Below are 49,688 nucleotides of genomic sequence, written 5' to 3'. Positions count from 1 at the left end.
TCGTCACGCAGACGGGTGCGCCTGATGTCGCGCACGCCGGTGGTCCGCTTCCGGCCGCTGCTCCGGCCGCTGCGGCCGGCGGGCTGCTCCCCGATGTCGCGGAAGCCGGTGGTCCCCACCCGGGCGTCGGGCAGGCCGGCGGGGCGCTTCCGGCCACCGCTTCCGGGGTGTACCCGGTCGGGGCGCTCCCGGCGTACCCGTCGGAACCGGAGCCGGACCACCATGCCGACCTGGCGCCGATGCCGGAGAAGGCACCCGCCAGGAAGTGGGGCCGGAAGAAGAAGGACGAGCCGGCCAATCTGCCGGCCGTCCGTCCGAAGAAGGACGTCAAGCCGGCTCAGCTGCGTCCGCACAAGCTGAAGTTCAGCGACCGCGACCCGGCCATCGAGCTGGAGATCAGCGAGATCGCCGGGCATCTCACGTTCACCCAGAGCACCGTCACCGCCTGGTATTACCTGCCCGAGGTGCGCTGGGCTTTCCGGCCCGACGCCGAGCGTGAGGCGCTGCTCTCCGCCATCTCCGAGCAGTACGCCGGCCTCGCGGGTTTCCGCCTGCACCTGCGGCGCACCAACCGGCCGTTCCCGGCGGACGAATGGGCCCGCACGGTCGACTCCCTCACCGCGAGGCCGCTGCCCGACGTCTCGGGCGGTACGTCCTGGTCGGACCATCTCGTCGCGGCCCAGCGGCATCTGCTCTCGGTCAACCATGCCGAGGGGCAGACCTACCTGGGCGTGACGTTCGCGCGGCGGTCACTCGGTGACACGTTCTCCGAGCGCATTCTGCGGATCTTCGGCCGGGGCACCTCGGACAGCGAACGGCGCAAGCTGGGGCGGACGGTGGAGCAGTTCGACGAGGTGCTCAACGCGTTCGGGATGCGGGGGCGGCGGGTCACTCCGCAGGAGCTCGAGTGGCTGCTGTTCCGCTCGGTCGCGCTCTGCATGGCCCCGCCCGGCCCGCTGTCGCCGGTCTCCAACGGGCACTGGGAACGCGGCGACCTGCTGGCGTTGACCGAGCAGGTGGAGCGCTACCGGACGCCGTACGGTTCCACCGTCAAGCTGGTCAACCGCATGACCGGCGAGGAGCGGCACGTCGCCGTCCTCTCCGTCGGGCGCATGGAGCCGCTCGAGATTCCCGAGAAGCACGAGCCGTGGATGCACTTCCACGAGCGGCTGCCGTGGCCGATGGAGCTGTCCTCGCGGATCGACATCCTCGGGCCCAACAGCTCGTTCAAGAACCTCGAGCACCGGCTCCGGATGATCCGTTCGCAGCAGCTGGACTACGCCGAGCACGGCATCGACGCCCCGCCCGAACTGGAGCGCCTCGCGAAGCGCGCGCTGGTGATCGGCGACGAGATGACCACCGGCCTGCCCGTCGAGTCGGCCCGTGCGCACGGCTGGCACCGGATCGCCGTCGGTGGGCGTACCCGGGAGGAGTGCCTGGAGCGGGCCCGCCGGCTCATCCAGCTCTACTCCCGCGAGCTGCGCATCTCGCTGCAGCACCCCAAGAACCAGGACCAGCTCGCCCGCGAGTTCATCCCGGGCGAACCGATCGCCAACACCGGCTACGTGCGGCGCATGCCGGTGAAACTGCTGGCAGCTGCCCTGCCGCAGGCCGCGTCGACGGTCGGGGACCGCCGGGGAGACCTCATCGGGCGTACGGCGGGAACGTGCCGCCGGCCGGTCTTCCTCGACCTGCACTTCCCCATGGAGGTCCGCGAGCGCTCGGGTCTCGGCGTGTTCGTGGCGGAACCCGGCGGTGGCAAGTCGACCCTCATGGGTGCGCTGGGCTACCTGAACGCCCGCCGCGGTGTGCAGGTCACGCTGCTGGACCCCTCCGGCCCGCTCGCCCGGCTGTGCCAGATGCCGGAGCTGCGGCCGTACAGCAGGGTCTTGAACCTGACCGGCTCCGAGCAGGGGACGCTGGCGCCGTACGCGCTGATCCCGACCCCGGTCCGCACCGAGTTCGCGACCGGCCCGGCCGGCGACCGCGAGTACGAGATCGCCGTCTCGAACGCCCGCGCCGAACGCCGCATGCTCGTCCAGGACATCTGCTCCATGCTGGTCCCGCCGCAGGTGGCCAAGGAAGCCTCGACGGCGACGCTGCTGCGCCACGCGGTACGCCAGGTCCCGGCCGAGGAGACGTCCACCCTCGACGACGTGGTGGCGACCCTCCAGGGCCTGGACGACGACGAGGGCAAAGAGCTGGCCAACCTCCTGCTGGACACGGCGGAGATGCCCCTCGCCCTGCTCTTCTTCGGCCGCCCGCCGGCCCACCTCCTCGGCGCCGACTCGGCCCTCACGGTCATCACGATGGCGGGCCTGCGCCTGCCCGACCTGAAGATCGAACGCGAGTACTGGTCGGCGGAGGAATCCCTCGCCCTCCCGATGCTGCACACGGCCCACCGCCTGGCGGTCCGCCGCTGCTACGGCGGCTCGATGTCATCGAGGAAGATGGTCGGCCTGGACGAGGCCCACTTCATGGAAGGCTGGCGCTCCGGCCGCTCCTTCCTGGTCCGCCTCGCCCGAGACTCCCGCAAGTGGAACCTCGCGGCGCTCGTCGCCTCGCAGAACCCCCGCGACATCCTCGGCCTGGACGTCCAGAACCTCGTGTCGACGGTCTTCGTGGGCCGCATCGCCGAGGACCAGGAAATCGCCTCGGAGGCGCTGCGCCTGCTCCGGGTGCCGGTACACGACGGCTACGAGGCGACCCTGGCGTCGCTGTCGCAGGCGGACGCGTCGTCCTCGTCCCGGCTCGGCTTCCGCGAGTTCGTGATGCGGGACGTGGACGGACGGGTGCAGAAGGTCCGGGTGGACGTCTCGTACGTCGACGGCCTCCTCGACCACCTGGACACGACCCCGGCCGCGGCGAAGGCCGCACCGACGGCCATCCCGACCCTGTCCGACCTGGAGGTCTGACCATGCTCCGCCGGGTCTGCGCACTGGTCATGACGATGGCGGTGGCCGTCCTGGCGAGCATCGCGTGGGCAGTGGCGGCTCCTTCGCCGGCTGCGGCCGGACCCCTGCGGGCGCCGGGCGGAGCATGCAGCACCGACGAGTGGAAGCAGGACTTCAAAGCTTGCGTCTCCCGCCTGGCGGACGTGACTCAAGACCGCGTCGAATGTCTGAACCCGCCCACTCCCAGCACCCCGGACTCGGGCCTGGCCGGATGGTTCGCCGAACGCCCGGAGTCGTCGAAGCTGAACGGCCCGCAGGGCATCTACAGCCAGTACGGCTACGCCGGATACGCATACACGACGTACGACCTCGAAGGCGGCTGCGCCTCCACACTGACCGCGCCGGATTCCAAGTTCGAGACCACGATCGCCAACGGCGAATTCATGATCGCCACAGCGGTCATCGGCGCTTCCAACGCGCTGCGCGAGCGCGCATGGGACCCGCAGTCGCTGTGGGGTTGGGCGGATCCGCTGGTCGAGCAGGCCACCAAGGCGGTCTACGAGAAGGTCTTCAGCGTCTTCGGCGTCATCACTCTCGCGATCGTGGGTTTGTATCTGATCTGGCGGTCGCAACAGGCGGACATGGGCGCGGCGACCACCACCGCGGGCTGGGCCATCCTCATCATGGTCGCGGTGACGGCCATCGCGGCGTGGCCGGTGCGTTCCGCCAACATCGCCGACCAGAGCCTCATCACGACACTCGGCGTCGTCCACGACGCCGTGGGGCCCCGGGCGCAGAACACCCCTGAGGGGAAGTGCGACGACCCCACCCCCGGCGCTTGCGAGGACAATCGCCCGCCTGCCGTTCGGGCCAGCGACACCGCAACCGACACGATGCTCTATCGCAACTACCTGCGGGGCCTGCTCGGATCGGCCGACAGCGTCACCGCCCAGATGTACGGCCGGGCCCTTTACGACGCTCGGTCCTTCACCTGGGACGAAGCGCAGAAGATGCGGGACAACCCGGAAACGCGCCAGGCGACGATCGACGGCAAGAAGGAGCAGTGGAAGAAGGTCGCCGAGCAGATCCGGAAGGACGACCCCGAGGCGTACGAGTACCTCCAGGGCGTCAACGGCATGGATCGGGTCGGGGCCGGTTTCATCGCGATGCTCGCGGCGTTCATGTTCGCGATGTTCGATCTCACCGCTTCTCTGCTGGTCCTGCTCGGGTTCTTGATCTTCCGATGGGCGGTCATCGCGGCGCCGATTCTGGGAACGGTCGGTCTGTTGAGACCCGCCAGCTCCGGGATTCGGCGGCTGGGGAACGCCGTGGTCGCGGCGGTGTTCAACATCGCGATCTTCGGTACGGGCGCCGCGATCTACCTGTTCGCCGTCGACCTGATCATGAACACCGCGAGCCTGCCCGGATGGCTTCAGGTCGTCCTGGTGTGGCTCTGCGGGGTCGTCGGCTGGCTGCTGCTGCGGCCGTACCGGCGGATCACTCAGCTCGGCGGCAAGGACAGCACCGCGGCGATCACGTCCGCCGGCTCGTGGCATCGGCGGTTCTTCCGGGACATGCGCGAGGCGGCGAAGCTGGACGTCGCCGACGCGGGTGGCACCAACGAGCCGCGGATCGGCAAGGGGCGGACCGTGTACGTCGAGCAGGGCAACCTGCGCCCCGAGGCCCGGCTCGAGGACCCGGCGCACGCCGCGACGGCTCGCGCCGAGTTGAGCTCGGCGCCCGCACAGGCCGGCGGCGGAGCGGCGCCGGCGGTGCGGCCCGACGGCACCGAGTCGATCCGGGACGAGCGTCCGACCACTGACCGGCGGCCCGTACCACTTCCGGCCGGTTCGGCCGTGTCGGCCGCGCGCCAGCGACGGACCTCAACGTGGACCGAGCCGGACGTCGCGGAGTCGCCCTCGTCGTACGCGATCTACCGGCCCGAGACCGGGAGCACCACCCGCGAGCCGGCCTCGCCGCGGACCCGTACCGAGGCCCGGTGATCGACCATGCCGAGGATCCTCGAGCGCGGCCTCACCGGGCTCTTCCGGTCGCGGTGGGGCGTCGCCGTGGTGATCGCGGTGCTGGTGCTGGCGGTGGTCGGCATCGGCCGGCTGTTCTCCGACGGCTCGGGCGGCGATCAGCAACTGCTTGATCCGGTGTCGCCCGCTCCCACCGTGAGCGTGGACCCGAGCCATGACGACGACGGCGTGATCGTGGACGACGAGCCGCCGCCGTCACCCACGGCCAAGCCCGGAACCGCTACGCCTGAGGCTGTCGCGTACGCGTTCGCCTCGGCCTGGGTCGACCACAAGAACGTGTCCGCCAAGGTCTGGCATGACGGGATCCTGCCCAACTCGACGAAGAACCTGTCCGAGGAACTGAACGGCGTCGACCCCGCCGACGTGCCCGCCGACCGGGTCGTCGGGCGGCCCACGATCGTGCCGGTCGGCGACGGGCTGGTCAACGCGGTGGTCACGGTGAACTCCGGCAAGCTCACGTTGCAGATGGTGTCCCCGGACGGCAAGTGGTTGGTCGACGGCGTCGACTGGGAGGCGGCGTGACGGCGCTGCGGCGGCCCCGGCGGGTCGCCCTCCTGGTGGCCCTCGTGGCGACCCTGGCCCTGCTCTGCTGCGGCGGCAGCGTGACCGCCATCCTCTTCAGCAGCTTCAACGACGACAGCGACGACCTCAGCCTGTCCACCTCCGGCTGCGGAACGGGCGGCCCGATCGACCCCAACGGCAAGCTGCCGCGGGTACGGCCGTACGGCCCGGCCCAGATCAGGAACGCGGCGATCATCATCAACGTCGGCGCCGAGCTGAAGATGCCGCCGAGGGCCTGGGTCATCGCGGTCGCGACGGCGATGCAGGAGTCCCGGCTCACCAACCTCGGCAATCTGGGCGCCCGCAACGACCACGATTCGCTCGGCCTGTTCCAGCAGCGGCCGAGCAGCGGCTGGGGCACACCGGCCCAGGTCACCGACCCCAAGTACGCGGCGACGAAGTTCTACGAGAAGCTCAAGACGATCGACGGCTGGGAATCGATGTCGCTGACCCGAGCCGCGCAGCGGGTCCAGATCAGTGCGTACCCCGACGCCTACGCCAAGCACGAACCGATCGCGACGCAGATCGTCAACCTCCTCGCGGACGGGGCCGGCAACGCGATCGGCAACTCGCTGTCGATGGTCTGCGCGTCGGCGGCCGACATCACCGCCTCGGGGTGGACCAACCCCCTGGCCGTCAACGCGCCGCGGGGACAGCAGTGGAACGTCGGCTCGGGCTTCCGCACCGCGAGCCGCCCGACCCACCAGGGCGTCGACCTCATCGTCAACCTGCGCACGCCCGTACGCTCCGTCGCGAGTGGCGTCGTCTCCCGGATCAAGTGCGACGAGACGTTCACCGGCAAGAAGGACTGCGATCGGCCGGGGTACCCCGGCAAGGGCGGCTGCGGCTGGATGCTGGAGATCCGGCACGCCGGCAACATCATGACCCGCTACTGTCACCTCGTGCAGCGGCCCAGTCTCAAGGTCGGTCAGCGGGTCGCCGCCGGCCAGGTCGTCGCTCTCAGCGGTACGAGCGGAAACTCGTCCGGCCCCCACCTGCACTTCGAGGTGCACCTGAACAACGACCGCTCGAGCGCCAGCGCGGTCGACCCGGTGCAGTTCATGGCACAGCGCGGCTCCCCGCTGGGCGGTTCGCAGTGATGGGCGGAGGCATGCCCGACCCGTTCGCGGGTCGCTCCGACTGGGTCCCCGAGCCACCCCGCCCGATCGTCCCCACGCCGGCCGTCATGGGCGGCCACCTCCGCGGAAGACGAGTCCTGATCGGCCTACCCGGCCACGGCTGGCGCGCTGACCTGCGAGCGGACGAGAAGGTGGTCCAGGGCAGCCGCACCTACGTACCGGTCATCCCGGAGGCGGAGTGGTATCGCGCCGAGGCCGAGCAGACAGAGGTCTTCGCGCCGCTGGTGCCGGTCGAGCGCGTATGGGTCGAAGAACTAGGAATGGCAGGCACGGCGACCGGACCGGCAGACGTCATGTCCCGCCTGGTCTCCATGGACGAGCCGCCGCGCCGCAACCCGGTCGCGGCACTCGACGCCGACGCGCTCACCGGCCGCCGCGTCGTCCAGCTCCTCGAGGACGGCGGCGAGCAAAGAGACCTCCGTGCGGTGACCGAACTCCACACCAGCGACGAAGGCGACATCTGCGCTCGCGTGGCCACGGAGCTCGACTGGTACCGCTGGGCCTGGAGCGGCAAAGCACCCAAGACCCTCACGGTTCCGGTGCATTTGCTCTGGGTCGAATAAGGGCGCTAGGAGAGCTTGCTCGCCGAACAAACTCGCCAACCGTCCTCGTTCGTCAGAGCGAAGCGCCAAGTTTCCGACCGGCGGCTGATCGAATTGCCATTCGACGAACCGGAGATCACCAGGTCGGTGGTGACCGACCGGTTTTCCTCCCCTGCACCGGACACCGTGAGCGTGCTCCAGCTCACGTTCACAGTGACATCGAAGCTCTTCTCGCGGCTCACCGTTTCCCCGCGTAGCGCGGACACGGCCGCCAGATCAGCACCGGATTTGCAGGTGAACAGCGACGCTTGCTGATCGTTGCGGTTGACCAAGTACGCGCGAAGAAAGCCGTCCACCACCGCATCCGGGGCCGTGCGCTTGACCTCCGTCGCCTCGTCGTAGAGGGAGATGAAGACGCCGACCCCGCCCACGCACAGCAGCGCCGTGATCCCTGCCACCATTGCCAATATCAGCCGTACCCGGCGATTTCGGAACTTCCCCGGCGCGGCGGGCACGGCCGGGGGTGGGACCGCGGCGGGTGGGTTCGTCGGCTGCACCCCTCTCAGGTTAGTGGGTTCTGCTGTGGACCCGTCGTTACAGTGCGGTAAGGCCGGGCCGTCCCGAGGGGCGGGCCCGCGCATCACCCCGTTCCGGCCCGGCTGGGAAGATTGACCATCGGCTGCGCAAAGCGGATGGCCGGCCGTTCGCAGGGTACGGTTTGAGCGCACACACGGAGGTGAGGCGGTGGATTCGACGGGGCGGACCGCTCAGGCCGCTGCCCTGCACCGCCAGGCGGAGGCCACCGTGGCGGCGGCCGCTGCCGCGTTGGAGGGGCACGCTCCGGCCGCTGCGGATTCGTTGGAGCAGCATCGGCTGGCCGAGCAGTTGCGGGCTGCGGCCGGGGAGTTGGCTCCTGGGTGGCTCGGGTCGCCGTTGGATGCGCTGTCCGTCACCGCACCGCTCGGGGGTGCGTACCCTCCGCAGTTTGTTCGGTTGGGTGTCGCGCAGCCGCTGGATGATGCGCGATTTCCCGCGATTGTTCCGCTGCTGGGAAGCGGGCATCTGACCGTCGATGCCGACGCCCGCGATCCGCGGGTGGCCGGTTTGTTGCGCTGCCTGCTGCTGCGTCTGCTGGCTGCCGCGCCGGCGGGTTCGTTGTTGGTCCGGGCGGTTGACGGTACGGGGGGTGGCACCGTTTTCGCCCCCTTCGCCGCGCTGGCGGATGCCGGCCTCCTGTCGCCGCCCGCCACTGATCGGGCCGGGCTGCGGGATGTGCTTTCCGAGGCGGAGAAGTGGCTGCGGCCGGTGCGGGCGCAAGCGAGCCGCCGGAGTCGCCGGGATCGGATGATGCTGGTGGTCATCGCGAGCCTGCCCGAGCTGACCGAGGGCGGGGATCTGGTGCGGATCGCCGCGCTCGCGCAGCAGGGGCCCGAGTCGGGGCTGCATCTGATCGTGGCGGGGTGGCCGCCGCCGCCGTTGACCGCGGAGACCACCCAGCCGCCGTTGCCGCGGACGACCCAGGTGTCGGTGCGGAATCCGTACGCGGTCGTCGGGAATCCGCCGGGTGCGACGTTCGGGTCCATTCCCGAGGCGGTGTGGTTGAACGCGCCGGTGTTTCTCGACGACGATCCGCCGCCGCACCTCGTCGATGCGGTGTGCCGGGAGCTGGCGGCGCATTCGGCGGCCGCCTCGCAGCTGACCCTGGCCGATCTGCTGCCGGAGCCGTCGGCCCAGCAGGCGGGGGATGCGGCCGACGGGCTCGGCACCACGGTGGGGCATGACGGCGACACCCCGGTGGTGTTGCAGTTCAACGACCTGACTCCACACTGGATGGTGGGCGGGCGGTCCGGCGCCGGCAAGACGGCGTTCCTCATCAATGTTCTGTACGGTCTGGGCGCCCGTTACAGTCCCGACGAGCTGAGCCTCTACCTCCTGGATTTCAAGGAAGGTGTCTCGTTCGCCGAGTTCGTGCCGACCGCCCGGGACCGCACGTGGCTGCCGCACGCGCGGGCTGTCGGCGTCGAGTCGGACCGGGAGTACGGGCTGGCTGTGCTGCGGGAGCTCGACGCGGAGATGACCCGCCGGTCGGTGGCGTACAAGCGGGCCGGCGTGACCCGGTTCGCGGATCTGCGGGCGGTGGCGGCCGAGGAGGGCCGCGGCAAGCCGATGCCGCGCGTGCTGTGTGTCATCGACGAGTTCCAGGTGCTGCTGGCCGGCAACGATCCGACGGCCGGCGAGGCCGTGCAGCTGCTGGAGTCCCTGGCACGCAAGGGTCGCTCGTACGGAATCCATCTGGTCCTGGCCAGCCAGACCGTCCTGGGCGTCGAGGCGCTGTACGCGAAGCGTGATTCGATCTTCGGCCAGTTCCCGGTCCGGATCGCGTTGCCGGGCGGTGGGGACGTGCTGGAGCCGACGAACGACTCAGCCGCCGGGCTGCCCCTCGGCACCGCCGTCGTCAACACGGCCGGCGGCCTGGGCGGCCCGCGGGGCGCGACGCGGGGGCACGAGCGCATCGTGCGGTTCCCCGACCCGCACGCCGACCGCGGCGTGCTCAGCGACCTGCGGCACAAGCTGTGGGGTGCCCGGGACCCGGAGGCGCTGCCGCCACGGATCTTCGCCGGGTACGCCCGCCAGCACCTCGCCGACGACCCCACCTATCGGGCGGCGCTGGCCGGGCGCGCGGGACGCCCGTCCGCGCTGGTCGGGCGGGTGATCGACGTGAACCTGTCGACCGCCGCGTTCCCGCTGGACTCCTCTCCCGGGCGGCATCTGGCGATCTTCGGCTCGCAGGCGAACGGCGCCGAGGTGCTGGAGGCGGCGGCCCGCAGCGTCGCCGCGTTCCACGCCCCGCGGACGGCCCGCTTCGTCATCTGCTCGCTGGTCGCCGAGGGGGACGAGGCGGCGAAGGATCTCGCCGCGGAGATCGCCCACCGGCAGGAGGTGGTCGTGGTCGACGCCGCCGGCCTGGCCGCGGAGCTCGACCTGCAGCGGCCCGGCTACCGGGTCGTGTTCGGCATGGACGCGGCGAGCCCCGGCACGCTGCCGACGCTGCGCCAGGTGCTGCGGGAGGGGCCCGGCCACGGCGTGCACCTGTTGTCGTGGTGGCGGGGCCTGCGCCGGTTCGGTGAGGAGACCGGCGGCAGCACGGGCCGGGAGGACGTGGCCGGACTGGTCTTCCTCAACATCCCGCAGCAGGAGGTCTGTCTGATGCTGGGGAAGAACCTGGACTGGCAGCCTCGCGAGAACCGCGCGCTGCTGCACGACCGGCACGCCGACCGTACGGTGACGATCGTGCCCTTCGCGCGGCCCGAGGCCGACCAGTGAGCGACGAACGCGGGCCCTGGGACGACTACCTGGCCGCCGCCCAGCAACTCGACGCCGTCCGTCGCGCCGCGAGCGCGGCGGCGGGCGAGCAGGCGGTGACGCTGCAGGCGGCCCAGCAGGAGCTTGCATCGGTACGGGCAAGACTGGCGCCGCAGCGCTCCCGGCTCGTGTCCGACCTCGGCGTGCCGGAGGCGCAGCTGATTCCGCAGCCAGCCGAGCAGGCGCTCGCCACGCAGGCGGTGGCCGGTGGCCCGGCGGCGGTGCTCGCGGCACTGCGGCAGGCGAGGGCGACAGCGGACGCCGCCGACGCGGGCATGCTGGGTCCCGGCACGGCACCGCTGCGCCCGTGGGCCCGCAACCTGCTGGTGTACGGCCCGTTCGCCGCGGCCGTGCTCATCGTCCAGATAGTGCTCTATCTGGTGGCGCCCTCCGGCTCGCTGCCGACGTACGCGCTGCTCTGCGGCCTGAGCCTGCCCCTGCTGGCGTACGGGCTGGGCTGGCTGACCATCGGCTTCGTCTACGGCGGCGGCCCCGAGAAGGTCGACCGTACGCCGATCGTCGGCGCCGTCGCGTGCCTGACGCCGGTGCTGCTCACCTGCATGGGCGTCGGCCTCCTGGCGTTCATCCGGTAACGGGGGCACAGTTTCATCCGGCAAGGGGGTACAGGCATGGCCAGCGTCGAGGAAGTCAAGGCGAACGTGGCGGCGTCGGTGGACGGCACCCAGCGCGCGGTGACGGGCATCCAGCAGGTGAACGACCAGCTCGACGACGCGCTGGCCCGGCTGCGGATCACCGCGATCGGCTCGCTGCACCCGTCGATCGCGGCGGCGATCGCCCAGCTCGAGCAGGCGCGGACCCGCCTGGACGAGGCGGCCACCCTGGCGCGCGCCGCCATGGACAGCGCGGACACCTACCGCATGATCGTCTGATGGCGCGGTTTCGCCTGCGGACCCGCCTGCGCCGCCTGCTGCCGTGGTTCCTGGTGAACCGTGGCGTGCTGGGCAAAGGCACGGCGGACTGCGGCGACCACGAGTGGTACGACGCGGACGGTGTCGTCGAGCACTGCTACCACTGCACGGTGGGGCAGCGGCCCCGTCGGGCGGCCGGCTGAGCGGGCCGGCTCAGTCGGGCTCAGTCGGGCAGGGCGGCGGTCAGGTCGACCTCGACGAGCTGGCCGCGGTAGCCGAGTGACGCCACGCCCAGCAACGTGCTCGCGGTGGTGAACGCCGGTGCCAGCTCTGAGGCGTTCAGCCGCTGCCAGACCTCTGCCAGGACCTCGCTGTCGGGGCTGACGACGTACACGACCGAGCGGACCACGTCCGACGGCCGGGCGCCCGCGGCCTCGAGGACCGCGAGGCAGTTGATGACGACCTGGTCGGTCTGGGCGGCGTAGTCGCCGGGCGGGCCGACCACGGTGCCGTCGAGGTCGAGGGGGCACTGGCCGGCGAGGTGGGCGAGGCGTCCCGCGGCGGAGATGGTGACGTGGCTGTAGCCGGCCGGCGCGTGAACGGTCGGCGGGTTGAACCGCTCAGCGGGCATTGATCAAGGCCATGGCCTCGGCGCGGACCTTGCCGTCGCGCTGGAAGGCGCCGCGGACCGCCGAGGTGACCGTGCGGGCGCCCACCTTGCGGATGCCGCGCATCTCCATGCACAGGTGCTCGCACTCCAGCACGACGATGACGCCGCGGGGCTCGAGCCGGTCCATCAGCAGGTCGGCGATCTGGGAGGTGAGGCGTTCCTGCACCTGGGGGCGGCGGGCGTACACCTCGACCAGCCGCGCGAGCTTCGACAGGCCGGTGATGCGGCCGTCGTGGCCCGGGATGTAGCCGATGTGGGCGACGCCCTTGAACGGCAGTAGGTGGTGCTCGCAGAGGCTCATCACCTCGATGTCGCGCACGAGGACGAGCTCCTCGTGGTTGGCCTCGAACGTCGTGGTGAGCACCTTGGCGGGGTCGACGCGCAGGCCGGCGAAGAGCTCCGCATACGCCCGGGCCACCCGGGCCGGGGTGCGCTCGAGACCGTCACGGTCCGGGTCCTCACCGAGGGCGAGGAGAATCTCCCGGACCGCTTTCTCGATGCGGGCGAGGTCGACGGCCTGCTCGACCGGCGCACCGGTGAGCTTGCCGTCGACCAGGCGCGCGGCGAGGTAGTCGAGCTCGTCGGAGTCGTCCGGCTCCGTCGAGCTGGTGTCGATGGCGCTCAGTGCGGGCCCTCCGAGGTGCTCCCGTTCGGGTTGAGGTCCGAGGAGGTGGCGTTGCCACCGCCGACGGCCACCTGGCCGTCGGCCTCGGCCTGGGCCTTCAACTTGTCGCGCTCGGCGGGGGTCAGGACCGGCGGGGCCTCCGAGGGCAGCCGCTTGCCGAAGCCGTTGAACGGCGACATCGGTGCCCGCTTCTGCACCCGGGCGCAGATGCGGTCCATGTCCTGCTGGGTGATGGTCTCCTTCTCCATCAGCTCCAGCACCATGGCGTCGAGGACGTCGCGGTACTCGACCAGGATCTCCCAGGCCTCGTCGTGCGCCAGCTCGATGAGCGCGCGCACCTCCGCGTCGATCTCGGCGGCGACCGCGTCGGAGTAGTCCCGCTCGTGGCCCATGTTCCGGCCGAGGAACGGCTCGTCGTTGTTCGAGCCGTACTTGACCGCACCCAGCTTCGAGCTCATGCCGTACTGGGTGACCATGGCGCGGGCCAGGCCGGACGCCTTCTCGATGTCGTTGCCGGCGCCGGTGGTGGGCTCGTGGAAGACGAGCTCCTCCGCGGCCCGGCCACCCAGCGCGTACGCCAGGGTGTCGATCATCTCGGCGCGGGTCTGGGTGTACTTGTCCTCGGTCGGCAGCACCAGCGTGTGGCCCAGCGACCGGCCACGCGGCAGGATCGTCACCTTGTGCACCGGCGCCGAGTGCGGCAGCGCGTACGCGACCAGCGCGTGCCCACCCTCGTGGTACGCGGTGATCTTCTTCTCGCTGTCGCTCATCGCCCGGGTACGCCGCTCGGGACCGGCGATGACCCGGTCGATCGACTCCTCGAGGAAGAAGTTGGAGATCGCCCGCTTGTCGTTACGGGCGGTCAGCAGCGCCGCCTCGTTGATGACGTTCGCCAGGTCGGCACCCGAGAAGCCGGGGGTACGCCGGGCGACCGAGTCGAGATCGACGTCGGGCGTGAACGGCTTGCCCTTGGCGTGCACCCGCAGGATCGCCTTGCGGCCCTCCATGTCGGGGTTGTCGACGGGGATCTGCCGGTCGAAGCGGCCCGGGCGCAGCAGGGCCGGGTCGAGGATGTCCGGCCGGTTGGTGGCGGCGATCAGGATCACGCCGCCCTTGGTGTCGAAGCCGTCCATCTCGACGAGGAGCTGGTTGAGCGTCTGCTCGCGCTCGTCGTGACCGCCGCCCATGCCGGCGCCGCGGTGGCGGCCGACGGCGTCGATCTCGTCGACGAAGACGATGGCCGGCGCGTTGGCCTTGGCCTGCTCGAACAGGTCGCGGACGCGGCTCGCGCCGACACCCACGAACATCTCGACGAAGTCGGAACCGGAGATCGAGTAGAACGGCACCCCGGCCTCGCCGGCGACGGCGCGCGCCAGCAGGGTCTTACCCGTGCCGGGCTGGCCGAACAGCAGCACGCCCTTGGGGATCTTGGCACCGAGCGCCTGGTACTTCGCCGGGTTCTGCAGGAAGTCCTTGATCTCCTGAAGCTCCTCGACCGCCTCGTCGGCGCCCGCCACGTCGGCGAACGTCGTCTTGGGCATGTCCTTGGTCAGCATCTTGGCCTTGGACTTGCCGAAGTTGAGGACCCGGGAGCCGCCGCCCTGCATCTGCGACATGAACAGCAGCAGGAGGATCACGAGGATCGCGATGGGCAGCAGGTTGACCAGCAGGCTCAGCAGGATGCTGTCGCCGGAGACCGTGGCGTTGATGGTGCCGGTGATCCGGCCCGCCGTCTTCGCCTCCTGGACCTCGTTCCAGACCTCGTCCGTCAGCTCGTACGGATACTGGGTCTCGATCTTGTCCGTGGTCTTGCCGTCGAACCGCTCCGGGGCCGCCAGTTCGAGCTGGAGCGTCTGCTCCTTGTCCTGCTGGATGACCTTCTTGATCCCGGGCTGGTTGAGTCGCTCGAGAACGACCGAAGTATCAACTCGCTGGTAGCTCGGACCACTGGTGAAGAATGAGCTCAGCGCAATCGCACCGATGATCACCAGAATGATCCAGACCACCGGGCGGCGGAAGAAACGCGTACGTTCCATACTGTTGTCGGGCGCCGATGCGCCCGGACCCTCCTGATCGGCGTCCTGGTCACCTGGGTTGACGGGTCTCCGTCACCGGCCGCGAGGACGCGCCCGAGCCACGGAAACACTGCCGGGACTCCAATAGCCTCCTGGCTCCGGGGCAAACCCGAACGCCCGTCCGCTACCGACCCGACCCCTCCGGCGCTCGTGACACTGCGCCATCGGTCACTCGACCGTACACCGTGGCTGCCTCGTACGACTGCGTCAGCCCGGCACGCCGACGGGCCACCGCTGCCCATGGTGCACGCTCTCGGGGGCCATAAATCGCTACAAAGATGGACAATACCCCTCGCGATAGGACCGGTCACCCGATTCCTGAGAGTCGGCTGGGAGACGGTTCAGCTACGGGCGTAGACCTCCGGCTTCAGCACCCCGACGTACGGCACCTCGCGGTAACGCTCCGCGAAGTCCAGGCCGTAACCGACCACGAACTCGTTCGGGATGTCGAAACCGACGTACTTTGTCGGCACCGGCACCTTGATCGCGTCCGGCTTGCGGAACAGGGCGACCACCTCGACGCTCTCCGGCGAGCGGGACTGCAGGTACTTCATCAGCCACGAGAGGGTGAGGCCGGAGTCGACGATGTCCTCGACGATGATCACGTGCCGGCCGGTGATGTCCCGGTCCAGGTCCTTGAGGATGCGCACCACCCCGGAGGACGTGGTGCCGGAGCCGTACGACGAGACGGCCATGAACTCCATCTCGGACGAGGGACCCTGCCGCCCCAGCGCGCGTGCGAAGTCCGCCATGAACATGACCGCGCCCTTGAGCACGCAGACCAGCAGCAGGCCCTCCTCGGCGTCCGCATAGTCGGCCGCGACCTGCTTCGCGAGTTCTTCGGTCTTCTCGCGGATCTGCTCCTCGGAGATGATCACGCGGTCGATGTCGGCGTCGTACCAGGAGCCGTCTGCCATGCGCCTAGCCTGCCGTATGCGGCCGGTCGCCCGCTGGCGGGGGCGGTGGTCCGGACCCCGGCAAGCGCCGGTTATGGGGCGAATGCGGCCCACCGGTCCGGACCTGCGCCACGGTAAGTGACAACACTCACAGGTCAACGCGGAGCAGGTCACCCTTGCGGCGGGCCACGAGGATGCCGGAGGGCAACGCGGCCGGCCCCTGCCCGTGCCAGCGGCTGACCAGTGCATCGAGGGCGGCCACGTGCCGGTGGGAGAGCGCGGCGCCCGGCGCTCCCAGCTCCGCGGCCCAGGCGTGCAAGACGCGGCCGCGGATCGCCTCCGGAAGGGTTGCCAGGGCGGAAACCGAGAGGCCGTCGTCGGACCGGACCGCCGCGAGCTCGTCACGAGCGACCGAGTCGAGGTAGGCGACGTCCGCGGCGACCAGCGAGGCGGTCCGCGCGAGATTGGCCACCACGGCCGGTCCGAGCGCCGCTGCCAGCGCCGGTAGGGCGTCGGCGCGCACTCTCGCCCGGGCGTACGCGGGGTCGGTGTTGTGCGGGTCCTCCCAGGCGACCAGGCCGAGCGCGGCGCAGGCCTTGCGGGTGTCGGCCCGGGACACGTCCAGCAGCGGACGGACGAAGATCCCCCGGCGCCGGGGCATCCCGGCCAGACCTCGGGGCCCCGAGCCGCGCGCGAGCGCGAGCAGCACGGTCTCGGCCTGGTCGTCGCGGGTGTGCCCGAGCAGCACCGTGCCGCATCCCATTTGCGCGGCGTACGAGGAAATCGCCTCGTAGCGCGCCTCGCGAGCAGCCGCCTCGGGACCACCGGCCCGGCCGCCCACGTCGACCGTGAGCACCTCGACCGGGTCGAAGCCGGCCGAGCGGCCCCATTCGGCGACGGCGGCGGCCCGCGCGGCCGAACCCTCCTGGAGCTGGTGGTCGACGGTGATCAGACCAGCGGCCACCCCGCGGCGCGGCGCCACGAAGGCGGTCGCGGCGGCGAGGGCCAGCGAGTCGGCGCCGCCGGAGCAGGCGACGAGGACGGGTCCGGCGGTCAGCTCCGGGCGTACCGCCGCGCGGACGGTCGCCACCGGCGGCGGGATGCGGGCCACGGGACCACGTTACGAGGCGAGACCGACCGGGCCGTGCACCCGCGCCACCCACGCGTCCGGGTCGCCCAGCTCCTCGAGCCGGGGCAGGGTCAGCGGCGAGCTGAAGATCTTGTTGAAGCCGGCCATGCCGACCCGCTCGACGACGCCGTGCACGAACTTGCGGCCCTCCGCGTACTGGCGCATCTTGACCTCGATGCCGAGCAGCCGGCGGATGGCCTTCTCCAGCGGGTTTCCGCTCTCGCGGCGCTGGTTGAACTTGGCCCGGATCGAATCGACGGTCGGGATGACCTCGGGGCCGACGCCGTCCATCACGAACTCGGCGTGGCCCTCCAGCAGCGTCATCAGCGCCGTCAGCCGGTCGAGGACCGCCTTCTGCGCCGGGGTCTGCACGATGTCGAGCACCGACGACCGGCTGTCCGGGTCGCGCAGCGCGTCGGAGAGGGTCGCCACCCCGCGGCGCAGCCGCTCGAGGATGTGCTCGCCGCTCTGCGAGGCGTCCACGAAGGCCTGGACCTCGCCCAGGAAGTAGCCGCGCATCCAGGGCACCGCCTGGAACTGGGTCAGGTGGGTGACCTCGTGCAGGCACACCCAGAGCCGGAAGTCACGCGGGTCCGCGCCGAGCTTGCGCTCCACCTCGACGATGTTCGGCGCGTTCAGCAGCAGCTGGCCCGGCTCGGCGGAGAACACCTCGTACTGCCCGAGCACGCGGCCGGAGAGGTACGCCAGCACCGTCCCGGCCTGCACGCCGGTGACCCGGGACCCGATCGCGTCGGTCAGCGCGCCCGGCTGCCGGTCCCCGGAGAGGCGGCTGACCAGCGGGATGATGACCTCCTTGAGCCCGGCGATGTTCACCGCGGCCCAGTCCTTGCGGTCGACCACCCGCACCGGCGGCCCCTCCACCTGCGCGGTGAGCCCCGTGTACGCGGCGACGTGGCTCCGCGCCTCGTCGGTGAGCTCGCGCAGCTGGTTGACCACCTGCATGGCTTCCTCGTAGGACACCGCGGGGCCGGATTTCGACAGCGCGCCCGCGGTGGCGGCGGCCAGATCCCAGTCAACGAACTGCGCCATGCGATCCACCGTACCCGCGGCGGACCAGCCCACTCCCCCTGAGAAATCCCCTAGTGGCAGCCGCAGGCGACCAGCTTGGCGGCGATCTTGTCGAGGGCCTGCCGGGCCGCGCCGGAATCGCCGGTCGCGTCCGCCATGATCGCGAAGACCAGCAGCCGGCCGTCCTTGGTGATGAGCTCGCCCGAGATCGTGTTGACCCCGGTCAGCGAGCCGGTCTTGGCGCGGACCAGACCCTGGCCGATCTCGTTGGGCGCGGGCGTGGCGAACCGGGTGCGCAGGGTGCCCGACCAGCCGGCGACGGGCAGGCCGCCGAACATGCTGCTGAGCTCCGGGTGCTTGCCGCTCGCCGCCAGCGTGAGCAGGTCGGTGAGCAGCCTCGGGCTGATCTTGTTGCGCCGGGAGAGGCCGCTGGCGTCGGACAGCGCCGCGCCGTCTGCGGGCAGGCCCAGCTCGCCCAGCTTCGCGGTCATCGCCTGCGTCGCGCCCTCGAACGAGGCCGGAAGACCGGCAGCGAGGGCGACCTGGCGGGCCAGCGCCTCGGCGATGACGTTGTCGCTCTGCTGCAACATCCAGTCGATCACCTGCACCAGCGGCGGGGACTGCACCTCGCCCAGCGGCGTACCGGGTGCGGGACCGCCTTCGGCGGGTGCGGACGCCGGGGCCGCGGCCGGGGCCTTGCCGTCGCGGACCGAGCCGGTCGGCAGGCCGAGCTGCTTGGCGAACGCGCGACCGGCCGCCAGCGCGGGATCGGAGAACCTCGGGTCGCCGCCGACCTCGTGGTGCACCGGCTGGATCCGGCCGGCGTTGGTCATCAGCGCCTGGATCCGGGCCGCCTGGCCGCCGCCGATGACGTCGCCGTCCCAGCCCGGACCGGTCTCGCTGCCGGTGAAGAGCGAGGTGTCGACCAGCACCCGGGTGGGCTCCTGGTCGCCGAGCGCCTTCTTGACCTGCGCGGCCAGCTTGTCGAGGCGAGCCGCGCCGGGGAACTGGTCGTCCTCGTCCACCCCGAGGGTCGGGTCACCGCCGCCGACCAGGACCACCTCGCCCGGTTCGGCGCCCGCCACGGCCCGCGTGCTCAGCCGGTAGGCCGGTCCGCGCGCCGCCAGCACGGTCGCCGCGGTCAGCAGCTTGGTCGTCGATGCCGGCGTGGTCCTGGTATCGGCGTTCTTCTCGTACAGGGGGTCGCCGGTGGCGGCGTCCACGACCGAGACGTTCACCCGGGAGCCGAGCGCCGGCGCACTGACCAACGGCGCGATGGCGGCCTCGACCCCCTCGGCCGTCGGTGCGGTGCCGCCGGTCCCGGCCGCGACGAGCACCGGCGTCGGGGTCGGCTCCGGCTTGGAGGTGGCGGAGGGTGCACCGGCCGCGTCCGTGTCCGGGCCGGACCGGACCTTCAGGGCCAGGCCAGCCATGACGAGAAGAAGGACTAGCCCCACCAAAAAGCCCAAAACGGTACGTCGGGAACGATCCGTCGCCCATCGAGGGACGGCCGGAGGGTGGGCAGGGCCGTCGATCGGCTGAGGTTTTTGAGCCGTCTGTGGAGATTGATCGCCCTGAGGCGGAACTACCGCTCGTCCGTAGGTGTTACCCCGCGGCCTGGGGGAAATCGGTGCAATAGGGGGCACCGCCGCGCGCCCTACCGGAGAAACGTTCCTTTGCGGCTCAGCCACGCCGCCGTATTCGGGAGTGTTCTGTGAATCTTGCCTCCCCACGCGCCCCTCCCCCGTACGAAGCCTCAGACTTAGGGGAGACTACAAACATCCGGCACACCGGTGCGCACGGATCCTGCGGGGCTGACCGCCGCCCTGCTCCGTCGCCGGCCGCCAGCCGGGTCCGTTGCGGGGCGAACAAGGGAGCTGATGATGGATTTCGACGTACTGGTTGAGATCCCCAAGGGCCAGCGGAACAAGTACGAGGTCGACCACAAGACCGGGCGGATCCGTCTCGACCGGACCCTCTTCACCGCGACGCAGTACCCGGCCGACTACGGGTACATCGAGGGCACCCTCGGGCAGGACGGCGATCCGCTCGACGCTCTGGTGCTGATCCAGGAGCCGACGTTCCCCGGTTGCCTCGTGCGCGCCCGGGCCATCGGCATGTACCGGATGACCGACGAGAAGGGCCGCGACGACAAGGTCCTGTGCGTGCCCTACGAGGACCCGCGCCAGGAGCACCTGCGCGACATCCACCACCTGGGCGAGTTCGACCGGATGGAGATCCAGCACTTCTTCACGGTCTACAAGGACCTCGAGCCCGGCAAGTCCGTCGAGGGCGCGACCTGGGTGGGCCGAGTGGAGGCCGAGGAGGAGATCCGCGCCTCCTTCAAGCGCGCCGAGGCCGCTGAGCACCACGACGACGAGACTCACTGACTCCGCGATCTTGACCGACGGCCGGGCCTGCGCCCGGCCGTCGTGCGTTCCTACCCGATGCTGATCGAGCTGACCAGGCCGTAGAGGCCCACCACCGAGCAGGCCACCGGGATCACCGCGACCACGGCCAGGCTGTCCAGCAGGTCTGCCGCCCGGCCCAGGTACGGCGACGGCGCGCGGCGCGACCAGGTGGCACCGGCGGCCACGGTCGCCAGCGCCAGCAGCAGGCCGGCCACGCTCAGCCCCAGCAGCATCGCGTCGCCGGCGTCCCACAGCAGGTCCACGCCGAGCGCGAAGGCGCCGAAGAGGCCGCCGGAGATCAGCGGCACCCGCTGGCGCAGGGTCACGAAGAGCCGCGAGCGCAGCAGCAGCGCCGCGACCGCCAGCCCCATCAGGATCCGGGCGGCCGTACCGCCCGACGACGCCAGGACGATGAACGCACCGGCCGCCAGCACCGCGTGGCCGATCAGCATGCCGGTGAGCAGTTCCTCCGTACGGCTCACTGCGGCGAAGACGCGCTTGCGGTCGGGCAGCTCCCGGGCGGCGTCCAGGCTCGAGGGCCGGGCCCCGGTGAAGCCTTGCTCCGCCTCCGTGCCCGAGGGCAGGGTGACCGGAGGCGTGGGCATCTTGCCGAACCGGATCGACAGCAGCGGCAGGACGCCGATCCCGCAGACCAGGATCGAGATCAGCACCGCCGCGGCGCCGGCCGCCGAGGTGACCAGGCCGACCAGGGCCGTCACCGCGCCGAGCAGGCCGACCGTGACACCGGCCGCGAACACCCTCAGGGAGGCCGCGACGCCTACCCCGCCCAGCGCCGCCAGCAGCAGCAACGCCACCGAACCGGCGAGCAGCTCGGGGCCACCCAGCCAGGGCAGGAGCGGGAACACCCCGGCGCGGTCCGCCGTACCGGGGCTGACCAGCACGGCTCCGCCGGCGAACGCGTACGGCAGGGCCAGGCCGCCGAGGGCAGCACCGGCGCGCGCATCCCCGTACGCCCGGGAAGCGGTGATCCCCGCGAGCGAGAGCAGCACTCCCACCCCGAGGCCCGTGAACGCCGCGCCGCCCCACTCGGGTCCGGCCATGAGCACGGCGAGCACACCGAGGGAGAGCAGCACCGCGGCGGCGGCCAGGGTGGCGGTCCGGGTGGAGGCGGGCGACCAGATGGCACCGCGGCGCCGGGCGCCCTCGGCGATCGCCTCCACGACGTCGTCGTACTCGAGCTCGGGCCATTCCTCGCGGGCCGGCACGAGGTGAAGAACCTCACCGTCGCGGACGCCCTGCGGGAACAGGCCCTGGGCTGTGGCGAGCGCGACACCGTCCGTACGCCGCAGCACCCAGCCGCCGTGCTTCTCGCCGTCGTCCGCCAGCCCCTCGCCCGCGTGGCGCAGCACCTCGGGCAGTAGCTCGGCGAGCGGGACGTGCTCGGGCAACGCCACATCCACGCGGCGCGAGGGCGCGCTGATCGTGACCCTGGCCAGGCCGACTGTCATGCCGTAATTCCCATCGGTGGTGACGAGGCTGCGGAACTTGAGGGACTTTACCTATCCTGGGCCCGGCACGGTGACCAGCGACGGGATCCGCGAACGGGGCAGCCGCCATCGGCCTCAGTGGACGTTTCGGTCAAACACCGATGGTGGCGGACGAAAGGGATAGTTTCGGTATGAGCACGGTGGTGATCAAGCGGGCTGCTCGGCGCCCGGCACCCGAGATCCCGACCGGCGAGCTCGCCGTCGATCCGCCGCCCGAGATCCCCCAGGCGGTCGGGGGCCGCTGGCAGCAGGCGTTCATGGTGCTGCCCATGCTCGGCGGCTCCGTCGCCATGGCGATGATGATGGGACGCGGCGGCCAGGGGCCCATCGCGTACGTGATCGGCGGCCTCTTCGGCGTCTCGTCCCTCGCCATGCTGGCCACCTCCTTCGGCGGGAGCGGCACCCCGAAGAAGGCCGAGATGATGGCCGCCCGGCGTGAGTACCTGCGCCACCTCGCGGGGCTGCGCCGCCGCGTCCGCGACACCGCCACCAAGCAGCGCGTCGGCCTCTACTACCGCCACCCCGACCCGACCCAGCTCTGGTCGACGGCGGGCAGCCACCGGGTCTGGGAGCGCCGCTCCGCCGACCCCGACTTCGGCGTCGTCCGGCTCGCGGTCGGCCCGCAGACGCTGGCCACGCCGCTGATCCCGCCGGTGACCCGGCCGCTCGAGGACCTCGAGCCGATGACCGCGGGCGCGTTGCGGCGGTTCCTGGACGCGTACTCGGTGGTTCCCGACCTGCCGGTGGCCGTCTCGCTGCGCGGCTTCGCCCGGGTGTTCCTGCGGGGCAACGGGCCCGACGCCGAGGCCGACGCCCGCGCCCTGACCCGTGCCGTGCTCACGCAGCTCGCGACCTTCCACGCGCCGGACGACCTCATCATCGCGGTCTGCGCGGGCCCGGAACGCCGGGCGATGTGGGAATGGGTGAAGTGGCTCCCGCACAACCTCCACCCGTCCCGGACCGACCGCCTCGGCCAGGTCCGCCTCGTCGCCAGCGCCGGCCCCGACCTGGAGAAGCTGCTCGAGGACGTGATCGGCAACCGGCCCCGGTTCAACCCCGCCGGGGTCAGCACGAGCGGCCCGCACGTGGTCATCGTGCTCGACGGCGCCGACCTCAAGGGCGCCACCCAGCTCGACGACGGCATCGACGGCGTCACCGTGCTCGACCTCGACGACGTGCCCCCGCGCCTGCTCGACCGGTCGCTGCTGGTGCTCGAGGTGCGGGCCGACGCCGGGCGGCGGGAGCTGCACACGTACGCCATGGACCACGCCGCCGAGGTCGGCACTCCGGACAAGCTCAGCGAGGAGGAGGCCGAGGCGGTAGCGCGGCGCCTCGCGCCGCTGCGTCTGGCCGCAATGTCCAAGTCGTCGGACACTCCGCTGGCCAACGAGACGGGCCTGGCCGATCTGCTCAATCTCGGCGACCCGGAGTCGTTCAGCGTCGCCCAGGCCTGGCTGCCCCGGCCCAACCGGGACAAGCTGCGGGTGCCGATCGGTCTCGGCGCGGACGGCTCGGCGATCGAGCTCGACCTCAAGGAGTCGGCCCAGGACGGCATGGGCCCGCACGGACTGCTGATCGGCGCCACCGGTTCCGGCAAGTCGGAGCTGCTGCGGACCCTGGTGCTGGCGCTGGCGGCGACGCACTCCTCCGAGACGCTGAACTTCGTCCTGGTCGACTTCAAGGGCGGCGCGACGTTCTCCTCGCTCGACCGGCTGCCGCACACCGCCGCGGTCATCACCAACCTGGCCGACGAGCTGCCCCTGGTGGACCGCATGGTCGACGCCATCGACGGCGAGCTGATCCGGCGTCAGGAGCTGCTGCGCAAGGCCGGCAACTACGCGAGCCTGCGGGACTACGAGAAGGCCCGGGCCGGCGGTGCCGCCCTGCCACCGCTACCGTCGCTGCTCGTGGTCTGCGACGAATTCTCGGAGCTGCTGTCGGCGAAACCCGACTTCATCGACCTGTTCGTGCAGATCGGACGGCTGGGCCGGTCGCTCGGCGTCCACCTGCTGCTCGCCAGCCAGCGGCTCGAGGAGGGGCGGCTGCGCGGGCTCGACACCCACCTGTCGTACCGGATCGGCCTGCGGACCTTCTCGGCCCTCGAGTCGCGGGCGGTGCTGGGGGTGCCGGACGCGTACGAGCTGCCCCGCTCGCCCGGGCACGGCTACCTCAAGTTCGGCACCGAGCCGCTCGTGCGGTTCAAGGCGGCGTACGTGTCCGGCGTCTTCCGGAAAGCCGGCAGCCGCGGTCCCGGCACGACCCGCGACGGCGCCGCGCCGCAGGTCCTCTCCTACTCGACCCACTACGTGCCGGCGCCCAAGCCGGTGAAGCCGGTCGAGCCGAAGCCCGAGGAGGTTCCGGCCGGCGAGAGCCTGCTCGACGTGATGGTGGACCGGCTCAACGGCCAGGGACCGCCGGCGCACCAGGTCTGGCTGCCGCCGCTCAACACGTCGCCGGCCCTCGACGAACTGCTCGGCCCGATCACCACCGATCCCGCCCGCGGCCTGGCGTTCGCCAACCCCGAGCTGCACGGCGCCCTGCAGGTGCCGATCGCCCTCATCGACAAGCCTCGCGAGCAGCTGCGCGACGTGATGTGGCTGCAGCTCGGCGGCGGCGCGGGCCACGTGGCCGTGGTCGGCGGCGCGCAGTCCGGCAAGTCCACGGCGCTGCGTTCGCTGGTCTGCGGGCTCGCGCTCACCCACACCCCCGCCGAGGTGCAGGTCTACTGCCTCGACTTCGGCGGTGGCTCGCTCGGCACGCTGCGCGACCTGCCGCACGTCGGCGGCGTCTACGGGCGCCTCGACGCGGTCGGCGTACGGCGTACCGTCGGCGAGGTCTCCACGCTGCTCAGCGAGCGGGAGCGGCGCTTCGGCGAGCTCGGAATCGACTCGATGGCCTCGTACCGGCGCCGGCGCGCGGCCCAGGCCGGCCTCGGCACCGGCGCGGACGCCGACCCGTTCGGCGACGTGTTCCTGGTCGTCGACGGCTGGACCACGCTGCGCAAGGACTACGACGAGCTCGAGGGCGTGATCACCGACATCGCGACGCGGGGCCTCTCGTACGGCATCCACGTGGTGACCAGTGCACCCCGCTGGATGGACTACCGCCCGGCGATCCGCGACCTCTTCGGTTCCAAGGTGGAGCTGCGCCTCGGCGACCCCACGGACTCCTCGGTCAACCGGCGGCAGGCGATCAACGTGCCGGAGAAACCCGGCCGTGGCCTCGTCGAGCACCCGACCGACAAGAACAAAGCCCTGCACTTCCTGACGGTACGGCCGGAGCTGAGCAACGCCGAGTCCGCCGAGCTGGTGAAGATGATCGCCACCGCGTGGACCGGTCCCCTGGCGCCGCGCGTGCGTCTGTTGCCGCCGTCCCTGCCGTACGCGGACATCGACCTGGACCGCTCCACCGGCCTGCGCCTGCCGATCGGCATCGCGGAGTCGGACCTGCAGCCGGTCGAGATCGACTTCGCGAGCGACCCGCACTTCCTGCTCTTCGGCGACGCGGAATGCGGCAAGTCGTCGTTCCTGCGCGCCCTGGCCACCACCATCATGCGGCGCTTCGAGCCGACCGAGGCCCGGATCATCCTGGTCGACTACCGCCGCAGTCTGATGGACCTGCCGGAGAGCGAGCACCGCATCGGGTACGGCATCCAGGCCCAGAAGACGCTGGAGCTGATGGAGTCGGTGGCGGGCTACATGGAACGCCGCCTGCCCGGTCCCGACGTGACGGCCCAGCAGCTGCGCGAGCGGTCCTGGTGGAACGGGCCGGAACTGTTCGTCCTCGTCGACGACTACGACCTGATCGCGTCGGGCCCGACCAACCCGCTCCAGCCGATCCTGGAGTATCTGCCCCAGGCCCGCGACGTGGGCCTGCACCTGATCGTCACCCGCCGGGCCGGTGGCGCCAGCCGCGCCATGTACGACCCGGTGATCCAGCGCCTGCGCGAGCTGTCGTCGCCGGGTCTCGTGATGACCGGACCGGCGGACGAGGGTGCGCTCATCGGCCCGGTCCGTCCCACGCTGATGCCGCCAGGACGTGGCCGGCTGGTCACCCGTCGTGAAGGTGTGCGGCTGGTGCAGCTTTCGCACCTGCCCCCGTACTGAGCCCCGACCTGCCCCGACGCACCAACGGTGCGATCCACATCGACAGACCCCAGCGACAACGCGCGGATTCGGAGTAATCTCCCACCATCGACCGCCCATCATCAGAATGGCCCGCCGTCCAGTGAGCGCTGTGAGCGAAGCACCGCACGCGTCCCGTCGACCCCGGCGTAGCGCTTCCGCGCCGTGTCCGGCTCTCGGCGGTGCGCATTGGTGAGACACCTTGCCGTACGTCTCGGGGCGGCCTGCCTGGCCGCCGGGCTGACCGCGGTTCCGGCCCTGGCCGGACTGATCATCTCCGGCGAGGTCCCGGCTTCGAGCTCGGCCGGGGTCGGTGCCCTGGCCGAGGCCGTGACCGCCCCGGAACCGCTCAGGGGCGATTCGATCCGCTCCGAGCAGTGGCACCTCAAGACGCTGAACGTGGCCGGAGCCTGGACCTACTCGTCCGGCGAGGGCGTGACCGTCGCCGTGATCGACTCCGGTGTCGACGCGGGCCACGTCGACCTCCAGGGCCAGGTGCTCAAGGGTCTGGACCTCGTCGACCCCCAGGGCGACGGCGACACCGACCTCGTCGGCCATGGCACCACGGTCTCGGCGATCATCGCCGGCCGCGGCGACGACGACTCGGGTGTGGTCGGCATCGCACCCAAGGCAAAGATCCTCCCGGTCCGCGTCCTGGACCGCGAGAACAGGTACGACGACGCGATGATCGTCGCCAAGGGCGTCCGCTGGGCGGTCGACAACGGCGCCCGCGTCATCAACCTCTCCCTCGGCGGCAACGGGAGCAGCCCCGCGCTGGCCGCGGCCCTCGACTACGCGTTCGCCAAGGACGTGGTCGTCGTCGCCTGCACCGGCAACGTCAGCGCCTCCACGTCGTCCGGCGTCTGGTATCCGGCCCGCGAGCCCGGCGTGATCGCCGTGGCGGGCATGGAGAAGGACGGCAACGCCCTCTGGTCGGGCTCGATCACCGGCAAGGAGACGGTGGTGACCGCCCCCGCGACCGAGTTGGTCGGCGCCCGCCCGGACCCCGCCCAGGACGGCTACTGGCACGTCCAGGGCACCAGCTTCGCGGCACCCATGGTGTCGGCCACGGCGGCCCTGATCCGCTCCCGCTGGCCCACCATGTCGGCGGCCGAGGTGGTCAACCGGATCATCAAGACCGCCCGCGACCGGGGGCCGCAGGGCCGCGACAGCCAGTTCGGCTACGGCATGGTCGACCCGGCCGGCGCCCTGACCGCCGAGGTCCCCACGGTGATCCGCAACCCGCTGGACACGACGGCATCGCCGGGCATCGCCCGCTTCGGCAACGCCCCGGCCTCGGGCCAGGCCCAGTCGGCCCCGGAGCACGCCACCAAGCACACGACCGGCGCCCAGGCACCCGGTTCCAACGCCGGCACGGCCATCGCCTCCGGCGACGCGGGATCGGCCGAGGATTCGCACGGCTGGTGGGCGGCGGTAGCGCTGTTCCTGGTCTCGGCGGTCGCGGCGGCAGTGACGGTCCGCCGCTTCGCTGCCGTCACCTGACCCGCGGCGGGGGAATGTCGTTCGAGCCGCGCCTCCTGGCGGGTGAGATCGCGGACGCCACCGAACGGCTGCTGGCCACCGCCGAGGCCTTCGACGACGCCGACGTACGCCGGCCCTCGCTGCTGCCGGGATGGTCGCGAGGGCACGTGCTGACCCACATCGCCCGCAACGCCGACGGGCAGACGCGGATGCTGACGTGGGCCAGAACGGGAGTCGAGACCCCGGAGTACCCGAGCATGACGGCCCGAGCCGAGCAGATCGAGGCCGGGCAGGGCCGCAGTGCACGGGAGTTGTTCGTCGACGTACGCGACAGCGCGGCTCGGTTCGCCGCAGCGTACGAGGCGATGCCGGAGGAGGCCTGGGCCCGTCCTCTGCGATGGACGTCGGGCAAGGAACGACCGGCCTACCGCGCCGCCGATGCGCGCCTCATCGAGGTGCAGGTGCACCACGTCGACCTTCGAGCCGGTTTCGGGCCGGACGACTGGCCCGGCGGCTTCGTGACGACCGCCATGGCCACCGTCACATCGGCCTTCGCAGCCCGCGAGGGAGTGCCGGAGCTGCTGCTGGTCGCCTCGGACACCGGCACGGAATACCGCCTGGCTCGGCACACCACCGGCGTCGTCCGGGGCCCGCAGGCATCGCTCCTCGCCTGGCTGCTGGGCAGATCGACCGGCGCGGATCTGGCCGAGGCACTTCCCGCGCTGCCGTTCCTCTACTGATGCCGCTCAGGCGCAGTCGCCGGTCCGCACCCCGCGGGTACGTTCGATGCCGAGCCGCGCCGTGCTCGACGCCTCCGCCGCGGTGAGCGCGAACCCCACGTTCCGGTCGTCGGCCGCCGCCGCGAAGATGACGCCGAGGACGTCGCCGTTGGGGGCGATCAGCGGGCCGCCCGAGTTGCCGCTCTGGACCAGGGCCCGGATCGTGTAGATCTCGCGGGTCACGTTGCCCGAGTCGTAGATGTCCGGGCCGGTGATGTTGCTGACGTCGCGCACCCGGGCGCCCTGGGCGTTGTACGGGCCGTCGAGCGGGAAGCCCAGCACGATGGCGTTGGCGCCGGTGCCCGCCGGCTTCCCGACGAAGTCCATCACGGGCGCCCGCAGGCCGGGCACGTAGAGGACGGCGAGGTCGCGTTCGGGGTCGTACACGACGACTTTGCCCTCGAGGCGGTCGTTCTGCGTCTCCACCTGCACGTTGCGGGTGCCCGCCACCACGTGGGCGTTGGTCATCACGCGCTCGTTCGCGTACACGAATCCGGAGCCTTCGATGCGGCGCGAGCAGCTCGGCGCCGTACCCAGGACTTTGATGACCGATTTGCGGGAGTTGATCACGACCTGGCTCTTCGCCAGGGCGGGGTCCGGCGCCGCCACCTCACGCGCGTTGGTGCGGGTCAGGCCGCCGAAGACGTCCGGGAAGCCGTTCGTGTTGAGCGACTCGCGCAAGCCCGCCGACAGCGCCTGCGCCTGGTCGGGCATGAGCTTGTTGATGCCGTTCAGGACCGCGCTGCTGCGGACCTGCCGATTGATCTCGGGAAACGGCGTCGACCCCAGCGGTACGGCGATGAGCCACGCGACGAGCAGCACGGCGATCAGCGACACCATGGCCCCACCGACATCGTCGAGGCGCTGCAGCGGCCGGCTGTCGATCGCGTGCCGCACCTTCGTCCCGAGCCAGCCGGCGAGGGTCTGCCCGAGCACCGCCAGAGCGAAGATCGCCACGAGCGACACCACCAGCCGCACGGTGCCGTCCGCGAACTGGTTGGCGATCAGCGGCCCCACCTGCAGGCCGATCAGCACGCCGCTGAAGAACCCGCCGAAGGACAGTGCTCCGATGACGAAACCCTGCCGGTAGCCGCTGATCGCGAAGACCAGCATGAGCAGGATCAGGATTCCATCGACCACAAGCACTCGCTCAGGGTAGAAGTGACGGTCACGAGACCACCTCGTCGGAGGCGGCCGGTGCCGAAGCCGTGGCCTCGGCCGCCGAGGCGGAACCGCGGGGCAGTGGTGGATCGGGCAGTGCGGGCTCGGGATCGGGCATTGGCGGGTCGGGCAACTCCATGATGCGACCCGGGCGCCAGGGCCGGCTCCATCCGGCCATGTCGAGCAGCGCGGAGATCACCCCGGCGGTGAAACCCCAGACCAGCATCCCGCGCACCTGGAAGGCCGGGCCGATCCAGCCGCTCGGGTGGCGTACCCGCATGCGGTTGTCCGGATCGACCAGCTCGGCGATCGGCAGCCGAGCGACGTGTGCCACCTCTTCGGGTTGCCGGGGATGCACCGGATGCGGGGCATGCCACCAGGCCAGCACCGGCGTCACCACGAACCGGCTGACCGGGATGTACAGCTCCGGCAGCGTGGTCAGCACGGTGGCCGTGGCCGGATCGAGGCCCACCTCCTCGTTGGCCTCCCGCAGGGCGGTCGCGGCCGGATCGCGGTCGTCCGGGTCGGCGGCGCCGCCGGGGAACGCCGGCTGGCCGGCATGGTTGCGCATCGTCGCGGCTCGCTGCAGGACCAGCAGGTCGGGCTCGCCGGGCCGTTCCTCCCCGAGAAGAACGAGCACGGCGCTGGGCCGTCCACCGGAGGCGGGAGGCCGCATGGTCGTGAAGTCTTCGGTACGCGCGGAGCCGGCACGCGTCAGCAGCGGCTCCCACCATCCCGGCAGCTCCATGCCGCCGGCCGCACCGCCACGCCGGGTGTCCTCGGAGGTCATCCGGTCACCGTCACGCCGGCGTGTGCGCGGACCAGGGCACCCAGCGTGGGCTTGTCGAGCGCCTTACCGACGTAGTCGAACCGCTTGCCGTCGGCGTCGAGGAACACGGTCACCGGCAGGTTGGCGCGGCCGAGTTCGGTGAGCAGCTTCTGGTCCCGGTCGAAGAGCGTGGGCATCCGTACGCCATGGTCGGCCGCGAAGGATGCGCCGGCGTCGCGATCGTCGTGGGTATCGACGCCGAGCACCCGGAGCCGGCCGGTGGTCGCGTCGGCGAGCTCCTGCATCAGCGGCAGCTCCTCACGGCAGGGCGCGCACCACGAACCCCACAGGTTGATGACGGCGGGACCCCGCAGCTCGGTCAACCGCACGGGCACCCCACCGGTGAAGCAGGCGAGCGTGACATCCGGCAGATCGGGCGCCGAGCCCGGAGGCGGGCCGGCGGCTGGGGACGATCCGGTGGACGAAGTGACCGGCGCGGTCAGGGTGGAGCAGTCGGCGAACGGCGACGCGACCTTGCCGCCCTCCGGCGCACCCTCGGGGGCCGTGCACGCGGCCAGGAGCAGCACCAGCGGCGGCGTCAGCCACCGGGCCAGCACCGGTCCGGCCGGCGGGCGGCCCGCGAGGTCACCGCTCACGGGGTCTCCGGCGCCACGACCGCCGCCGCCGGGACGAGGTCGGGGTCGATGCCCGCCTGCACGGCGAGATCGCGGGCGCGGGGGCCCTTCAGGAGCTTGGCCGCCGGCGCCGCCTCGGTCGGGCCCGTGCCGTACGACGGGCACATGGTCGCCAGGGTGCACGCGCCGCAGGCGGGCTTGCGGGCGTGGCACACCCGGCGGCCGTGGAAGATGATGCGGTGCGACAGCATGGTCCAGTCGCGCTTCTCGATCAGGTCGGCTACCTGAAACTCGATCTTGACCGGGTCCTCCTCCGCGACCCAGCCGAAGCGGTTGACCAGGCGGCGGAAGTGCGTGTCGACCGTGATGCCCGGGACGTCGAAGGCGTTGCCGAGGATGACGTTGGCGGTCTTGCGGCCGATGCCGGGAAGGGCCACCAGCTGATCGAGCTTGCCGGGCAGTTCGCCGTCGTGGCGCTCGATGAGGGCCTGGCCCAGCTTGATGAGCGAATCGGTCTTGGCACGGAAGAAGCCCGTGGGCCGCAGGATCTCCTCGAGCTCCGCACGGTCGGCCGCCGCGTAGTCGGCGGCTGTGAGGTAGCGCTTGAAGACGATCGGCGTGACCTCGTTGACCTTCTTGTCCGTGCACTGCGCGGAGAGGATGGTCGCCACGGCCAGCTGGAGCGGCGTCTCGAAGTCGAGCTCGCAGTGCGCGTCGGGGTGGGTCTCGGCGAGGACCTTGGCCATCTTGCGGGCCCGGCGCTTGCGCCCGATGGGGGTCCCCCCCGCGAACCGTCTGGCCGACCGGGCGAGGACGGCCGCACCGGTGGGTGCGGCGACGAGGGGACGACTCACGCGAGCAAGAGTACGTCGCCCCACCGACATTCCTCGTCGGCGGAAAGGTCGCAGAAACGCCACAAACCAGGCGGATACCGGCGGCCGGTCGGGTGAATGGGAGGAAAAAGGTCAGGCGGGAGCGGAGATCGAACCGTCCTCCCCGATCTTCGCCCCGGTGTCACCGAAGTCGTCGGCGGTGAGCTCGCGGACCCGGGCGAGCCCGCGTTCGTTCTCGCTGTCCCGGGTGGGCCGGCCCACCTCGTTCAATGCCGTCGACAGGAACTTGCCCCCGGCGAACTCGCCGTCGCGGGTGAGCGTGACGTGCAGGATGCCGCCGTACCCGAGGACGCCACTGCGGCTCAGCGTCTTGCCGCCGCCGGCGAAGTTGCCCAGGCTGTACGCGATGAGCTTGCCCTTATAGAACTCCATGCCGCGCAGCACGTGCGGCCCGTGCCCGACGACCACGTCCGCGCCCGCGTCGATGACCGCGCGGGAGAACTTCATCGGGTCGCCGCGGTTCTCGCCGAAGAACAGCTCGTTGCCAGGCCTGACGTGTCCCTTGTCGGAGCCTTCCGCGCCCATGTGCACCTGTACGACCACCACGTCGGCCTGCCCGGCGGCCTCCTCGATGACGGCCCGGGCCGCGTCGAGGTCGTTCAGGTTGTTGGCTCCCGCGTACGGGGAGAAGCCGACGACCGCGACCTTCACGCCCTTGACCTCGACCACCGTGATCTCGTCCTGGGCGCCGGTGTGCCGCAGGCCGGCGCCCTCCAGGGCCTCGACGGTGTTCTTGTAGCCCTGGGCGCCGAAGTCCTTGGAGTGGTTGTTCGCCGTGTTCAGGAGCTCGAAGCCGGCCTCCACCAGGTGCTCCGCGTACGCCGGCGGTGAGCGGAACGCGAAGCAGTTGGCCCGCGGCGGGTTGCCGCACTTGGAGGTGCCGGTGTCGCCGGTGAGGGGCTGCTCGAGGTTGCCCATCACGAGGTCGGACTTCAGCCCGGCTTTGACGGAGTCGAAGAAGCCCTCGCCGTCGTTCGCGGGCAGCCGGTTCGGCGCACTGCCCATGATGATGTCGCCGGTCGCCGACAGAGTAATGGTGTCATTACTCTGTGTAGGCACCTTGGGAGGCTTGGTGGCCGCCTTGGCGCCGGGCGCCGCCTGCCACGTCGGCCGGGCGCGCTCGGTACCGCGGTCGGCGAGGGCCATCCCGCCGAGGCCGGCGCCGATGAGGGCGGCGACGGCGATCGTGACGGTAAGGACAGGACGGCCGAAAAGACCGGGGCGAGGCGGCGGGGGCTGGGCATTCATCGACGAGGACGATACCGTCGGCCGACCGGCCGGGACGACCGTCGAACGGCCGACCGCCGCTCACCGAGAGCGACGGTTTTTCCCACCCCAGGGCGAAGAGCGGTTACGCTGCGAGTTCTGGATCGAGGGGTGCCCGCCCGTTTACGGCCCGCGTGCGCCTAGACTGATCGTGCGCGGCGAAGCGCGTAGTCGGAGGTACAGCGATGGATGAGGTACTGGCTCGCAGCGGGATCTTCCAGGGCGTTGACCCGGAGGCTGCCGAGGCGCTCGCCAAGGAGATGGAGACGATCGAGTTCCGCAAGGGCGACATCGTCTTCAATGAGGGCGAGGCAGGCGACAGCCTTTACATCGTTCTCTCCGGCAAGATCAAGCTCGGTCGCCGCGCCGCGGACGGCCGGCAGAACCTTGTCTCGATCATGGGTCCGTCGGACATGCTCGGTGAGCTGTCGTTGTTCGACCCGGGCCCGCGTACGGCCACGGCCACGGCGGTGACCGACACCCGGCTCGCACGGCTCAAGAAGTCGTCCCTGCGCCCGTGGCTCAACAACCGCCCGGAGATCGCCGAGCAGCTGCTGCGGGTGCTCGCCCGCAGGCTGCGCCGGACCAACGACGCGCTGGCGGACCTGATCTTCACGGACGTGCCCGGCCGGGTGGCGAAGAACCTCCTGCAGATGGCGGGCCGCTTCGGCACGCGGGACGGCGGAGTGCTGCGAGTCACACACGACCTGACGCAGGAGGAGCTCGCGCAGCTCGTCGGCGCGTCACGGGAGACGGTCAACAAGGCGCTGGCGGACTTCGCGTCGCGCGCGTGGCTGCGGCTCGACGGCAAGAGCGTGATCATCCTCGACCCGGAGCGGCTGGCCCGGCGCGCCCGGGTCTGACCAGCCGGGACCGAGCCACACCCTCGCTGACCAAAGGGGTCGTCCGGACGGACGGCCCCTTCAGCGTGCCTGGACAACGGGCATAGCGCCCCTTTTCTTCCGATTTCCCACCTGATCAGGGGACCAAGCCCGGCCGTCAAGATCCGTGTCGCACCCGGTCAGCCGCTCGTTACGGAGGTGGTCGAGAGGCACCACGACGGTCGAGAGGGCGCGGTTTTGAACGAGGAGGCGGGCGTGCGGCGCAGCGGGGTGACGACGTGACCGTGCTGGACACCGCGATCGACCCGCGCACCCCCGCCTATCTGGCCAGCCGCAGCGCGATGCTCGAGCGGCTCGCCGAGCTCGAGACGGCGCTGGAGGCGGCGCGGGCCGGGGGCGGCGAGAAGTGGGTGACGCGCCATCATGCGCGCGGCAAGCTGCTGCCCCGGGAGCGGGTCGAGATGCTGCTCGACCAGGACAGTCCGTTCCTCGAGCTGTCACCGGTCGCGGCGTGGGGCTCCGAGTTCCCGGTCGGCGCCAGCGTCGTCACCGGCATCGGGGTCGTCGAGGGTGTCGAGTGCGTGGTCATCGCCAACGACCCGACGGTCGAGGGCGGTGCCGTCAACCCGTACACGGTGGAGAAGATCCGGCGGGCGGCGCGGATCGCCTCCGTGAACCGGCTGCCCCTGGTGAACCTCGTCGAGTCGACCGGGGCCGCCGCGCCCACCGGCCCGCCGCCGGGCGGGGCCATCGCCCGGGACCTGAGCCAGCTCACCGCCGAACGGGTGCCCACGGTGTGCGTCGTCTTCGGGGCCACCAACGGCGACGCTGCTTACCTGCCCGCGCTCTCCGACTACACGATCATGGTGCGCGGGCACGCCAAGATGCTGACGATCCACCCGCAACCGATCCGCGCCTCGATGGCGAACGGCCGGCCAGCGCCCGAGGTCCGCAGCGCCCCCACGGTTCCGGCCGGTGTCACCGGGCCCGCCGACCAGCTGGCCGAGGACGAGCGCGACGGGCTGCGCCTGGCCCGGCAGTGCGTACGCCGCTTCAACTGGCGCAAGCGCGGCCCGTCCCCCCGGTCGTTCCCGCCGGAACCGCCGAAATACGACGCCGACGATCTGCTGACCATGGCCGGCACCGACCCGGCGTCGGTCTTCGACCCGCGCGAGGTGCTGGCCCGGATTCTCGACGGCAGCGACTTCGACGAATTCAAGCCGGCGCAGGGCACCGGTCTGGTCACGGGCTGGGGAGAGCTGCACGGCTACCCCCTCGGGGTCGTGGCCAACCTCGGTGGCGCGTTCTCCCCGGCCGAGACGCAGAAGGCCGTGCACTTCATCCAGCTCGCCAACGCCACCTCCACCTCGCTGCTGTTCGTGCAGTACACCGGCGCGCCCGCGGCCGAGCCGAACGAGGCCGCCGACGTACGGCACGGTGCGCCGCTGGTGCACGCCGTCGCCAAGTCGACCGTGCCGCATCTCACATTGATGATCGGCGCCACCCCGGCGGAGGAGGCCGGGGGCATCTACGGGCGCGCCTACGAACCACGGTTCCTCTTCAGCTGGCCGGTCGAGCGGCCGGCGGAGGTGCCGCTCGGCAAGCTCCCCGACGACGGCGTGATCGACCCCCGGGACACCCGTACGGTGCTCGGCCTCTGCCTGTCCGCGGTGCACAGTGCGGTCGTGGAAGGCGCGGAACACATCGGCGTCTTCCGGCCCTGACGGCGTTTTCTGAAAGGTAGAGCAGAGCAGTGATCCGACGTCTTCTGGTGGCCGACCGTGGGGAGATCGCCCGCCGGGTCTTCGCCACCTGCCGCCTGGTCGGCATCGAGACGGTCGCCGTCTACTCCGATGCCGACTCCGACGCGCCGCACGTCACGGAGGCGGATTACGCGGTCCGCCTCACCGGGGGCACGCCGGCCTCGACCTACCTGCGCGGTGATCTCATCATCGCCGCGGCGAAACGGGCCGGGGCGAACGCCATCCATCCGGGCAACGGGGTGCTCGCCGAGGACCCGGAGTTCGCCGCCGAGGTGGCCGACGCGGGCATGATCTGGGTCGGTGCGCCGGCGAAGACGCTCGGCACGCTGCACAGCAAGATCGAGGCCAAGGGCATCGTCGCCGAGGCCGGGGTGCCGGTGCTGCCGACGCACACCGACCCGGAGACCGTGGACGGGTTCCCGGTCCTCATCAAGCCCGCCGGCGGCAACGGCGGCGCGGGCATGCGCGTGGTCCGCGACCCGGTCGCCCTCGCCGAGGCGGTCGCGTCGACCCGCCAGGAGACCGGCGACGACGTCTTCTGCGAGCCGTACCTCGAGAACGTGCGGCACATCGAGGTGCCGATCATCGCCGACGCGCACGGCGCCGTGGTGCCGTTCGGCGAGCGGGAGTGCTCGGTCCAGCGCCGCTATCAGAAGATCATCGAGGAGACGCCGTCACCGGCGGTCGACCCGGGGCTGCGCGAAGAACTCTGCCGGTCGGCCATCCTGGCGGTCCGGGCCATCGGGTACGTGGGCGCCGGCGCCGTCGAGTTCCTGCTCGAGGAGGACGGCAGCTTCTGGTTCCTCGAACTCACCCCCAGCCTCCAGGTGGAGCACGCGGTCACCGAGTGCGTCTCCGGTTACGACCTCGTACGCCTGCAGCTGCTCGTCGCTGAGGGCGGCAGCCTGCCGATGCCCGGGCCACCGCCGATCCGCGGGCACGCCATCGAGGTACGGATCTGCGCCGAGGACCCCGCGTACGCCTGGCTGCCCGCCGTCGGCACCCTGCACCGCTTCAAGGTGCCCGACGTGGCCGGCTCCTTCCGCCCCCTGCCCCAGCCCGGCCTGCGCCTCGACGCGGGTGTGGTGGACGGGACGGTGATCGGCGGCGAGCACGACTCCATGCTCGCCAAGCTGGTCGCGTGGGCGCCCACCCGGCAAGAGGCGGCGCGGATGCTCGCGTCGGCTCTCACCCGTACCCAATTGCACGGTGTGGTCGCGAACCGCGATCTGCTCGTCCGGGTCCTGCGGCACGGTGCCTTCCGGGCCGGCGACGTGGACACCGGCTTCCTCGACCGGCATCCGGAGGTGTTCGCGCCGCTGCTGTCGTCGGTCGACGCCGTACGCATCTCCTGCCTCGCCGCCGCCCTGGCCGGAGCCGCCGCCCGGCGCGCGTCCGCACCGGTCCTGCGCTCGCTGCCCTCGGGCTGGCGCAACGTGCCCTCGGGATCGCAGACGGCCGTGTACGACGGCCCGGCCGGCCCGGTGGAGGTCGGCTACCGGATGAACCGGCACGGCGAGCTGGCGGGCTGGTGGGTCCGCGCCGTCGACCCGGAGGAGCTGGACCTGGCGGGTCTGGGTCAGGCACCCACCCTGGACGACCACCCGCCCACGGTCGTCGTGCACGCCGACGGCTCCCGCGTCGACCTGGACGTCAACGGGATCCGGCTGAGCCTCAAGGTGCACCGCGTCGGCGAGGTGTCGTACGTGGACAGCCCCGAGGGTTCGGTCGCGCTGCGGGAGCTGTCCCGCTTCCCGCTGCCCGCCCCGGAAGCCACCGAGGGCTCGCTCATCGCCCCGCTGCCGGGCGCGGTCCGGCGCGTGCTGGTCGTACCGGGCCAGCGGGTCCGGGCGGGGGAGCTGCTGCTCACCCTCGAGGCGATGAAGCTGGAGCACCCGGTTCACGCACCGTCCGCGGGCGTGGTCGCCTCCCTCCCGGTCCACCCGGGCGCGGAGGTCGACACCGGCGAGCTTCTCGCGGTGCTCGACCCGGAGTAGGTCAGCTGCGCGCCAGCACCGGCCCGTGCAGCTGGTCGGCGCCCTGCCCGGCGAGGCAGCGGAACGTACGGTCGCCCGCGGTCGGCGGCAGCACCGACAGCGCCCACTCGGTGCTGTCGGTGCGGGTGGTGGTGCGCTGGAACATCCGCCGGCTGCAGACCCGCAGGACGCCGGGATCGGTCGTGACCGCATCCCGGTCGCGGGGGTCGACCCGGGCGGGCAGGGATCCCACTGCAAAGACCTCCCAGCTGTGCCGCTTGGCGCACGACACCTCCCGCGCGAGCGGGCTGCCGGGCCTCAGCTTGAAGCACTCCAGCTCACCCGGGCAGTGCCCCGAGCCGGCGAGGCAGCCGGGGAGCCGGGACATCGCCACCGGCAGGGTCGCGGTTGCGGGGACGGTCAGCCGGGACGCCAGGGAGCGCACCGACGGCGCCCGCGTGGACGCGAGCCAGGCACCGCCGAGGGCCGTGGCGAGCAGAAGGAACACCCCGAATCCGCCGAAGAGCCACCGCCGTTTGCCGCGCTTCGGATTCTCGGTGTGGACGGTCGGCGTCTCGTCCGGCCCGGCCGCGTCCCGGGTGGGCGTCACCGGCGGCACCGGACGCGGCTGCGGCGAGGCGTGGAACGGCCTCGGCGCGGGCGGCACGAACGTCGAGGAGTGGTAGACCGTCGGGGCGTGCCCGCCGGCGGGGTTGATGTGCAGGCCGGCGAGCATTTCGCGCAGTTGCTCGGCGGTGGGGCGGTCCCGGGGGTCGTTGGCCATGCCGTAGCGCAGCACCTCGGTCAGCGCTCGCGGCACCCCCGGCATGTCGGGGATGGGCTGATTGAAGAGATCCATCAGCGTGATGAGGCTCGGGCTGCGGTCGCTCTCCCAGCGCGGCGGGCGCCCGCGCATGACGGCGTAGAGCGTGGCGCAGAGCGCGTACACGTCCACGGCACCGGACGGGTCGGCGTGGGAGAACATCTCGGGTGGCGCGTACGCCGGGGTGAGCACCTCCAGCGTCACGGAGGAGTCGCGCATCTCGCCCAGCACGGCCAGCCCGAAGTCGGCGAGCACGGCCGGGTTGAAATGCGAGTACAGAATGTTGGCCGGCTTAACGTCGCGGTGCAGGACGCCGTTGGCGTGCGAGTGCACGAGCGCATCGGCGATCTTCACACCCAGGTCGCGGGCCTCGACCGCGCCGAGCGGGGAGATGCGCATGCGGTCCAGGTACGACCCGTCGCACAGCTCCATGATCAGGTACGGGTGCTGGTCGACCGTCACACCGACGTCGAAGAGGTCGACGACGTGCGGGTGCGACGACATCCGCCCGGCCGCCTTCGCCTCGCGCAGGAACCGTGCCTGATCGCGCGCGTTGTCGAGCGTCCGGTTCTCGACCTTGATCGCGACTTCGCGGCCGACCGAGTCCTGTGTCGCTCGGTACACGGTTGCGTACCCTCCGCGAGCCATGACGGTCAGGCCGGACATACCTGGCACGTAAGGCACGGGCAGGCGACCAGGCGGGGTATCCGTCACGGGTAAGAAAATACGCGAAGGCCGGGCGGGATCATCCCGGCACGTCAGACGCGTAGGCGACAGATTCCGGCGGCTCCACGATGGAATGTGCCAGAGCGTCCCGAAGTTCCTCCGCCGCAACGCGTTCGCTCGCCTGCTCGGTCGAGTACGCCAGCAGCACGGCTTCTTCCGCGGCGTCCCGTGCGCCCGGTATGTCCCCGGCGGCCGCGTTGACCCGGGCATGCACCAGCGCCGCCACCACCCCGCTACGGACGTCCTCGGCCGGAATCTCCCGAGCGCGCCGGATCCACGTGGCGGCCGCGTCCACCCGGTCGTCGGCGAGCAGCGCGGACGCGTACGACGCCAAGGCCTGCCGGCGGGAGAACAGCAGCGAGCCACCCGTGTCGCTGGCGATGGGCGCGAGCAGGCCGATCGCCGTACCCGCGTCGCCGGACCGCAGCCGCGCCTCGGCGAGCAGGACCCGCGGCCCCACCTGTGCGGGGGCGAGCGGATTGTGCGGCTCGACGGCGGTCATCACCCGGCGCGCGTCGGCCTCGGCGGACTCGCAGTCACCGCGTTGCAGCGCCACGAACCCGCGCAACGTGCCGGCCATGCCCAGCAGCAGCGGGTGCCCGGTGCGGCCGGCGAACTCGAGCGCGTCCGTGAGCAGGTCGTTCGCGTGATCGAACTCACCCAGGCCGCGGGCGATGACCCCGCGTACGACCAGCGCCAGCCCGCGCCCCCAGTCGTCCGACACCTTGTCGAAGTCCCGATACGCCCGGCGCGCCTCGCCGTCGGCCTCCGCGAGGTCGCCGAGCTCGGCGGACGCGTACGCCTCCACCGCCCGCAGCGTGCCGACCGCCCAGCCCTCGCCGACCCGGTCGCCGAAGGGCAGGAAGATCCGGGCCAGCCGCCGCGACTCCACGAGCCGCCCGGCGAGCAGCCGCGCGAACGCCGTCGTGCCGCGCAGCCACGAGCGCCCGACCGGGTCGCCGAGCTCCGCGAAGAGCCGGGCGGCCCGGCCCAGGACCGCGTCCGTGCCGGCGAAGTCACCGCGGGTCGTGGTCACCCAGGCCAGGTTCTGCAACGCCCAGGCCTGCCCGTGCCGGTCACCGGCCGCGAGCGTCACCTGGTACGCGGCCGCGAACCGGCTGCTCGCCTGGCTCAGCTTGCCGGCCAGGAAGTCGGCCATGCCCAGCCGCCGCATCGCGTTGGCGCGTTCCGGGGCGAGCTCGGCGTCGGTCGCCACCTCCAGCGCCTCGTGCCAGGCACACACGGCCTTGGACCCGTCGCCCAGCGCCTCGTGCGCCCGGCCGACGACCAGCAGCGCCTCCGCCTTGCACACCGGCTCGTTCTCGGCGGTCCCGGCGATCTTCTCGCCGAAGGCCAGGGCTTCCTCGGCCCGGCCCAGGCGCAGCAGCGCGCGGGCGTGCACGAGCTGGTCCGACAGGGGCAGGCCGTCCTTGGCGAGGACGGCGGCGCGTTCGGCGTACCCGATGGAGGCGGCCGGTTCGATGTTCGCCAGCGCGCGGCGGGCGAGCCGGCCGAGCGCGGCCACCCCGAGCGGCGCGACGTCGCGAACGGCGGCGTCCGGACGCAAGCGGACCGCGTCGGCCAGCTCCAACGCGCATTCGGCGTGGGTCGCGACGAACCCGTCGCGCTCGTTCTCCGTCAGGCTGAGGCGCGACGCACCGTCGTAGCCGAGCTCGGTGATCGTCTCCGGCGCGGCCCACCGGGCCAGGTAGGCGTGCCGGTCGGCCAGGTCCGCCTTGCCGATGCCCGCGTACGCCGCCTCGCGCATCAGCGGTGTCGTGAATGCGTACCCGCCGCGCACGCGGTGCAGCATGCGGCGCTGGAGCAGCTCGTCGACCGCACGCTCGAGCTCGACCGCGGCGACCGCTCCGGGCCGTGCGTCGCCGGGCGAGCGGCGCTCCCGGAGTGCCTCGATGACGCCGGTGGGCACGGTGTCGCCGACCACGGCCGCGTCCCGCAGCACCGACCGCGGCTCGGTCGGCAGCGCGTCGATGCGGGCGGCGAGGACGGCGGCGAGGTCGCGGGAGAGCAGCTGACTGCCCATCGAGCCGTCGGCCAGCTGCCATCGGCCGGCCGCGTTCGCGCCCACCGCGGGCATCAGCGACCCGCGCTCGAGCAACAGCGTGACCAGCTCGGCCAGGTAGAACGGATTGCCCTGCGCGGTGGCCAGCAAGCGGTCCGCGTCCTGCTGGGGAAGTTTTCCGCCGTTCAGGTACGACGTCAGCAGCCGGGAGGCGTCGGCGCCCCGCAGCGGCGGCAACGTGTGGATCTCCGCGTCGGCGAGGCGGGTGAGGGCGCCGGCGGTGCGTACGAGCTCCGGCCGCCCGAGCAGCAGCATGACCACCGGCCCGTCCAGGCGCGACAGCACGCCGCCGAGCGCGTCGATCGTCTCGGCCGTGGCGTCGTGCAGGTCGTCGACGATGACGACCAGCGGCGCCTCCCTCGCCAGGGCGCTGAGCAGGCCGGCGACCGCCACCGGGATGGTCTCCGAGTCGGGGCGCGCGCCACCGGTCGGCTGCCACTCCGCCACGGCGGCCGGGCCGACGGGGTTGGCCGGCGCCTCGCCGTACCCGAGCAGGGCGAGCAGCCGGTCGATCTCGATGTCCGGCTGCTCGCCGTCACGGCTCAACCGGGCGACCAGCTTGCGCAGCCGCTCCTCGACCACCGGGCGGCTGACCGTGGCCGCCACGTCCTTGGGCAGGCCGACGGACTTGCGGACCAGGTCGGCCAGGGGCGCGAACCGGCGCCGCTCACCGAAGGCACGGCAGCGGGCCCGCAGCACCCGGGCGCCGGTGTGCGCCGCGAACCGGCCGGCGCCGACGTCATAGCCGGCCGCCAGGCGTTTGACCTCACCCGCGAACCGGGTCTTGCCGATGCCGGCCTCGGCGGTCATGACCATGACCCGCGGGGTGCCCGAGTCGATGACCTCGGCCAGCCGCCCGGCGACCCGGCCCAGCTCGGTCTCGCGCCCCACGAACGGCGCCTCGTCACCGAGGCCGGAGCGGGTGCCGGGAGCGTCGTGGAGGCCGAGCAGCTCGTACGCGGGAACCGGCTCCCGCTTGCCCTTGAGCCGCAGCGCCCGCAGCTGGCGCCAGGAGGCGACGTGCCGGGTGCCCCCGGCGGTGCGGGAACCGGCGTAGACGGCACCGACCGCGGCGGCGTCGGCCAGCCGGGCGGCGGTGTTCACGGTGTCGCCGATGACCGTGTACTCGATGGAGGCCTGGATGCCGGCGACGACCTCGCCGGTGTTCAGGCCGACGCGCAGCCCGAGCGGGGCCCCGCCGCCGCGCTCGTCGTCCAGCACCCGGCGGACCGCCCGTTGCATGCTGAGCGCGGCCCGGACCGCCCGCTCGGCGTCGTCCTCGTGGGTGACGGGCGCACCGAAGACCGCCATGATCCCGTCGCCGGTGAGCTTGTCGACGTGCCCGCCGAAGGTCTTGACCGCCCCCGCGAGCGCGGCGAGCACCCGGTCGGTGACCGCGCCGACCCGCTCGGGGTCGAGGTCTTCCGACCAGGAGGTGAAGTCGGAGAGGTCGCCGAAGAGCACCGTCACGATGCGGCGTTCGGCGGCCGGCAGGGTGGCCGCCGCGGGCAGGGCGGCACCACAGTTGTGGCAGAAACGGGCACCGGGTACAGCCACGGTTCCGCACACGGGACAGGTCACAGCGGGTCCAACTGTTCCGGGGTCGGTTGTGATTCCCGCCTCAGAAAGTCGAGTTGCGCCCGCGCGGACATCTCGGCGGCGAACCTGATCCTGGGGTCGATGTCGGGATACACCAGGTCGACGACCGCCTCGGGCGAGTCGGCGCCGGACGCGAGGGCGGCACGCACCTGGGCGAGCCGCTCCCGGCGATGATCGAGATAGACCCCGGCGACCTCGGCGCAGTCGGCCTGCACCGGGCCGTGCCCCGGCAACATCAGCTTCGGGTACGCCCGCAGCGTCTCGAGACTTCCGAGGTACGCCCCCAGATCCCCGTCGGGCCATGCCACCACGGTGGTGCCCCGCCCCAAGATGGTGTCGCCGGTGAAGACGGCGTCCGCGACGACGAAGCACACGGAGTCACCCGTGTGCCCGGGCGTGGCGACCACCTCGATGTCCAGGCCCGCGAGGCGCATCCGCGGCGGCAGCGGATCGCCGTGCTTGGGGTCGGCGGCCAGGACCGGCACGCCACCGAGCATCCGCGAGAGCGTCTCGGCGCCCTCGACGTGATCGTGGTGGCCGTGGGTGATCAGGATGGCGCTCAGCGGCCGGTGCTCGGCGATCGAGGCGAGGTGCCCGGCGTCGTCCGGCCCCGGATCGATCACCACCGCGTCCTCGGCACCGGGCGCACGCAACACCCAGGTGTTGGTGCCGTCCAGCGTCATCGGCCCGGCGTTGGGCGCCCGCAGCAGCGTGACCCACTCCGGCAACCGCTCCACCTGCGACGACACAGACGCCACCCCCCAGCGCATGGTACGTCGCCGGAACCGCCGGGATCGACCAGGCAAGGTGCGACCCCGGCGCTGCCGTCAGGCGATCTCGGCGATGACCTCCACCTCGACCGGCGCGCCGAGGGGCAGCTCCGCCACGCCGACGGCGCTGCGGGCATGCCGGCCCTGCTCGCCGAGAACGTCGCCGAACAGCTGTGACGCGCCGTTCACCACGGCCGGCACGCCGGTGAAGCCCTCGGCCACCGCCACGAAGCCCGTCACCTTGACGATCTTCACGATCCGGCCCAGGCCGACGAGCGCGTCGATCGCTGCGAGGGCGTTCAGGGCGCAGTACCGGGCCAGCTCCGTACCCTGCTCCGGGGTGACGTCCGCGCCGACCTTGCCCGTGTACGGCAGCTTGCCGTCCACCATCGGGAGCTGCCCCGACACGTACACGTAGTTGCCCGACTGCACGGCCGGCACGTACGACGCCAGCGGCGGGACCACCTGCGGCAGCGTCAGCCCCAGCTCGGCCAGCTTCGCGTACGCGTCCGCGCCACCCTCGCCGCTCACCGGCGTCGGGGCCGTCACGCCTTCGCCCGCTTCATGTACGCCACGAGCTGCTCGGCGTTCGGGCCCGGCACGACCTGCACCAGCTCCCAGCCGTCCTCGCCCCAGTTGTCGAGGATCTGCTTGGTCGCGTGGACCAGCAGCGGCACGGTCACGTACTCCCACTTCTGCATGTGCTCGCCCAGCTTCCTTAAGTCAGTTCGCGCGAGCCCCCGGCCCGCGCTCCGGCGACAGCTTAAGGCGGCCTTGACCAGGGCGCCGGAGCGGCCTCGCGGCCGACCGGATTCCATTACCCTGACGAGGGGGCGGTGCGACCCCGGAAGGGCAGATCAGGGGGGACGATGACGCAACCGTCGCAGGGCGGATCCGGGCGACCCTCTTCCATCGCCGCCGCCGAGGCGCCGGCCTCCGACTTCATCGACGCGCCCCCGGCCGCCACGCCGGCGGGGTGGCCGCCGCCGGGCGCCTATCCCGGCGAGCCCGGGCATCCATCGCTTCCGGCGCCGGAGCCGGCCACCGCCGCGCCCACCGAGCAGATCCCGGCCGTCACCGACGCCGCGGCGACCGAGCAGATCCCGGCCGTCACCGACGAGACGGACGTCATCGACGCCGTCGAAGGCGAGGTCGTGTGGCACCAGCCGCCCCCGACCGAGCCGTTCCACGCCAAGCACGAGAAGCCCGGCGAATGGCACACCCACCCGCCCGACCACCTCGCCTTCGAGCATTCGCCGCCGGCCGAGGTGCAGCCCGGCGTGCAGCACGACGAGCCCATGGAGGCGGAGGCGATCCCGCTGCGCATGCTGCCGCAGCCCTGGGAGGTGCCGTTCGACCCGCAGCACACCGAGACGGTCGTCGACGACGATTCGCCGCGCCGGCGGCGGCGTACCGGGCTGTGGGTGACGCTCGCGCTGGTCGTGACGCTGCTGCTCTTCGCCGGCGGCACGGCCTCCGCGCTCCTGCTGCTGCGCAACGCGGACAGCGGCAAGGGCTCGGCCGACCCGGCCACGGCCGTCGACCGGTTCATGACGGCGGTCTACACCCAGCAGGACGCGAAGGCGGCCGGTGACTCCGTCTGTCGCGAGGCCCGCGACGAGGACAAGCTCAAGGGCCGGGTGGACCAGATCAAGGGGTACGCGAGCCAGTACGAGGCGCCGACGTACCGCTGGACGGAACCGGCAGTGTCGGGGCAGAGCGACGACAAAGCCACGGTCGCCGTCCAGCTCACGATGGTCACCGACGACGAGAAGAGCGCCGAGCAGCAGCTGACGTTCACGGTGGTCCGCAAGACCGGCTGGCTCGTCTGCGACGTCAGGGGCTGAGCGGAAACCGTACGCTCGAGGAGTGGCACGAGATGAATGGCCCGCCCGCCTGCACGTGGTGACGGGCAAGGGCGGCACGGGCAAGACCACCGTGGCGGCGGCGCTGGCGCTCGGCCTGGCGGCCGGCGGGCACCGCACCCTGCTGGTGGAGGTCGAGGGCCGGCAGGGCATCGCGCAGCTGTTCGGCACCGACCCGCTGCCGTACGAGGAACTGCGCATCGCCACCCCGGCCCGGGGCGACGGTGAGGTCCGGGCACTGGCGGTGGATCCCGAGGAAGCCCTGCTCGAGTACCTCGACATGTTCTACAAGCTGGGCGCCGCCGGGCGGGCGCTGCGCAAGATCGGGGCGATCGACTTCGCCACGACCATCGCCCCCGGCCTGCGGGACGTGCTGCTGACCGGCAAGGTCAAGGAGGCCACGACGCGCTCGTCCGACGGGCGGCGCGCGTACGACGCCGTGGTGCTGGACGCGCCGCCGACCGGACGGATCGGACGGTTCCTGAACGTCACCGCGGAGACCGCCAAGCTGGCGAAGATGGGCCCGATCAAGACCCAGAGCGACGGGGTCGCCTCGCTGCTGCGCTCGCCGATCACCTCCGTACACGTGGTCACGCTGCTGGAGGAGATGCCGGTGCAGGAGAGCCTCGACGCGATCGAGGAGCTCACCGCGCTGCACATCCCGGTCGGCCGGATCATCGTCAACGGCGCCCGCCCGCCGCTGCTGACCGGCGCGAAGGTCACCAAGTCCGAGCTCCGGCGCGGGCTCGCCGCCGCCGGCCTGCCCACGGACGCGGCCACGGTGAGCGGCCTGCAGGCCGAGGCGAAGGCCCACCTGACCCGCCGCGAGCTGGAGGAGTCGCTGCGCGGCGACCTCTCCGAGACCGATTACCCCATGGTCGAGCTGCCGCTGCTGGAGGACGGCGTCGATCGGGAGAGCCTGAACCGCCTGGCCGACCTGCTGATGGGTGTCTGACCGCCGCGTCCCGGGCCCCGAGTCAGTACGCTCGAACCGTGGCCGCTGATCAGACTGCCCCGCGCCTGGACGTCGACGCACTGCTCGCGGACCCGGCGACCCGGATCGTCGTGTGCTGCGGTGCCGGTGGCGTCGGGAAGACCACCACGGCGGCCGCCCTGGGGTTGCGGGCCGCCGAGCACCACGGCCGGCGCACGGTGGTGCTGACCATCGACCCGGCCCGCCGGCTGGCCCAGTCCATGGGGCTGACCGAGCTGGACAACACGCCGCGGCAAGTCAAGGGCATCGACGTCGAGGCCACCGGCGGCGAGCTGCACGCCATGATGCTCGACATGAAGCGCACGTTCGACGAGGTCGTGCAGGCGCACACCTCGCCGCAACGGGCCGCCGAGATCTTCGCGAACCCCTTCTACCAGGCCATGAGCTCCACCTTCTCCGGTACGCAGGAGTACATGGCGATGGAGAAGCTGGGTCAGCTGCGCTCCCGCGACGAGTGGGACCTGATCGTGGTGGACACGCCGCCGTCCCGTTCCGCGCTCGACTTCCTCGACGCCCCGGCGCGGCTCTCCCGCTTCCTGGACGGCCGCATGCTCCGGATGCTGCTGGCCCCGGCGCGCGGCGGTCGCAGCATGTTCAGCCTGGTGACGGCCTCGTTCGGGATCTTCTCGCGGGCGGTGCAGAAGATCCTCGGCGCCCAGCTGCTCACGGATCTGTCCGGCTTCGTCGCCGCCCTGGACTCCATGTTCGGCGGTTTCCGGCAGCGCGCGGACGAGACGTACCGGATCCTGCAGGACCCGCAGACCGCCTTCCTGCTGGTCGCGGCACCGGAGCGGGACGCGGTCCGGGAGGCCGCGTATTTCGCGGAGCGGCTGGTCTCGGAGCGGATGCCACTGGCCGGCCTGGTCCTGAACCGCACGCACCGCACGGCCGTGGACACGGTTCCGCTGGCCGCGGCCGAGGCCGCGTCGGTGGCGCTGGAAGCCGAGGGCGATCAGCAGATCACCGCGGACGCGCTGCGCGTGCATGCGGCGTTGCTGCGGCAGGTCGATCGAGAGGTACGGGTGGCAGCGCAGTTCACGGACGCGTTCCCCGCCGTGCCCTGGGTGTCGGTGACAGCGCAGCCCGCCGACGTTCACGACGTCGACGGGCTGCGAACTATCGGCGATGCGCTGACCGCCGGTGCCTGATCGGCGAGGGTTGTTCACGACGGTGGAGACCCCGCGGCCGGGCTTACGCTACGTCGGCCTCGGGGCGGGTCGTGAACATCCCTCGATCAGCGGGTCGAGACGAGCACCTTGTCGGCGCCCTTCTCGCGCAGCGCGGCTTCGAACATCTTGCGCCAGCTCGCCACGTGCGGGTGCCGGCGCAGCAGAGCCCGCCGCTCCCGCTCGGTCATGCCTCCCCAGACACCGAACTCGATCCGGTTGTCCAGTGCGTCGGCAAGGCATTCGTAGCGAACCGGGCAGCTTCGGCAGATCCTCTTCGCCACGTTCTGCTCGGCGCCCTGCACGAACAGCGCGTCAGGGTCGCCACTCTGACACGCCGCCATGCTGGGCCAGTCGCTGATCATCCCCATCTGTTCACGTCCCCCCTTGCAATTACCCCCTGACGTCCGCAGGCTCATGTCCCCCAAGCCGCGCAGACGTCGTGCGAAAGCTCGCCGACCCATCATGCTCCGTAGTCGGGCGATTACGCAACGTTGTCCCTCAAATACGTATACCTCGGTAGTTCCGGGCATCTCGCTCTGACCGGACGGGGAAAAGTTCGCGGGAAAACTCAGAAAAGACCACGCGCTGCCGATCTGACCGGCAGAATCATTCTGGGCGAACCGTGACCATCTCGACGCGTGGTCAGGGTGCTGTTTCGCGTACCCTGCTCACGTGACCTCCTGGATGCGCAGACGCGATCACAACATCTTCGCCAATGCGACTTCTCTGCTGATCTGTGGCCTGCTGGCGGGCGTGGTGGTCGCCGCCGCGGCATTCCCCGCCGTCGCCATGTCCGGCCTGGCAGCAAAGGCCGGCGGAGAGACCTTCGCGAGCCTTCCCAGCGAGCTCAAGCAGGCGAGCGCACCCCAGATCAGCCGGATCTTCGCGTCGGACAACAAGACCCAGATCTCGGTCTTCTACGACGAGTTCCGCAGCGACGTGCCGTTGAAGGACATCTCCGTCAACATGCAGCACGCGATCATCGCGGCCGAGGATCACGAGTTCTACAACCACAACGGCGTCGACCTCAAAGGCGTCGCCCGCGCGGTGGTGAGCAACAAGAGCGGCAAGTCCCAGCAGGGCGCGTCCACCCTGACGATGCAGTACGTGCGCATGTCGCTGGCGTACTCGGCGACGAACCCTCAGGAGGTCGTCGACGCCACCAAGGACACGCCCAAGCGCAAGATCACCGAGATGAAGTACGCCATGCAGGTGGAGAAGGAGCTCACCAAGGAGCAGATCCTCGAGCGCTACCTCAACCAGGCGCCCTTCGGCAACGGCTCGTACGGCGTCTACGCGGCCAGCCAGGTCTACTTCAAGAAGAAGCCCAACGCGCTCACGATCGCCGAGTCCGCCCTGCTGGCCAGCATGGTGAAGGCGCCGACCGCGTTCAACCCGACCACCGCCAGCGGCTACCCGCAGGCGCTGGCGCGGCGCAACTACGTCGTCAACGACATGCTCGAGCTGAAGTTCATCACGCCGGACGAGGCGAAGAAGGCCACTGAAACGAAGATCAGCAAGACGGTCCAGCGGGTCGGCAACGGATGCGTCTCCGTGGCGAAGAACCACTGGGGCTTCTTCTGCGACTACTTCTACCGCTGGTGGCTGAGCCGCAACGAATTCGGCGCGACCACATACGACCGGGAGCGCCGCCTCAAGAGCGGCGGCTACCGCATCCAGACCTCGATGGACGTCAAGGCGCAGAACGCGGCGCGGCAGAACATCCTCAAGCACATCAAGGACAAGAACAAGAACGCCCTCCTGATCGCCGGCGTCCAGCCCGGCACGGGCAAGGTGCGCACGCTCGCCGCCAACCGCCGCTTCAAGCTCGACGATCCCGAGCATCCGCAGAACAAGATCTCCTCGGACCCGCGCAAGGCGCGGAAGAAGATCCGGGGCACCTACCCGAACACCACCAACCCACTGCTCAGCGGCGGCGGCGACATCACCGGCTACCAGGCCGGCTCGGTGTTCAAGATGTTCACCATGGTGGCGGCGCTGGAGAACGGCTACCCGCTGGCCTACTCCATCAACGCACCCGCCCGGTACGTCTCGAAGTACATCATCGCGCCCGGGCCGTCGACGTGTAACGGCAAGTACTACTGCCCGTCGAACGCCTCGAAGAGCGAGAAGGGCATCTTCAACATGTGGACCGGCTTCGGCGCGTCGGTCAACACGTTCTTCGTACCGCTGCAGGAGCGGGTCGGCGCCGAGAA

At 71.5% G+C, this 49,688-nt stretch carries 40 protein-coding genes (1 of these 40 cut by a window edge); 20 read left to right on the top strand and 20 right to left on the bottom strand.

What is annotated here, in order from left to right:
* From ACIBO8_RS02675 to ACIBO8_RS02655, 5 genes are all read left to right on the top strand, one after another.
* Positions 1 to 2,915 (top strand): ATP-binding protein (locus ACIBO8_RS02675; RefSeq protein WP_396113334.1); only part of this gene is annotated, 2,915 nt, incomplete at its 5' end.
* A gap of 2 nt (positions 2,916 to 2,917) precedes the next feature.
* Positions 2,918 to 4,897: an MFS transporter gene (locus ACIBO8_RS02670; RefSeq protein WP_396113333.1), complete on the top strand. Its 1,980-nt coding sequence runs from the start codon at positions 2,918 to 2,920 to the stop codon at positions 4,895 to 4,897.
* A 6-nt stretch (positions 4,898 to 4,903) separates the two neighbouring features.
* Positions 4,904 to 5,458, top strand: coding sequence for a hypothetical protein (locus ACIBO8_RS02665; RefSeq protein WP_396113332.1), 555 nt, complete (start codon positions 4,904 to 4,906; stop codon positions 5,456 to 5,458).
* Entirely contained in the window at positions 5,455 to 6,597 is a 1,143-nt protein-coding gene (locus ACIBO8_RS02660) for a M23 family metallopeptidase (protein ID WP_396113331.1), read from the top strand. The genes ACIBO8_RS02665 and ACIBO8_RS02660 overlap by 4 nt, the downstream gene beginning before the upstream one ends.
* The gene (locus ACIBO8_RS02655) at positions 6,597 to 7,199 is read left to right on the top strand and encodes a hypothetical protein (protein WP_396113330.1); all 603 of its coding nucleotides are present in this window, start codon (positions 6,597 to 6,599) and stop codon (positions 7,197 to 7,199) included. The genes ACIBO8_RS02660 and ACIBO8_RS02655 overlap by 1 nt, the downstream gene beginning before the upstream one ends.
* A gap of 5 nt (positions 7,200 to 7,204) precedes the next feature.
* On the opposite strand, the gene ACIBO8_RS02650 is transcribed toward ACIBO8_RS02655, so the two are convergent.
* Entirely contained in the window at positions 7,205 to 7,735 is a 531-nt protein-coding gene (locus tag ACIBO8_RS02650) for a hypothetical protein (RefSeq protein WP_396113329.1), read from the bottom strand.
* Between the two features lie 187 nt (positions 7,736 to 7,922).
* On the opposite strand from ACIBO8_RS02650, the gene ACIBO8_RS02645 reads away from it, so the two are divergent.
* The 4 genes from ACIBO8_RS02645 to ACIBO8_RS02630 are packed head-to-tail and all read left to right on the top strand — an operon-like array spanning position 7,923 to position 11,613.
* Positions 7,923 to 10,502 (top strand): FtsK/SpoIIIE domain-containing protein, encoded by a 2,580-nt coding sequence (locus ACIBO8_RS02645; protein WP_396113328.1) that lies wholly within the window; start codon positions 7,923 to 7,925, stop codon positions 10,500 to 10,502.
* Positions 10,499 to 11,134, top strand: a complete 636-nt coding sequence (locus ACIBO8_RS02640) for a hypothetical protein (protein WP_396113327.1) — start codon at positions 10,499 to 10,501, stop codon at positions 11,132 to 11,134. The genes ACIBO8_RS02645 and ACIBO8_RS02640 overlap by 4 nt, the downstream gene beginning before the upstream one ends.
* A gap of 36 nt (positions 11,135 to 11,170) precedes the next feature.
* Positions 11,171 to 11,431 (top strand): hypothetical protein, encoded by a 261-nt coding sequence (locus ACIBO8_RS02635; protein ID WP_396113326.1) that lies wholly within the window; start codon positions 11,171 to 11,173, stop codon positions 11,429 to 11,431.
* Positions 11,431 to 11,613 carry a hypothetical protein gene (locus ACIBO8_RS02630; RefSeq protein WP_396113325.1) on the top strand — a complete coding sequence of 61 codons (183 nt, stop codon included), beginning with the start codon at positions 11,431 to 11,433 and terminating at the stop codon, positions 11,611 to 11,613. The genes ACIBO8_RS02635 and ACIBO8_RS02630 overlap by 1 nt, the downstream gene beginning before the upstream one ends.
* 20 nt (positions 11,614 to 11,633) lie before the next feature.
* Here the strand turns inward: ACIBO8_RS02630 and ACIBO8_RS02625 are convergent, their stop codons facing one another.
* From ACIBO8_RS02625 to dacB, 7 genes are all read right to left on the bottom strand, one after another.
* Positions 11,634 to 12,041: a RidA family protein gene (locus ACIBO8_RS02625; protein WP_396113324.1), complete on the bottom strand. Its 408-nt coding sequence runs from the start codon at positions 12,039 to 12,041 to the stop codon at positions 11,634 to 11,636.
* Positions 12,031 to 12,696, bottom strand: coding sequence for a GTP cyclohydrolase I FolE (gene folE, locus ACIBO8_RS02620; RefSeq protein ID WP_396113867.1), 666 nt, complete (start codon positions 12,694 to 12,696; stop codon positions 12,031 to 12,033). The genes ACIBO8_RS02625 and folE overlap by 11 nt, the downstream gene beginning before the upstream one ends.
* Positions 12,697 to 12,701: 5 nt before the next feature.
* Positions 12,702 to 14,741: an ATP-dependent zinc metalloprotease FtsH gene (gene ftsH / locus ACIBO8_RS02615; RefSeq protein ID WP_396113323.1), complete on the bottom strand. Its 2,040-nt coding sequence runs from the start codon at positions 14,739 to 14,741 to the stop codon at positions 12,702 to 12,704.
* A gap of 380 nt (positions 14,742 to 15,121) precedes the next feature.
* Positions 15,122 to 15,697 (bottom strand): hypoxanthine phosphoribosyltransferase, encoded by a 576-nt coding sequence (hpt, locus tag ACIBO8_RS02610; protein ID WP_396113322.1) that lies wholly within the window; start codon positions 15,695 to 15,697, stop codon positions 15,122 to 15,124.
* Between the two features lie 127 nt (positions 15,698 to 15,824).
* Complete coding sequence (gene tilS / locus ACIBO8_RS02605) at positions 15,825 to 16,787, bottom strand: tRNA lysidine(34) synthetase TilS (RefSeq protein WP_396113321.1); 963 nt, start codon at positions 16,785 to 16,787, stop codon at positions 15,825 to 15,827.
* A gap of 9 nt (positions 16,788 to 16,796) precedes the next feature.
* On the bottom strand, positions 16,797 to 17,855 hold the full coding sequence (locus ACIBO8_RS02600) for a zinc-dependent metalloprotease (RefSeq protein ID WP_396113320.1): 1,059 nt from the start codon (positions 17,853 to 17,855) through the stop codon (positions 16,797 to 16,799).
* Positions 17,856 to 17,905: 50 nt separating this feature from the next.
* A complete protein-coding gene (gene dacB, locus ACIBO8_RS02595) occupies positions 17,906 to 19,267 on the bottom strand; it encodes a D-alanyl-D-alanine carboxypeptidase/D-alanyl-D-alanine-endopeptidase (protein ID WP_396113319.1) in 1,362 nt (453 codons plus the stop codon).
* Positions 19,268 to 19,717: 450 nt separating this feature from the next.
* Here dacB and ACIBO8_RS02590 point away from each other — a divergent pair, with 450 nt between their 5' ends.
* Positions 19,718 to 20,224 (top strand): inorganic diphosphatase, encoded by a 507-nt coding sequence (locus tag ACIBO8_RS02590; protein WP_396113318.1) that lies wholly within the window; start codon positions 19,718 to 19,720, stop codon positions 20,222 to 20,224.
* Between the two features lie 50 nt (positions 20,225 to 20,274).
* On the opposite strand, the gene eccD is transcribed toward ACIBO8_RS02590, so the two are convergent.
* On the bottom strand, positions 20,275 to 21,714 hold the full coding sequence (gene eccD, locus ACIBO8_RS02585) for a type VII secretion integral membrane protein EccD (protein WP_396113317.1): 1,440 nt from the start codon (positions 21,712 to 21,714) through the stop codon (positions 20,275 to 20,277).
* Between the two features lie 170 nt (positions 21,715 to 21,884).
* On the opposite strand from eccD, the gene eccCa reads away from it, so the two are divergent.
* From eccCa to ACIBO8_RS02570, 3 genes are all read left to right on the top strand, one after another.
* Positions 21,885 to 25,859, top strand: a complete 3,975-nt coding sequence (eccCa, locus tag ACIBO8_RS02580) for a type VII secretion protein EccCa (RefSeq protein WP_396113316.1) — start codon at positions 21,885 to 21,887, stop codon at positions 25,857 to 25,859.
* 210 nt (positions 25,860 to 26,069) lie between these two features.
* On the top strand, positions 26,070 to 27,380 hold the full coding sequence (mycP, locus tag ACIBO8_RS02575) for a type VII secretion-associated serine protease mycosin (protein WP_396113315.1): 1,311 nt from the start codon (positions 26,070 to 26,072) through the stop codon (positions 27,378 to 27,380).
* 14 nt (positions 27,381 to 27,394) lie between these two features.
* Entirely contained in the window at positions 27,395 to 28,099 is a 705-nt protein-coding gene (locus ACIBO8_RS02570) for a maleylpyruvate isomerase family mycothiol-dependent enzyme (protein ID WP_396113314.1), read from the top strand.
* Positions 28,100 to 28,105: 6 nt separating this feature from the next.
* On the opposite strand, the gene ACIBO8_RS02565 is transcribed toward ACIBO8_RS02570, so the two are convergent.
* The 5 genes from ACIBO8_RS02565 to ACIBO8_RS02545 all read right to left on the bottom strand — a co-directional run bounded on the left by ACIBO8_RS02565 (position 28,106) and on the right by ACIBO8_RS02545 (position 32,844).
* Positions 28,106 to 29,284, bottom strand: a complete 1,179-nt coding sequence (locus ACIBO8_RS02565; protein ID WP_396113313.1) for a MarP family serine protease — start codon at positions 29,282 to 29,284, stop codon at positions 28,106 to 28,108.
* A 22-nt stretch (positions 29,285 to 29,306) separates the two neighbouring features.
* The gene (locus ACIBO8_RS02560; protein ID WP_396113866.1) at positions 29,307 to 30,047 is read right to left on the bottom strand and encodes an NUDIX hydrolase; all 741 of its coding nucleotides are present in this window, start codon (positions 30,045 to 30,047) and stop codon (positions 29,307 to 29,309) included.
* A 38-nt stretch (positions 30,048 to 30,085) separates the two neighbouring features.
* Entirely contained in the window at positions 30,086 to 30,724 is a 639-nt protein-coding gene (locus ACIBO8_RS02555) for a TlpA family protein disulfide reductase (protein ID WP_396113312.1), read from the bottom strand.
* Positions 30,721 to 31,557, bottom strand: a complete 837-nt coding sequence (gene nth / locus ACIBO8_RS02550) for an endonuclease III (RefSeq protein ID WP_396113311.1) — start codon at positions 31,555 to 31,557, stop codon at positions 30,721 to 30,723. The genes ACIBO8_RS02555 and nth overlap by 4 nt, the downstream gene beginning before the upstream one ends.
* A 111-nt stretch (positions 31,558 to 31,668) precedes the next feature.
* Positions 31,669 to 32,844 carry a CapA family protein gene (locus ACIBO8_RS02545; protein ID WP_396113310.1) on the bottom strand — a complete coding sequence of 392 codons (1,176 nt, stop codon included), beginning with the start codon at positions 32,842 to 32,844 and terminating at the stop codon, positions 31,669 to 31,671.
* A gap of 203 nt (positions 32,845 to 33,047) precedes the next feature.
* On the opposite strand from ACIBO8_RS02545, the gene ACIBO8_RS02540 reads away from it, so the two are divergent.
* The 3 genes from ACIBO8_RS02540 to ACIBO8_RS02530 all read left to right on the top strand — a co-directional run bounded on the left by ACIBO8_RS02540 (position 33,048) and on the right by ACIBO8_RS02530 (position 37,464).
* On the top strand, positions 33,048 to 33,725 hold the full coding sequence (locus ACIBO8_RS02540) for a Crp/Fnr family transcriptional regulator (protein ID WP_023562908.1): 678 nt from the start codon (positions 33,048 to 33,050) through the stop codon (positions 33,723 to 33,725).
* A 257-nt stretch (positions 33,726 to 33,982) separates the two neighbouring features.
* Entirely contained in the window at positions 33,983 to 35,428 is a 1,446-nt protein-coding gene (locus tag ACIBO8_RS02535) for a carboxyl transferase domain-containing protein (RefSeq protein ID WP_396113309.1), read from the top strand.
* Positions 35,429 to 35,457: 29 nt separating this feature from the next.
* Positions 35,458 to 37,464: a biotin carboxylase N-terminal domain-containing protein gene (locus tag ACIBO8_RS02530; RefSeq protein WP_396113308.1), complete on the top strand. Its 2,007-nt coding sequence runs from the start codon at positions 35,458 to 35,460 to the stop codon at positions 37,462 to 37,464.
* Position 37,465: 1 nt separating this feature from the next.
* Here the strand turns inward: ACIBO8_RS02530 and ACIBO8_RS02525 are convergent, their stop codons facing one another.
* Genes ACIBO8_RS02525 through ACIBO8_RS02505 form a run of 5 tightly spaced genes read right to left on the bottom strand, consistent with a single transcriptional unit; the run spans position 37,466 to position 44,145 of the window.
* Positions 37,466 to 38,980 (bottom strand): serine/threonine-protein kinase, encoded by a 1,515-nt coding sequence (locus tag ACIBO8_RS02525; RefSeq protein ID WP_396113307.1) that lies wholly within the window; start codon positions 38,978 to 38,980, stop codon positions 37,466 to 37,468.
* 31 nt (positions 38,981 to 39,011) lie between these two features.
* Positions 39,012 to 42,656, bottom strand: a complete 3,645-nt coding sequence (locus tag ACIBO8_RS02520) for an adenylate/guanylate cyclase domain-containing protein (RefSeq protein ID WP_396113306.1) — start codon at positions 42,654 to 42,656, stop codon at positions 39,012 to 39,014.
* Complete coding sequence (locus ACIBO8_RS02515) at positions 42,653 to 43,444, bottom strand: MBL fold metallo-hydrolase (RefSeq protein ID WP_396113305.1); 792 nt, start codon at positions 43,442 to 43,444, stop codon at positions 42,653 to 42,655. Before ACIBO8_RS02515 ends, ACIBO8_RS02520 begins: the two co-directional genes overlap by 4 nt.
* 57 nt (positions 43,445 to 43,501) lie before the next feature.
* A complete protein-coding gene (locus tag ACIBO8_RS02510; protein WP_396113304.1) occupies positions 43,502 to 43,993 on the bottom strand; it encodes a RidA family protein in 492 nt (163 codons plus the stop codon).
* Complete coding sequence (locus tag ACIBO8_RS02505) at positions 43,990 to 44,145, bottom strand: DUF4177 domain-containing protein (protein WP_396113303.1); 156 nt, start codon at positions 44,143 to 44,145, stop codon at positions 43,990 to 43,992. The genes ACIBO8_RS02510 and ACIBO8_RS02505 overlap by 4 nt, the downstream gene beginning before the upstream one ends.
* Before the next feature lie 168 nt (positions 44,146 to 44,313).
* On the opposite strand from ACIBO8_RS02505, the gene ACIBO8_RS02500 reads away from it, so the two are divergent.
* From ACIBO8_RS02500 to ACIBO8_RS02490, 3 genes are read left to right on the top strand one after another with little or no spacing between them, the layout of a single operon-like run.
* Complete coding sequence (locus ACIBO8_RS02500) at positions 44,314 to 45,291, top strand: hypothetical protein (RefSeq protein ID WP_396113302.1); 978 nt, start codon at positions 44,314 to 44,316, stop codon at positions 45,289 to 45,291.
* 22 nt (positions 45,292 to 45,313) lie between these two features.
* Positions 45,314 to 46,264 carry an ArsA-related P-loop ATPase gene (locus tag ACIBO8_RS02495; RefSeq protein WP_396113301.1) on the top strand — a complete coding sequence of 317 codons (951 nt, stop codon included), beginning with the start codon at positions 45,314 to 45,316 and terminating at the stop codon, positions 46,262 to 46,264.
* Positions 46,265 to 46,302: 38 nt separating this feature from the next.
* On the top strand, positions 46,303 to 47,451 hold the full coding sequence (locus ACIBO8_RS02490) for an ArsA family ATPase (protein WP_396113300.1): 1,149 nt from the start codon (positions 46,303 to 46,305) through the stop codon (positions 47,449 to 47,451).
* Between the two features lie 86 nt (positions 47,452 to 47,537).
* Here ACIBO8_RS02490 and ACIBO8_RS02485 read toward each other — a convergent pair whose 3' ends face one another.
* Entirely contained in the window at positions 47,538 to 47,840 is a 303-nt protein-coding gene (locus tag ACIBO8_RS02485) for a WhiB family transcriptional regulator (RefSeq protein WP_041832981.1), read from the bottom strand.
* A 316-nt stretch (positions 47,841 to 48,156) separates the two neighbouring features.
* On the opposite strand from ACIBO8_RS02485, the gene ACIBO8_RS02480 reads away from it, so the two are divergent.
* On the top strand, positions 48,157 to 49,688 hold the 5' portion of the coding sequence (locus tag ACIBO8_RS02480) for a transglycosylase domain-containing protein (protein ID WP_396113865.1). 877 nt of this gene lie beyond the right edge of the window; the window shows 1,532 of its 2,409 coding nt (coding positions 1-1,532); it begins with the start codon at positions 48,157 to 48,159; the stop codon falls past the right edge of the window.

This window comes from Actinoplanes sp. NPDC049681 (assembly GCF_044465265.1).
Taxonomy (GTDB): Bacteria; Actinomycetota; Actinomycetes; order Mycobacteriales; family Micromonosporaceae; genus Actinoplanes.
The sequence above is the reverse complement of the archived record's forward strand: the minus strand, read 5'-3'. Positions and strand labels throughout refer to the sequence as shown.

Coding starts and splice junctions, on each gene's coding strand:
- ACIBO8_RS02670 (WP_396113333.1), top strand. CDS start 2,918: ATGCTCCGCCGGGTCTGCGCACTGGTCATGACGATGGCGGTGGCCGTC.
- ACIBO8_RS02665 (WP_396113332.1), top strand. CDS start 4,904: ATGCCGAGGATCCTCGAGCGCGGCCTCACCGGGCTCTTCCGGTCGCGG.
- ACIBO8_RS02655 (WP_396113330.1), top strand. CDS start 6,597: ATGGGCGGAGGCATGCCCGACCCGTTCGCGGGTCGCTCCGACTGGGTC.
- ACIBO8_RS02635 (WP_396113326.1), top strand. CDS start 11,171: ATGGCCAGCGTCGAGGAAGTCAAGGCGAACGTGGCGGCGTCGGTGGAC.
- ACIBO8_RS02630 (WP_396113325.1), top strand. CDS start 11,431: ATGGCGCGGTTTCGCCTGCGGACCCGCCTGCGCCGCCTGCTGCCGTGG.
- ACIBO8_RS02625 (WP_396113324.1), bottom strand. CDS start 12,041: ATGCCCGCTGAGCGGTTCAACCCGCCGACCGTTCACGCGCCGGCCGGC.
- ftsH (WP_396113323.1), bottom strand. CDS start 14,741: ATGGAACGTACGCGTTTCTTCCGCCGCCCGGTGGTCTGGATCATTCTG.
- hpt (WP_396113322.1), bottom strand. CDS start 15,697: ATGGCAGACGGCTCCTGGTACGACGCCGACATCGACCGCGTGATCATC.
- ACIBO8_RS02600 (WP_396113320.1), bottom strand. CDS start 17,855: ATGGCGCAGTTCGTTGACTGGGATCTGGCCGCCGCCACCGCGGGCGCG.
- dacB (WP_396113319.1), bottom strand. CDS start 19,267: ATGGCTGGCCTGGCCCTGAAGGTCCGGTCCGGCCCGGACACGGACGCG.
- ACIBO8_RS02590 (WP_396113318.1), top strand. CDS start 19,718: ATGGATTTCGACGTACTGGTTGAGATCCCCAAGGGCCAGCGGAACAAG.
- eccD (WP_396113317.1), bottom strand. CDS start 21,714: ATGACAGTCGGCCTGGCCAGGGTCACGATCAGCGCGCCCTCGCGCCGC.
- eccCa (WP_396113316.1), top strand. CDS start 21,885: ATGAGCACGGTGGTGATCAAGCGGGCTGCTCGGCGCCCGGCACCCGAG.
- ACIBO8_RS02570 (WP_396113314.1), top strand. CDS start 27,395: ATGTCGTTCGAGCCGCGCCTCCTGGCGGGTGAGATCGCGGACGCCACC.
- ACIBO8_RS02560 (WP_396113866.1), bottom strand. CDS start 30,047: ATGGAGCTGCCGGGATGGTGGGAGCCGCTGCTGACGCGTGCCGGCTCC.
- ACIBO8_RS02545 (WP_396113310.1), bottom strand. CDS start 32,844: ATGAATGCCCAGCCCCCGCCGCCTCGCCCCGGTCTTTTCGGCCGTCCT.
- ACIBO8_RS02540 (WP_023562908.1), top strand. CDS start 33,048: ATGGATGAGGTACTGGCTCGCAGCGGGATCTTCCAGGGCGTTGACCCG.
- ACIBO8_RS02515 (WP_396113305.1), bottom strand. CDS start 43,444: ATGCGCTGGGGGGTGGCGTCTGTGTCGTCGCAGGTGGAGCGGTTGCCG.
- ACIBO8_RS02505 (WP_396113303.1), bottom strand. CDS start 44,145: ATGCAGAAGTGGGAGTACGTGACCGTGCCGCTGCTGGTCCACGCGACC.
- ACIBO8_RS02500 (WP_396113302.1), top strand. CDS start 44,314: ATGACGCAACCGTCGCAGGGCGGATCCGGGCGACCCTCTTCCATCGCC.
- ACIBO8_RS02485 (WP_041832981.1), bottom strand. CDS start 47,840: ATGGGGATGATCAGCGACTGGCCCAGCATGGCGGCGTGTCAGAGTGGC.